Source organism: Bartonella taylorii 8TBB, from assembly GCF_902825155.1.
Taxonomy (GTDB): Bacteria; Pseudomonadota; Alphaproteobacteria; order Rhizobiales; family Rhizobiaceae; genus Bartonella; species Bartonella taylorii_A.
In genome coordinates, this window is the sequence record NZ_CADEAG010000004.1 from 1 (window position 1) to 57,671 (window position 57,671).

The 57,671-nt window shown below is 38.7% G+C and carries 57 protein-coding genes, 1 tRNA gene and 3 pseudogenes (1 of these 61 running past the window's edge); 29 read left to right on the forward strand and 32 right to left on the reverse strand.

The window, feature by feature from the left end; genetic code table 11:
* From J7R13_RS04070 to J7R13_RS04085, 4 genes and pseudogenes are all read left to right on the forward strand, one after another.
* Positions 1-304: pseudogene (locus tag J7R13_RS04070) on the forward strand (phage tail protein); the annotation flags it as partial.
* A gap of 1 nt (position 305) precedes the next feature.
* On the forward strand, positions 306-3,578 hold the full coding sequence (locus tag J7R13_RS04075; RefSeq protein ID WP_208437602.1) for a DUF4815 domain-containing protein: 3,273 nt from the start codon (positions 306-308) through the stop codon (positions 3,576-3,578).
* Between the two features lie 13 nt (positions 3,579-3,591).
* The gene (locus J7R13_RS04080; RefSeq protein ID WP_208437603.1) at positions 3,592-4,947 is read left to right on the forward strand and encodes a Bgr_08870 family protein; all 1,356 of its coding nucleotides are present in this window, start codon (positions 3,592-3,594) and stop codon (positions 4,945-4,947) included.
* 170 nt (positions 4,948-5,117) lie between these two features.
* Positions 5,118-5,306, forward strand: a complete 189-nt coding sequence (locus tag J7R13_RS04085) for a hypothetical protein (RefSeq protein WP_208434519.1) — start codon at positions 5,118-5,120, stop codon at positions 5,304-5,306.
* On the opposite strand, the gene J7R13_RS04090 is transcribed toward J7R13_RS04085, so the two are convergent.
* On the reverse strand, positions 5,303-5,659 hold the full coding sequence (locus J7R13_RS04090) for a helix-turn-helix domain-containing protein (RefSeq protein ID WP_156851753.1): 357 nt from the start codon (positions 5,657-5,659) through the stop codon (positions 5,303-5,305). The genes J7R13_RS04085 and J7R13_RS04090 overlap by 4 nt on opposite strands.
* Positions 5,656-5,970 carry a type II toxin-antitoxin system HigB family toxin gene (locus J7R13_RS04095; RefSeq protein ID WP_208437604.1) on the reverse strand — a complete coding sequence of 105 codons (315 nt, stop codon included), beginning with the start codon at positions 5,968-5,970 and terminating at the stop codon, positions 5,656-5,658. The genes J7R13_RS04090 and J7R13_RS04095 overlap by 4 nt, the downstream gene beginning before the upstream one ends.
* Positions 5,971-6,134: 164 nt before the next feature.
* Here J7R13_RS04095 and J7R13_RS04100 point away from each other — a divergent pair, with 164 nt between their 5' ends.
* Genes J7R13_RS04100 through J7R13_RS04135 form a run of 8 tightly spaced genes read left to right on the forward strand, consistent with a single transcriptional unit; the run spans position 6,135 to position 12,625 of the window.
* Positions 6,135-7,526, forward strand: a complete 1,392-nt coding sequence (locus J7R13_RS04100; RefSeq protein WP_208437605.1) for a phage tail sheath subtilisin-like domain-containing protein — start codon at positions 6,135-6,137, stop codon at positions 7,524-7,526.
* On the forward strand, positions 7,526-8,032 hold the full coding sequence (locus J7R13_RS04105; protein ID WP_017196251.1) for a phage major tail tube protein: 507 nt from the start codon (positions 7,526-7,528) through the stop codon (positions 8,030-8,032). The genes J7R13_RS04100 and J7R13_RS04105 overlap by 1 nt, the downstream gene beginning before the upstream one ends.
* Positions 8,033-8,034: 2 nt before the next feature.
* Complete coding sequence (locus J7R13_RS04110; RefSeq protein WP_208433180.1) at positions 8,035-8,322, forward strand: phage tail assembly protein; 288 nt, start codon at positions 8,035-8,037, stop codon at positions 8,320-8,322.
* Between the two features lie 47 nt (positions 8,323-8,369).
* A complete protein-coding gene (locus J7R13_RS09920) occupies positions 8,370-8,432 on the forward strand; it encodes a hypothetical protein (RefSeq protein ID WP_234924827.1) in 63 nt (20 codons plus the stop codon).
* Complete coding sequence (locus J7R13_RS04120) at positions 8,429-10,726, forward strand: phage tail protein (RefSeq protein WP_208437606.1); 2,298 nt, start codon at positions 8,429-8,431, stop codon at positions 10,724-10,726. Before J7R13_RS09920 ends, J7R13_RS04120 begins: the two co-directional genes overlap by 4 nt.
* A gap of 5 nt (positions 10,727-10,731) precedes the next feature.
* Positions 10,732-11,112: a phage tail protein gene (locus J7R13_RS04125; protein ID WP_208437607.1), complete on the forward strand. Its 381-nt coding sequence runs from the start codon at positions 10,732-10,734 to the stop codon at positions 11,110-11,112.
* The gene (locus J7R13_RS04130) at positions 11,109-11,333 is read left to right on the forward strand and encodes a tail protein X (RefSeq protein ID WP_208437608.1); all 225 of its coding nucleotides are present in this window, start codon (positions 11,109-11,111) and stop codon (positions 11,331-11,333) included. The genes J7R13_RS04125 and J7R13_RS04130 overlap by 4 nt, the downstream gene beginning before the upstream one ends.
* Positions 11,330-12,625, forward strand: a complete 1,296-nt coding sequence (locus tag J7R13_RS04135; RefSeq protein WP_208437609.1) for a contractile injection system protein, VgrG/Pvc8 family — start codon at positions 11,330-11,332, stop codon at positions 12,623-12,625. Before J7R13_RS04130 ends, J7R13_RS04135 begins: the two co-directional genes overlap by 4 nt.
* 87 nt (positions 12,626-12,712) lie before the next feature.
* On the opposite strand, the gene J7R13_RS04140 is transcribed toward J7R13_RS04135, so the two are convergent.
* Positions 12,713-13,033 (reverse strand): addiction module antidote protein, encoded by a 321-nt coding sequence (locus J7R13_RS04140; protein ID WP_010705378.1) that lies wholly within the window; start codon positions 13,031-13,033, stop codon positions 12,713-12,715.
* Positions 13,020-13,322 carry a type II toxin-antitoxin system RelE/ParE family toxin gene (locus J7R13_RS04145; protein ID WP_208437716.1) on the reverse strand — a complete coding sequence of 101 codons (303 nt, stop codon included), beginning with the start codon at positions 13,320-13,322 and terminating at the stop codon, positions 13,020-13,022. The genes J7R13_RS04140 and J7R13_RS04145 overlap by 14 nt, the downstream gene beginning before the upstream one ends.
* Positions 13,323-13,486: 164 nt before the next feature.
* Between J7R13_RS04145 and J7R13_RS04150 the strand changes: the two genes are divergently transcribed.
* From J7R13_RS04150 to J7R13_RS04160, 4 genes are read left to right on the forward strand one after another with little or no spacing between them, the layout of a single operon-like run.
* Positions 13,487-14,149, forward strand: a complete 663-nt coding sequence (locus J7R13_RS04150) for a lysozyme (protein WP_208437610.1) — start codon at positions 13,487-13,489, stop codon at positions 14,147-14,149.
* Positions 14,146-14,373, forward strand: a complete 228-nt coding sequence (locus J7R13_RS04155) for a hypothetical protein (RefSeq protein WP_208433294.1) — start codon at positions 14,146-14,148, stop codon at positions 14,371-14,373. Before J7R13_RS04150 ends, J7R13_RS04155 begins: the two co-directional genes overlap by 4 nt.
* A complete protein-coding gene (locus J7R13_RS09590; protein ID WP_246786278.1) occupies positions 14,306-14,512 on the forward strand; it encodes a hypothetical protein in 207 nt (68 codons plus the stop codon). The genes J7R13_RS04155 and J7R13_RS09590 overlap by 68 nt, the downstream gene beginning before the upstream one ends.
* Positions 14,505-14,717: a hypothetical protein gene (locus J7R13_RS04160; protein WP_004858851.1), complete on the forward strand. Its 213-nt coding sequence runs from the start codon at positions 14,505-14,507 to the stop codon at positions 14,715-14,717. Before J7R13_RS09590 ends, J7R13_RS04160 begins: the two co-directional genes overlap by 8 nt.
* Positions 14,718-14,890: 173 nt before the next feature.
* Here J7R13_RS04160 and J7R13_RS04165 read toward each other — a convergent pair whose 3' ends face one another.
* From J7R13_RS04165 to folE, 13 genes and pseudogenes are all read right to left on the reverse strand, one after another.
* On the reverse strand, positions 14,891-16,042 hold the full coding sequence (locus J7R13_RS04165) for a tyrosine-type recombinase/integrase (RefSeq protein ID WP_208437611.1): 1,152 nt from the start codon (positions 16,040-16,042) through the stop codon (positions 14,891-14,893).
* A 315-nt stretch (positions 16,043-16,357) separates the two neighbouring features.
* Positions 16,358-16,563, reverse strand: a pseudogene (locus tag J7R13_RS04170) (helix-turn-helix transcriptional regulator).
* Positions 16,564-16,645: 82 nt separating this feature from the next.
* Positions 16,646-17,066, reverse strand: a pseudogene (locus J7R13_RS04175) (lambda exonuclease family protein); the annotation flags it as partial.
* 88 nt (positions 17,067-17,154) lie between these two features.
* Positions 17,155-18,810: an ATP-grasp domain-containing protein gene (locus J7R13_RS04180; protein ID WP_208437612.1), complete on the reverse strand. Its 1,656-nt coding sequence runs from the start codon at positions 18,808-18,810 to the stop codon at positions 17,155-17,157.
* Between the two features lie 7 nt (positions 18,811-18,817).
* Positions 18,818-19,588, reverse strand: a complete 771-nt coding sequence (locus J7R13_RS04185; protein ID WP_208437613.1) for an ABC-2 family transporter protein — start codon at positions 19,586-19,588, stop codon at positions 18,818-18,820.
* Between the two features lie 4 nt (positions 19,589-19,592).
* On the reverse strand, positions 19,593-20,432 hold the full coding sequence (locus J7R13_RS04190) for an ABC-2 family transporter protein (RefSeq protein ID WP_208437614.1): 840 nt from the start codon (positions 20,430-20,432) through the stop codon (positions 19,593-19,595).
* On the reverse strand, positions 20,423-21,475 hold the full coding sequence (locus tag J7R13_RS04195; RefSeq protein WP_208437615.1) for an ATP-binding cassette domain-containing protein: 1,053 nt from the start codon (positions 21,473-21,475) through the stop codon (positions 20,423-20,425). The genes J7R13_RS04190 and J7R13_RS04195 overlap by 10 nt, the downstream gene beginning before the upstream one ends.
* Positions 21,475-22,353: an ATP-grasp domain-containing protein gene (locus J7R13_RS04200; RefSeq protein WP_246786279.1), complete on the reverse strand. Its 879-nt coding sequence runs from the start codon at positions 22,351-22,353 to the stop codon at positions 21,475-21,477. Before J7R13_RS04200 ends, J7R13_RS04195 begins: the two co-directional genes overlap by 1 nt.
* A gap of 337 nt (positions 22,354-22,690) precedes the next feature.
* Positions 22,691-23,128, reverse strand: a complete 438-nt coding sequence (locus J7R13_RS04205; RefSeq protein WP_208437616.1) for a hypothetical protein — start codon at positions 23,126-23,128, stop codon at positions 22,691-22,693.
* 38 nt (positions 23,129-23,166) lie between these two features.
* The gene (locus J7R13_RS04210) at positions 23,167-23,694 is read right to left on the reverse strand and encodes a hypothetical protein (RefSeq protein ID WP_208437617.1); all 528 of its coding nucleotides are present in this window, start codon (positions 23,692-23,694) and stop codon (positions 23,167-23,169) included.
* Positions 23,695-23,837: 143 nt separating this feature from the next.
* Complete coding sequence (locus J7R13_RS04215; RefSeq protein WP_208437618.1) at positions 23,838-25,022, reverse strand: alpha/beta hydrolase; 1,185 nt, start codon at positions 25,020-25,022, stop codon at positions 23,838-23,840.
* 195 nt (positions 25,023-25,217) lie between these two features.
* Positions 25,218-25,302 (reverse strand) — tRNA-Leu (locus J7R13_RS04220).
* 136 nt (positions 25,303-25,438) lie between these two features.
* Complete coding sequence (folE, locus tag J7R13_RS04225; RefSeq protein ID WP_208437619.1) at positions 25,439-26,059, reverse strand: GTP cyclohydrolase I FolE; 621 nt, start codon at positions 26,057-26,059, stop codon at positions 25,439-25,441.
* Positions 26,060-26,184: 125 nt separating this feature from the next.
* Here folE and J7R13_RS04230 point away from each other — a divergent pair, with 125 nt between their 5' ends.
* From J7R13_RS04230 to thrS, 3 genes are all read left to right on the forward strand, one after another.
* Positions 26,185-26,613 (forward strand): iron-sulfur cluster assembly scaffold protein, encoded by a 429-nt coding sequence (locus J7R13_RS04230; RefSeq protein ID WP_208437620.1) that lies wholly within the window; start codon positions 26,185-26,187, stop codon positions 26,611-26,613.
* Entirely contained in the window at positions 26,614-26,967 is a 354-nt protein-coding gene (gene yidD, locus J7R13_RS04235; protein ID WP_208437621.1) for a membrane protein insertion efficiency factor YidD, read from the forward strand.
* Positions 26,968-27,086: 119 nt separating this feature from the next.
* Complete coding sequence (gene thrS / locus J7R13_RS04240; protein WP_208437622.1) at positions 27,087-29,063, forward strand: threonine--tRNA ligase; 1,977 nt, start codon at positions 27,087-27,089, stop codon at positions 29,061-29,063.
* A gap of 44 nt (positions 29,064-29,107) precedes the next feature.
* Here thrS and J7R13_RS04245 read toward each other — a convergent pair whose 3' ends face one another.
* The 5 genes from J7R13_RS04245 to J7R13_RS04265 form a co-directional block, all read right to left on the reverse strand.
* Complete coding sequence (locus tag J7R13_RS04245) at positions 29,108-29,611, reverse strand: MerR family transcriptional regulator (RefSeq protein ID WP_004858866.1); 504 nt, start codon at positions 29,609-29,611, stop codon at positions 29,108-29,110.
* 199 nt (positions 29,612-29,810) lie between these two features.
* The gene (locus J7R13_RS04250; protein WP_208437623.1) at positions 29,811-30,134 is read right to left on the reverse strand and encodes an integration host factor subunit alpha; all 324 of its coding nucleotides are present in this window, start codon (positions 30,132-30,134) and stop codon (positions 29,811-29,813) included.
* A 77-nt stretch (positions 30,135-30,211) separates the two neighbouring features.
* On the reverse strand, positions 30,212-31,186 hold the full coding sequence (locus J7R13_RS04255) for a beta-ketoacyl-ACP synthase III (protein WP_208437624.1): 975 nt from the start codon (positions 31,184-31,186) through the stop codon (positions 30,212-30,214).
* Between the two features lie 49 nt (positions 31,187-31,235).
* Positions 31,236-32,306, reverse strand: a complete 1,071-nt coding sequence (gene plsX / locus J7R13_RS04260; protein ID WP_208437625.1) for a phosphate acyltransferase PlsX — start codon at positions 32,304-32,306, stop codon at positions 31,236-31,238.
* A gap of 146 nt (positions 32,307-32,452) precedes the next feature.
* Positions 32,453-33,016: a YceD family protein gene (locus J7R13_RS04265; protein WP_208437626.1), complete on the reverse strand. Its 564-nt coding sequence runs from the start codon at positions 33,014-33,016 to the stop codon at positions 32,453-32,455.
* A 280-nt stretch (positions 33,017-33,296) separates the two neighbouring features.
* Between J7R13_RS04265 and J7R13_RS04270 the strand changes: the two genes are divergently transcribed.
* The gene (locus J7R13_RS04270; RefSeq protein ID WP_208437718.1) at positions 33,297-33,716 is read left to right on the forward strand and encodes an outer membrane protein assembly factor BamE; all 420 of its coding nucleotides are present in this window, start codon (positions 33,297-33,299) and stop codon (positions 33,714-33,716) included.
* 73 nt (positions 33,717-33,789) lie between these two features.
* Here the strand turns inward: J7R13_RS04270 and nusB are convergent, their stop codons facing one another.
* The 6 genes from nusB to glyA all read right to left on the reverse strand — a co-directional run bounded on the left by nusB (position 33,790) and on the right by glyA (position 38,330).
* Entirely contained in the window at positions 33,790-34,260 is a 471-nt protein-coding gene (gene nusB, locus J7R13_RS04275) for a transcription antitermination factor NusB (RefSeq protein WP_208437627.1), read from the reverse strand.
* A gap of 2 nt (positions 34,261-34,262) precedes the next feature.
* Positions 34,263-34,718, reverse strand: a complete 456-nt coding sequence (locus J7R13_RS04280) for a 6,7-dimethyl-8-ribityllumazine synthase (protein ID WP_208437628.1) — start codon at positions 34,716-34,718, stop codon at positions 34,263-34,265.
* Between the two features lie 83 nt (positions 34,719-34,801).
* Positions 34,802-35,419, reverse strand: coding sequence for a riboflavin synthase (locus J7R13_RS04285; RefSeq protein ID WP_208437629.1), 618 nt, complete (start codon positions 35,417-35,419; stop codon positions 34,802-34,804).
* Positions 35,401-36,528 (reverse strand): bifunctional diaminohydroxyphosphoribosylaminopyrimidine deaminase/5-amino-6-(5-phosphoribosylamino)uracil reductase RibD, encoded by a 1,128-nt coding sequence (ribD, locus tag J7R13_RS04290; RefSeq protein WP_208437630.1) that lies wholly within the window; start codon positions 36,526-36,528, stop codon positions 35,401-35,403. Before ribD ends, J7R13_RS04285 begins: the two co-directional genes overlap by 19 nt.
* Positions 36,521-37,003, reverse strand: coding sequence for a transcriptional regulator NrdR (gene nrdR / locus J7R13_RS04295; RefSeq protein ID WP_208437631.1), 483 nt, complete (start codon positions 37,001-37,003; stop codon positions 36,521-36,523). Before nrdR ends, ribD begins: the two co-directional genes overlap by 8 nt.
* A 13-nt stretch (positions 37,004-37,016) precedes the next feature.
* Positions 37,017-38,330, reverse strand: a complete 1,314-nt coding sequence (gene glyA / locus J7R13_RS04300) for a serine hydroxymethyltransferase (protein ID WP_208437632.1) — start codon at positions 38,328-38,330, stop codon at positions 37,017-37,019.
* A 336-nt stretch (positions 38,331-38,666) separates the two neighbouring features.
* Between glyA and argC the strand changes: the two genes are divergently transcribed.
* Complete coding sequence (gene argC / locus J7R13_RS04305; RefSeq protein WP_208437633.1) at positions 38,667-39,602, forward strand: N-acetyl-gamma-glutamyl-phosphate reductase; 936 nt, start codon at positions 38,667-38,669, stop codon at positions 39,600-39,602.
* Between the two features lie 24 nt (positions 39,603-39,626).
* Here argC and J7R13_RS04310 read toward each other — a convergent pair whose 3' ends face one another.
* The 4 genes from J7R13_RS04310 to hfq form a co-directional block, all read right to left on the reverse strand.
* The gene (locus tag J7R13_RS04310; RefSeq protein WP_208437634.1) at positions 39,627-40,715 is read right to left on the reverse strand and encodes a COX15/CtaA family protein; all 1,089 of its coding nucleotides are present in this window, start codon (positions 40,713-40,715) and stop codon (positions 39,627-39,629) included.
* 126 nt (positions 40,716-40,841) lie between these two features.
* Complete coding sequence (locus J7R13_RS04315; protein ID WP_208437635.1) at positions 40,842-42,608, reverse strand: hypothetical protein; 1,767 nt, start codon at positions 42,606-42,608, stop codon at positions 40,842-40,844.
* A gap of 141 nt (positions 42,609-42,749) precedes the next feature.
* Positions 42,750-44,093, reverse strand: a complete 1,344-nt coding sequence (gene hflX / locus J7R13_RS04320) for a GTPase HflX (protein ID WP_208437636.1) — start codon at positions 44,091-44,093, stop codon at positions 42,750-42,752.
* A gap of 55 nt (positions 44,094-44,148) precedes the next feature.
* A complete protein-coding gene (gene hfq / locus J7R13_RS04325) occupies positions 44,149-44,388 on the reverse strand; it encodes an RNA chaperone Hfq (protein ID WP_040296949.1) in 240 nt (79 codons plus the stop codon).
* 709 nt (positions 44,389-45,097) lie between these two features.
* Between hfq and J7R13_RS04330 the strand changes: the two genes are divergently transcribed.
* The 8 genes from J7R13_RS04330 to mazG form a co-directional block, all read left to right on the forward strand.
* Positions 45,098-49,660 carry an apolipoprotein A-IV repeat region-like domain-containing protein gene (locus tag J7R13_RS04330; RefSeq protein WP_208437637.1) on the forward strand — a complete coding sequence of 1,521 codons (4,563 nt, stop codon included), beginning with the start codon at positions 45,098-45,100 and terminating at the stop codon, positions 49,658-49,660.
* A 662-nt stretch (positions 49,661-50,322) separates the two neighbouring features.
* A complete protein-coding gene (locus J7R13_RS04335; RefSeq protein ID WP_208437638.1) occupies positions 50,323-52,641 on the forward strand; it encodes an NADP-dependent malic enzyme in 2,319 nt (772 codons plus the stop codon).
* A 183-nt stretch (positions 52,642-52,824) separates the two neighbouring features.
* Positions 52,825-53,109, forward strand: coding sequence for an acyl carrier protein (locus tag J7R13_RS04340; RefSeq protein WP_208437639.1), 285 nt, complete (start codon positions 52,825-52,827; stop codon positions 53,107-53,109).
* An 11-nt stretch (positions 53,110-53,120) separates the two neighbouring features.
* The gene (locus J7R13_RS04345) at positions 53,121-54,296 is read left to right on the forward strand and encodes a beta-ketoacyl-ACP synthase (protein WP_208437640.1); all 1,176 of its coding nucleotides are present in this window, start codon (positions 53,121-53,123) and stop codon (positions 54,294-54,296) included.
* Between the two features lie 15 nt (positions 54,297-54,311).
* Complete coding sequence (locus J7R13_RS04350) at positions 54,312-55,583, forward strand: beta-ketoacyl-ACP synthase (protein ID WP_208437641.1); 1,272 nt, start codon at positions 54,312-54,314, stop codon at positions 55,581-55,583.
* A 68-nt stretch (positions 55,584-55,651) separates the two neighbouring features.
* The gene (locus tag J7R13_RS04355; RefSeq protein ID WP_208437642.1) at positions 55,652-56,680 is read left to right on the forward strand and encodes a zinc-binding dehydrogenase; all 1,029 of its coding nucleotides are present in this window, start codon (positions 55,652-55,654) and stop codon (positions 56,678-56,680) included.
* 6 nt (positions 56,681-56,686) lie between these two features.
* Positions 56,687-57,616 (forward strand): lipid A biosynthesis lauroyl acyltransferase, encoded by a 930-nt coding sequence (locus tag J7R13_RS04360; RefSeq protein ID WP_208437719.1) that lies wholly within the window; start codon positions 56,687-56,689, stop codon positions 57,614-57,616.
* Between the two features lie 30 nt (positions 57,617-57,646).
* Positions 57,647-57,671, forward strand: the 5' portion of a protein-coding gene (gene mazG, locus J7R13_RS04365; protein WP_208437643.1) for a nucleoside triphosphate pyrophosphohydrolase. It continues 806 nt past the right edge of the window; the window shows 25 of its 831 coding nt (coding positions 1-25); it begins with the start codon at positions 57,647-57,649; its stop codon lies off the right edge, out of view.

The following is a 57,671-nucleotide window of genomic DNA, read 5'->3' on the forward strand; positions in this document are numbered from 1 at the left end:
CGAACAGGCTTTGGATGGTGTGTACAGCCATTGTGGCAATCACTATCAGCCCTCCCGGAGGGGCACGGCGCTTCTTGTTGCAGCCCGCACAGACTTTCGCGATGTTGACGGCAAACAAGCAGCATTTGTTTCTGTTCTCGTTCACGGCATTCCCAAACAAGATATCCCCTTTGATATCCCTTTGGGCAAACTTTGGTTGGAGCCTGATGAACTAAGTGGCGGTGTGGAGATACTCAAAACGCCTGTCACTATTCCTTTGCGCGCCGATGTTCGCGAACAATTCAAGATTTTATTGAGGTTTTAACATGAAGCATGAAAGTGGTTTACCCTTTGCAATTGACAGATCTCGCGGCAAAGACGAACAACAAAGCGTTGTCTTTTATGGACAACGTCCCTTTATTCAAGCTGGTGAACTCAACGAGGTTCAAACCATCATAAGGGGACGACATAACCGTTTGGGGCGCCTTGTTGCCAAAGAAGGTGACCGCGTTGAACGCGCCGATGCCTTTGTCAACAAAGAGACAAAGACCGTAACGTTAACGGATGGCAAGATTTATATTGCCGGTGATATCTTTCCAGTCTCTGAAGCTGTACTCAACAATGTTTCCATGATTGGACGCTTGGAAATTGGTGTAAAGCTCCAGAAACAGTGGAGTACACATGAGGATGATCCAGAGCTGTTGGGACAAGTTCCAGGAACCTTGGCAGAAGGAGAACCTGGTGCCGCACGAGAAACAGCAAAACTTGTTTGGGCACTCAAAGAGGATGCTCAAGACGGCACTTTCTTCCCGGTTTATATCTTACAAGATGGTGTTCTGATTGACCAAAAATCACCATCATTACTTGAACCCGCCATGCAAGCTATTGCGACGTACGACCGTGCGCATGGGCATTATATCGTGAGTGGCTGTCGTGTGAGCGCTTTAGGACAAAACAACGGCTGCCAAGTGTTTAGCATTCAAGAGGGAGAAGCCAATATCAATGGCTTTAAACGCAAACGGCTTGCTGCTTTGCGCCATGAAGAACTTGAGGAGTTTTCGACAAGTGTTGTTCCAAGCGAAACTCATATCTTTACACCCCAAAAAGAGGAAACAAGCTCTAAATCTGACATTCAAGCTGGTTCTGCTAACATCATCACCTTCTTGACTGATTTTAATCCGAGTGCCACCATCCATGCCACTCCCGAAGAAACGCATATCTTTGCACCCCAAAAAGGGAAAACAAGCTTTACCTTTAAAACCTATTATGCTCCCATTGCCGATATTCAGTCTCTTTTGTTGACAAAAGAAAAAACCGTTAACGTCACCCGTGGTGCAGTTGCCGCTGGGCGTGATGGTGTTCCTGATAAAAGCATCACCGCATTTATCAAAGTCGTTCAAGGAAGCAAGGAATTTAAAGAAGGCACAGATTTTAAAAAAACAGGAGACACCATTGATTGGGCACCCGTGGGGGATGAACCGCTCCCCGGAAGTAGTTACACGGTCACGTACCGTTATCGCGCTAGCATAAAAGCCGATAAAGTCACAGCACAGGAAATTACTGTCTCAGGTGGTGCTGATGGTGGGGATATTATCGTCAGTTATACTTACAAATTACCGCGCATTGACCGTATAGGTCTCAATACGCAGGGCAATGTGGTTTACATCAAAGGTATCTCGGCAGATCACCCTATGGCACCCAGTGTCCCTGATGATGTGTTATCCCTTGCAACGATCACCAACAATTGGCTTGATATTCCTCTTGTGGTTAATGATGGAACGCGTGTTGCTCCCTATGATGAGATGTGGCGCTATTTTCAACGGGTGCTCTCCCTTGACCGGTTGATGCAATTAGAGCGCATTAAAAGCAATGTGGACTCTAAAGAGCCTGTTGCCAAAAAAGGCATGTTTGCTGATCCCTTTCTTGATGACTCTTACAGAGATGAAGGCTTTCAGCAAACGGGGGCTGTAGGCAATGGCATTTTGCAGCTTGCTATTGATCCAACATTCTACACTGCTCCTTTAAAAGCGCCTGTTACGCTTGACTGGACAAATGAAGTGATCATTGCGCAAGAATTGACAACGGCTTGCGAAAAAATCAACCCCTATCAAAATTTTGCACCCCTCCCTAGTACAGTAACCCTCACCCCCGCAACAGATTTTTGGCATGAACAGCGCACCGATTGGCTCTCTGGTGTCACCAATCAACTGAACATGGGATGGAACCGTGGGAGAACTATCCGTAACACAGAAGTGCATGATGATCTCATCAATGAGACCCAAAAACAAATCGATTTCTTAAGACAAATTACCCTTCACTTTAAAATTGAAGGCTTTGGCAAAGGCGAAATCTTGGAAAGTCTTACCTTTGATGGTGTGAATGTTTTACCAAAAACAAAGCTTGTTGCTAACACCAAAGGCACCCTTGAAGGTACTTTTAAGATTCCTGAAAACATTCCTGCTGGCACAAAAAATGTTGTGGCACGGGGAAAAGGTGGAACCATTGCTACGGGTCTTTTTACTGGGCAAGGCGTGATTGATGTAAAAGTCATGCGACGCACCACAACGGTGCGTATCTGGACACAATTTGACCCACAAGCGCAGGTTTTTACTCCTGATGAAACACGGCAAATCACAGGAATTGACTTTCATCTTTGCAAAATCGGCAAACAAAACCATGATCTGGTGATTGATTTGGTCACTACTGAAAACGGTTATCCAACAGCTGATATTCAAGCACAAAGCTTTTATTCCATGAAGGATGCAAAGCTAGGTTGGGCAGAGGCACGCTATGATGTACCACTGTTAGTTCCCGATGACCGCTTAACGGCTTTTGTCATTAAAACTGATGATGCTGACCATTCCGTCTCATTGGCAAAACTTGGAGATTTTGATGCAGAACACCAGAGATATGTCTCGAGCCACCCTTATGTAACGGGACCACGTTTTTCTTCAGTTAACGCGCAAAGCTGGACAGCCCATCAAAATGAAGCACTGGCGTTTCGTGTGTTGGCGGCCCGCTACACACAAACAGAAAAAACCATTGATCTTGGCACATTTGATCTTGTGGACTGCTCTGATTTACAAATCCGCGCAGCCATTGAATTGCCTTCAAGCGATTGTTCTGTCATCTTTGAAATTGAAAGAAACAATGGCACGGTTTATCAACTCCTTCCCTTTCAATTGCTTAGTCTTACTGAATATATCAGTGAAAAAGTCAAGCTCCGCGCCATTCTCAAAGGGACAGAGAAACTCTCGCCTGTTTTGTTTGCGCCTGTTCAATTGATTGCGGGGAAGATCCATAAGGAAGCCACTTATGTCACGAGGGCTTTTGCCTTTGGGGAAAAGGCAAGGTTAACCAGCTATATCAAAACCTTTTTACCGGGCGGTGCAACCTTCTCACTCGAGATGCAACTGGATGATGGTGCTTTCACCCCTCTCACATTAGACGAAACAGAACAGTTATCCGAGCCGCTTTGGACAGAGCAAAAATTTGTGAGCAGCGACAAAACAGCTAAACAAACGCGCTTAAAACTTACCCTTACTGGTGGATCAGCAGCGCGGTCAATGGTGAGCGATTTTGGCGCTGGCATATTATGATGGGAAAACAGACATGACAAAAACCAAAAAACTCGACATGGAATTGCCTAAAGAAGGACGCTTTATCAGTTCTGAATTCCCAATCTTGCGCGAAAACTTGACGAAAATTGATCAATCAATTTCTGATGTTGAGGAAAAGCTAGACGAAAAAGCACCTTCAAAACACACGCACACAATAAGTGATGTCGCAGATCTTGAAGCAGCCCTTAAGGCCAAGATGGCAGCCGATAAAACCTTCACCTTTGCTGATTTAAGCGATATCGAGGGTGCTAAGGATGCAGCAAATAATTATGTTCTCTATAAATCAAGCAATAATAACTTCACTTTTGGCAGTGCTGTCTCCCTGTTAGGTGCACATCAACATAAAACAGAAGATATTGTTGGATTGGATGAATTTAGAGCCAAGATCAACGAAGATCTGACCAGCTATGGTCGCCTAAAACAAGCCAATGAATGGCAAAGTTATAATAAATTTACCAGCAAAGTCACCATGAGTGATGATTTAGAACTCATAGGCAATTCCTCGTTTAGCCTCACCCATAATGGTGAAGTGGTCACCAGTTTAAGTACAACAGGAAGCTTTCTTAAAGGACCGCTGAAAGTAGATGGAGATCTTGTCTGTGCTAAACCAGAAATAGATGCTCTCCAGCAGGAAATTAAAAAAATCAAAAAAGATTTGATTAATAAACTCATTATTGCCGATGCTGAATTGCTCTATACGCAAGATGGAAAAATTGAATGGCCCGATTGGGTAACGGACCAAACTAGGTTAGAAATTCAAGCATGGGGTGGTGGCGGTAGTGGTGGTGGAGCGAGTACGCCAGGATTAGGCGGAGGGGGTGGCGGCGGCGGTTGTTCAGTATGGTATGGCTATAAAACCAGTTTAAATGGTCATGAAGATATCATAATTGGTAAAGGAGGAGCTTCTGTTTTAGGATGGAATGAAACAGGTAAGTCTGGAGGAACAACAGTTGTTGGAAAGAATTTTATTACCGCTACAGGAGGAAATGGTGGTGGGGGTGCTTATTATAGTATATCAAGGGGAAATACTTATTACTATTCAGGCGCTGGCGGAACTGGGGGCATTGGTAGAAAATTTGGCTTAGTAACAGATGATCTCCTAGGACTTGCCAAAGGCGGAAATGGTTATGCTGGAACGAGTGGAATCACGAGTGAAACAAGTGGTAATGGGGGAAATGCTGGGGGCGATACATCAAGAGGTGGCTCTGGTGAGACAGGACAAGGTTCCCATAGTTCAGGAAAAGCAGGTCGTGGTTTTGGTGGTGGTGGTGCTGGTGCTCATGGTAATTATTATCCAAGCGGTGCTGGAGCTGATGGCGCTGTTCTTATAAGATTATGGAAAGATTAATTACATAACCAAAAATAGCGCAAGTCAAATTCATGCTTGTTGTATCATGGCTTAAGGTTGTAATAGTCTTTTTTTAAGTCCTTTTAAAGGGATTTTTTTGACTGACAGTGTCAGGCTTATGAGAGAGTTTAGATGATTGTTATGGTCTCTTCATTGATTTGGAGAGCAAAATGACAATAGAATTTAAACTTCGTATTCACTTTATTAAGAATGGCAACGGATCTAAGTTTTTAGCAATATTTGATCAGACAGCCGTTGGTATGGTCGTAAAATCCTTGATGTTAACGTGCAAATTTATCCCCTCCATGCGCCTATCCTTCTCTTTACGCATGAGGTGGAGAAAAGAAAAACAAGTCTAAGCTATTAGGCTTTCCAGTGGGATATTAAACTGTTGGTGCAAATTTTTAATCATGCGCAATGTTAATTTTCTTTTACCACTCAATATCTCGTAAACGCGATTTAAATGACCAATCGCAGGAACAAGATCTTTAGCACTTAAGTTCATTTGTTCCATTCTAAATTTAATAGCTTCAATTGGATGAGGAGGAGAAACAGGATAGTGTTCCGCTTCATACGCTTCAATCAACAACACAAGAACCTCCATTTGATCAAATTCTGGAGTATTCTCTTTAGGTTGATTGTCAAACATTGCAGACACAATTTCTAAAGCTTCTTGGTAATCTCTTTCAGTACGAAGTGGTTTGATATTCATTTCTTAAATTCCTTTAGTTCTACAGTATTGGCATCAATCGCATCATACTGTTTATGCGTTCCTATAAATTTTATATAAAGCCAACCTGCCGGATAAAAGATTGAAACAATTAAACGATAGTCATTACCTCTAATATTAAAAACAACACGATTATTTTTTAATATGCTTGCATTTTTATATTTCTCTTTAATGTCATGAGGAGAATGCCATTGTGCATTTTTAGCTTCATCTATCCATGCTTTTAACGGTTGTTCAGCATCAGGATATCGAGCCCAAAAAGTTTGAAGTGTGGAGATTTTAACAATTTTCATAAGTATATCCTGATTTTTATTAGTTGTAGTCCCATTTTGGTACTAAGTCAAGATATTTATAAAAAGAAAGCACTTGTTGAAAACAAACCTTTCTCAAGAGTGGTTTTTGCCCCTCATTTTTCCCCATTCATTTTCATTCACCAATATTTAAAGGAGCATAAAGTATGGCAACAGGTTTTTTACACGGTGTTGAAGTCGTTGAGGTCGACGACGGCACCCGCCCCCTTCGCGCGGTTCAATCCGCAGTTATTGGGATTGTTGGCACGGCGCCCGATGCTGATGAACAAGCCTTTCCTCTTAACACACCGGTTTTGGTTACCGGTTCTCTTTCACAAGCCGCTAAACTGGATAAAACAGGCAAGCGTCAAGGCACCCTACCCAATGCCCTTGACCTGATTTTCAAGCAAGTGGGTGCCATTGTTGTTGTCGTACGTGTGAACGAAGGTGATAATGAAAATGCAACTCTCACCAATGTTCTGGGCGGTGTGAATGCAAATGGCGCTTATGAAGGCGTCCATGCTTTGATCGGAGCACAATCCATTGTGGGACAAACACCACGCATTCTCATCGCTCCAAGCTTTACACACAAACGCCCTATAAGTCTTAGCAAGATTGATGTGACGAACCAAGGCAGTGATTACACTCAAGCAACCGTTAAAATCGAAGGCGGTGCAGAAGCAGAAGCAATCTTGAAAGATGGAAAAGTAACGTCACTTGTCATTAAGGACAGTGGCTTTGATTATCAAACCGCCCCAACTGTGACGATTGAAGGAGATGGCACTGGTGCGACAGCTAAAGCCGAGATCAGCACAACCTCTAATCCAGTAGCGGCAGAACTCATTGGCATTGCTGAACGCCTACGCGCTATTGTGGTGCTTGATGCACCAAACAGCACAGACGAAGCAGCACTCAGCACAGCAAAGGATTTTGATTCAAAGCGCGCCATTATCGTTGACCCTTTTGTAAAGGTAAATCATGATGGAAAAATCGTAGAACAGCCTGCAAGTGCAGCAGTTGCAGGTGTCATTGCTAAAACTGATTTTACACACGGTTTTTGGCATTCTCCTTCAAACAAAGTGATAAATGGCATTGTTGGAACTGCGCGTCCAATTGATTTTTCCATTGGTGATAGATCAAGCCGCGCCAACCTTCTCAATGAACAAAACATCACAACAATTATCCGCGAAAACGGTTATCGCCTTTGGGGCAATCGCACCCTTTCAAGTGATACAAAATTTGCCTTTTTATCCGTGGTACGCACCGCAGATATGATCAATGACGCCATTTTGCGCGGGCATCTATGGGCTGTCGACCGCAATATCAAAAAAACCTACATGCATGACGTAAGTGAAAGCGTCAATGCCTATTTGCGTGATTTAAAAGCACAAGGCGCCATTCTTGGTGGGCGTTGTACGCCTGATCTAGAGTTGAATACAGCAAGCGCTATTGAAGACGGCAGAGTCTATTTCAATGTCGAATTCACACCAACAACACCAGCAGAACACATCACTTTCCGTTCACGCATTGTGAATGATTACTTAGAGGAGATCTTTTAATGACTGTACCAGTTTTACCAAGGGTTCTAAAATATTTTAACATTTTTGTCGACGGCATTCCCTATCAAGCAAAATGTGAAAGCGTAACACTACCAAATTTGAGTTTGGTCGTTGAAAGTTATCGCGGTGGCGGCATGGATAGCTCCATTGAGGTTGATCTTGGTCTTGAAACCCTCATCCTTACCATGACCATTTCTGATTGCTCTCCAGAGTTAATGGCACTGTTGGGACGGTCTGATGTTGACATCTCATTGAGAAGTTCGATGCAAGCCCAAGGCACACCCGCAGAAGGTGTTGTCATCACCATGAGAGGGATATGCAAAGGCTTTGAAATGGCAGAATGGCAACCAGGAAGCAAAGCAACATCCACAGCGACCTTCACATTGCAGTATTTCAAATATGTCCAGAAAGATATGGAAATTGTTGAGATAGATGTCCTTAACTTGGTGAGAAAATTCAATGGCGTTAATCAATTAGCAGACCATAGAGCAAATATAGGATTATAAAAATGACAGTGCAAACAAGCATTACACATAAATTACTTATACCTGTTACATTTGAAGGAAAAGAACACACCGAAATCACCTTACGGCGCCCCAAAACAAAAGATGTGCAAGCAATCGATAAGAAGGAAGGCGTTGAACAAACAATCGCTATGGTTTCGCGCCTTTCTGAATGGCCACATGAGGCTGTTGGTGAACTCGATATTGATGACTTATCAAGCATTGGGGAAATTTTGGAGTCTTTTATCAAGCGGCGGGACACCTCGACTGGGAAACCGCCGCAAAACTCATAGCCGATATTGCCATTGTTTTTCATTGGTCCCTTTCGGACATGATGGAAATGGAACCGCAAGAGTTAATATTCTGGCGAAAACAAGCAGCAGAAAGGTATAAGACAAAATGAGTGAAAAAGTTGCTGATGCAAAGGTGAAGTTGTCTCTTGAAGATAAACTCACTGCACCTCTTAAACATCTTCAAAAAAAATTCGATACATTGTCAAAAACACTCTCGCATAGATTGAGTATTCCTCGCTTTTCTGCTGCCGTCAAAAACATGACAAAAAGCCTTCATGGCGTTCAAGGCGCCCTTGGCACAGCAGCAAGCCGCGCTTCAGTTTTTACTGGTGTTTTAGGGCTTGCTGGTGGTGGTCTTGTGGCAAGTGTAGCCGCCCTCACCATGAAAACCATGCATCTGGGGGACAGTCTTCATCACGCATCACGACATTTGGGGATGAGTGTTGCATCGCTTCAATTATGGGGCGATGCAGCCGATAATTCAGGATATTCTGCTGAACTTTTTCAACAATCTCTAGCAACTTTAAATAGGCGTTCAGCACAAGCCTATGCTGGACAAAAAAGAGGCATTATGGGCTTTGAAGCACTTGGCATTTCTGTCAAAAATGCTTCTGGAAAACTCAAATCAAATTCGGCTTTGTTAGAAGAAATTACCGACAAGATGAGTAAGATGAAAAATCAAGCGCAAAGACAGCATATTGCTGCTCTGCTGTTTGGTGGTGATGGCAAGGAAATGGCCGCCATGCTTGCGCAAGGAATGGCGCCAATCAAAGAGCTCTTTGCAAAGGCGCGAAAAGGAAAATGGCTGATAGGTGCCGATGTCGCACGCTATGCAGCGGACTTAAGTGACAAAATGGGAGCCTTTAAGAAAAAAATAGGCGGTATCGCGAGCTTTATTGGCGCGCGTTTCATGCCCGTCATCAATGACATGATTGACGGTTTTTCTCGCCTGATTGATGAAAACCGCGACCTCATTCAAACAACCGTTGCGAGCTGGGCGAAAACCTTAAAAAAAGCCCTGAAGGATTTGCTTAATCCTACCTCCGATTTAAGAAAAGGCATCAGTGATCTTACAGAGAGAATTAAAGGCTGGTTTCGCTGGCTAGAGCCTTTGGTTGGTGAAATAACCCTCTTTAAGGTAGGGCTTGTGGCACTTGGTTCATTCATTTTTGGTCCACTCATTGCCGCATTAGCCGCTGCTGGAGCAGCGTTTGTCACACTTGGCTATACTATAATGACGACACCTATCGGGTGGATACTTGGTGGCATCGCAGCACTTGTTGGAGCCGGATATCTGCTTTACAAAAATTGGGACAAAATCAATGGCTGGCTGCTTACATCACTAGCCATAGTAAGCGCAGTTTTTATCAGGCTTGCTTTCGCTCTTTCAGGACCAGTGCTTTCAGCCTTCGCTTCCGTTGGTTCTAAAATTACCGGTCTGGCTGCAAATCTTGGAAAATCCCTGCTCTCAAAAATAATCGCAGCAGATAAAGCTTTTATTAGATTTTCTGCTACTCTAGGAAGATCACTACTTTCAGCATTAGCCTCAGCTGCTTCTGCAGTTGCCAGTCTTGCTTTAACTCTTGTAGGGACACTGATTTCGGCAATAACGGCCGTTAGTTCTGCTTTTATATCGCTTGGTATCGCAATCATGACCACACCTATCGGCTGGATCGCTGGCGGCATAGCAGCCCTTGTTGGAGTTGGATATCTGCTCTACAAAAATTGGGATACGGTAGTAAGCTTCATAAGCAACTTGTGGAATTCTTTTGCGAGCTTATGTAGTAACGTTTTCAATAACCTCTTGACGCTCTTTAAAAACTTTTCACCACTTTCTTGGATTTCGAAAAAAATCAATGAACTCATTGAATGGCTGTTTGGTATCGATTTAATGGAAGTAGGCTCAAATCTTATTAATGGACTTTGGGACGGCATCAAAAGCAAATGGAATGCTCTGTCTGATTGGCTCAGCGGCATGATAAGCAAATTAACCAGCTGGATGCCTAATTGGATGAAAGAAAAGCTAGGCTTTAATGTTTCAATCAACAAAACTTCAACCCAGACCATTAAAACCTTTACCAATGAAACCAATGTACGGGCAAAAAGAATGCTGGATACAGCAGTGGTTACAAATACCCCACCTGAAAAACGCAAGAGTGGTTTTAATACAAGTGTCGTTGAAACAGGACAAATGCAGGCAACAAATAAAGTGGGTGCCTTTAAAGCTCCAAAGCCCATTACGGTTCACAAGCCTGTTGAAGTAGACGCCCGTGTAACCATTACAAATCTCAATATTTCAGTACCAAATGGTCTCAAGGACGAAATCAGAGACGCTGTCAATCAAGCACTTGAACGCTATGCAAAACAGCAACGTTTAGCCATAGCCTCTAGCCTTTCGGATTAAATACCATGATGTTAGCTTTGGGCGGTTTTATTTTTTCCATTGAAACAGCAGCTTATCAAACACTTGATATGTCTTATGGGGTTCCATGGGTAGAGCAAGGGCGATTGGGGCGAAAGGCAGCTCTTCAATTGCCTTCTGTTGCAAATGCGGAATTTTCTTTAGCAGGCGTGATTTATCCAGATTTCAAAGGTGGTCACAGACAGCTCGAATATTTACGACAAATAGCACATATGGGACCTCACATTCTTGTGACCGGTCAAGGCAAAATCTTAGGTAAGTTTGTCATTCTTTCCGTAGAGGAAAAGCAAAGCGTTTTTCATCATAATGGCACCCCCAAAAAACAAGAATTTACAATAAAGTTGAGAGAATATGGTGAAGACCTATGAGTGATTTTTACAGGACTAAAGATGGCGATATGGTGGATGCCATTTGCTGGAAATACTATGCCAAAGGTCAACAAGCACTTGCTGTTGAACGCGTCTATGCGGCTAATTTGGGGCTTGCAGACTATGGACCCATTTTAAAAGCAGGTATTACGATACTCTTGCCGTCTCTCCCCTATCCTAAAGCCACACCAGTGATCAGAATTTGGGGCAGTAAGAGATGAAACCTTTTTGCACGGTTTTGACAAATGGAGAAGACATCACAAAAACCCTCATGGACTATGTTTTATCGATTGAAATTACTGATGAGGCAGAAGACAAAAGCGACCGTATCACCATAGAGCTTGATGACCGTGCACGTGACAGTGATAATGGCTTTCTTGATATTCCCCTTATCGGGACAGTTATTTCCATAACACTTGGCTATGAAGGCGGGAAAAACCGCGATATGGGAGCCTATCTGATAGACGAAATTTCTGTAAGCAGCCCACCACAAAGCTTAAGTGTGACAGGACGCGCCGCCTCCATGAATACATCCTACAGAACCCCAAAAAGCCAATCCTATCACCAGCAAACCCTTGGCAGTATTGTTCAAGAGATAGCAGAGCGTAATGGCTATACAGCAAAGGTTGATCCTTCTCTTGCAAAAATCGTTGTGCGTCATATTGACCAAACATCGGAAAGTGATATGGCTTTTGCTGCACGCCTTGCAGAAGAATATGATGCGGTAGCAAAGCCCGTTGATGGCAAACTTGTGCTCGCCAAACGGGGTGAAGGCAAAGCCATCACCGGTGAAACACTCCCTATTGTTGTTATTCATGAAAAACATTGCACTTCTTGGGATTTTAAATACAGCGCACGGGATGAAGCAGGTGCAGCCAATGGCTTAGAAACGGATGTGGGGGACGACCAAAAAGCTGCAGCTGATGCACGAGAACCAGAAGAGATTGATGATGATGAAAACTTTATCCATATGGATGACAGTGATCGAGCAGCACCCTCATCATCTGAATCGGAAAAGCAAGAAGAAGACAAAGAGGAAAAAGGCGGTGTTCTCGCAACCTATCATGATATCCGCAGTGGTGAAAAAAAAGAAGTCAAAGTTGGTAATCCGCCGTTTCACGAACTCAAATATACCTACCATAACCAATCAGAGGCTGTTGCGGCCATTGCCGCTTATCGCAATAAGTCATCACGCGGTAAATCTTCTTTCTCATGTGATATTGGTGGTGATCCCTTTGTGCAAGCAGAAGCAAAGCTTGTTCAAGAGCCGCCTTTCCGCCCCTATATTCCGGCAGAATGGCGCATCAAAAGCGTTAAGCACAAACTTGATAAAACGGGCGGTTACACCACAAAAATAGAGTGCGAACTTTTTGATAAAGCGCAAGAAGATGCGGCTGGAAACGTTGCAAACACAACACCAGACAAAGATGATACCCTTGATCCAAACGCTCCACCCGATGCATTATACAATGAAGGCGATGGCGTTATTCATATGGATGAGGAGGATACATGATAGGTTATAAACCAGATTTAGAGCTCCCATTAAAAAGGTTGCTTAAGTAAAAAGCCCCCTTCCCCATCTTTAAAAGTGGGAAGCAGGTCAAGATGCTTCTTCTAAAGCTGCTTGTTCCTTACAATTATTTTGGATAGGCGCTAAACTAATCTGTAAATTTAAAGCACTCAAAACGCTGAGAAAAGTAGAAAGCCGTGGATCGCCTTTATCACTTAAAGAACGATAGAGAGACTCTCTTGATAACCCTGTATTTTGGGCGATTTTACTCATTCCTTGGTTTTTCGCTATTATACCAAGAGCATGGGCAAGATACTTACTATCTTTGCTTTCAAGAGCATCTTCTAAAAGAATCCTTTGTGTCTCAGGTGTCTTGAAATATTCACTTGTGTCAAATTTAGTGATTTCCATGTTTCATTTCCTTTACTAATTGAAGAGCTTTTTCGATATCTTTTTGTTGTGTAGATTTATCACCCGCATTTAATAACAAAATGATTTGTTTACCTTGTTTTACAAAATAGATTCTATAGCCAGGACCATGATGTATTTTTAACTCTCCAATTCCACGGAAAAATTTTACATTTCCAAGAAATCCCGTTTCTATTCTTGCTATCCGTTTAACAATATGCGCTTGCACAATCTCATCTTTTAAAGAATCTAGCCATTTTATAAAATACTCTGTTTTGTATACTGTAAACATTTGTAACTTATAAGATACAATCATTACAATGTCAAAGACATTCTTTTGTTCCAATGAAAAAGCTACATGAGTTTTAACAAGCCATCCTTTCGAATGGAAAAGAAGTTCATTTTTAATATTTACGCATCCCCACCTTGTGTGGGGATTTTTTTATGGAGAAGCATATGCGAAAAATATCATCAGAAGGGCTAGCTCTTATCAAGCAATGGGAGGGCTTGCGTTTAAACGCCTACAAAGATGCCATTGGTGTGTGGACAATAGGTTATGGACATACAAACACTGCTGGAAAGCCTTTTGTTTATGAAGGTATGACAATCACGGAAAAGCAAGCAGAAGAACTTCTTCGCCAAGATTTGCAACAATTTGAAAATACTATTGAACGCGCTGTTACAGTTTCATTAACGAATGAACAATTCGCGGCGTTAGTGTCCTTTTGTTATAATGTAGGAACAGATGCATTTTGTAACTCGACACTGTTAAAAAAGCTCAATCAAGGTGAATATGAAGCTGTCCCTGCAGAGCTACAGAAATGGACCAAAGCAGGCGGGAAGCGTCTTGAAGGTCTAGCACACCGGCGTGCTGCAGAAACAGGCTTATGGGCTAAAGGGGCTTATGTTTCCTCCAATTATCAAACAGTAGAAACAAAAGCACCAACGGGGGTTTTCAAAGCAGAAGCTCTTGCACCGATTATTGGTTCTTTTTCAGGTCTTGGCGGTTTGTTAGCAGGCAATGGCCCCATCCAATGGGCTTTGGCAACCATTATGATTTTAGCCGCATGTGCTGGTATTTTCTTTGTTGCTAAACGCTTTCAGGAGCATCGTCTATGATCTTATGGATAAAAAGAAATCTGATGCTAACAGGTGCGGTTTTAGCCGCTTTTTTTATTGCATTAGCAAGAGCCTTTACCCTTGGAAAAAAGGTTGAACAGAAAAAGCAAACAGAAAAGGCTTTAAAAGCAGCAACAACACGACTGGAGGTGGAAAATGAAATTAATCAAAAAAGTGATGCTGATGTGCGTGCTGCTCTCTCTGATTGGTTGCGCGACAAATAAATATAGCTCTTCTTGTGTCGGTTGGTTGCCCATTTATTTAAAACAGCAAGATCTGAACACCATCAGTTCCAATTTAGCAAGAGAAATCTTAAAGCACAATAAACAAGGTGAACACGTGTGTGGGTGGAAACATGGCTAGAAAAAGAACAAAAGACGATACAGAACTTACAGAAGCAGAAAAAGAAATCCTTCAGGAAATCATCATGACCTATAAAAGTGTGAAAGTGATGTCGCGTTATACGAAATGGATTGTATTCATTATACTCTTATTAGCACTTGATTTTTCACGTATCATGGATGCGTTTGTAAGTATTTTTACACAAAAACCAAATATCCGACTCTAAACATACTCTGAGACGCGCGAAATTCTTTAGAAAATGGTTTCTTAATTTTGCTCGTCTCATGGAGGCTATCAATAATAGCTTTGTACATTTAAAACTGTTATTTTCACAGAATTAGATATATCAAATTTCTCTTCAAAATAGCTAAAAACACTGCAGAGGTAATTGTAAAAATTCTATCCTATTATAAATGAAGCCCACTGTTCCAAGAGAACATGTCGTTGTTCTAAAAAATCTGTCCGCATATAAGCTTTCGTCACTGAACTCCCAACTGTATGTGCAAGAACAGTTTCTGCAATCTCAAACGGTGTTGACGTTGTCTCTGCTATCCAATCCCGTAAGCTTGAACGAAAACCATGTGGACGATAAGTCAAACCGCAAAGTGTCATATATTTTGCCATGGTAGCATCCGAAATCGGTTTGCCTTTAAGACCAGAAAAGAGAAAACCATCCTTTTCAAAGGGAAGAGTTTTTTCAATAACTCTCAAAGCTTCACCACTTAGTGGCACGCGAAAGTCTGAAACCTTCCCTACAATACCTTTCATGTTTTCTTTTGGTATCGTCCATATATTTTTGTCAATTTGTTCAAGGCGTAAATAGCGCAATGGATATGATCGTGCTCCTGTCAAAATCAATAATTTCAGTGCTAAATTTGAAAGGATCTTATCATCCAAGCTTTGATAAAAAACCGGCACTTCTTGCCATGGCATAGCAGGAATATTTGTTGATGTCGCACGTGGTTTTCCTAAAAGCGCGCGTGCCTTCATACAAGCCTGTAGATCAACATCTAAACCAAGAGCCGCAGCATATTTCAAGCAAATGTTAATACGATTAAGTGCTTTTCTTGCCGTATCTGCTTTTTCATGCCAAAGGGGTGAGAGAACATTGCGAATGATATTTGCTGTTAATTGTTCTATAGGCAAATTCCCTATGTGTGGGATAACATGTAACTCCAGCGGAGAAAACCAACGCCCATTTTTTCCTTCATTTTTTAACTCAGCTTTTTTACTTTCAAAAGCTGCCTGCGCAATTTCTTTAAACATATTGCTTTGCTGTTTTAAAATAGTTTGTTCTCGAAAGACAATAGGATCATTGCCTTCTTTAAGAATATCACTATAGTATCTTACAAGTTCTCGTGCTTCTTTTAAAGAAAGTCTTGCAACAGGACCAAGTCCCATTTCACGGCGCTTATTGTGGTGCGTATAGCGAAAAAACCAAGAGCGTGTATTGTCTTTTCGAACATTTAACCATAGCCCTGCTCCATCACAATATTTACCCTGCGGAGACGACTTTACGAATGATGCTGATAACCGATGAATCGCCCTCACTTAACGTCCCCTCTCGTCCACCTTTTCAGGCATTGCTCGTCCACCTTTTTTGGACCACCTTTTAGACCACCTTAAATTTTTGATTTGAGATTTTTTCTTTAATACTTAATTTTTTTATTGAATCATAAAAAGCTATAGACATCAATACGTCCTTGTACATATTTACGTAATTTGATTCTTGCTAACAAAGCCTAGTTCGCCCTCTGGGGGCACCGTTTTTTGTTTTTAACATATTGAAATACATAGATTTTTTTCTTTAAAGAGCTGTTTTTAGAGCATCTTTTAGACCACCCTTTACGATTTATAAAACTTTATCTAATTTACTCCTATTTGCTCCTTATTTTTCTTTGGAGTGAATGCTAAGATCTCTTTCTTTCTCCCCTCACTGCTCTCCCTAGCTTATATGGCTCCAAAAATACCCCCCCTGAAGCACCCAATTACGAATCGTTGCGGTTTGATACACTAAAAAGCTGTGCACACTCACGTGTCGTTACATATCTATTGCCATCATCAAATATCATCTCATTACCTTTCTCTTTTTTTATGTTACATAAATGGGAGGAGATGCTCGAGGGGAGAAGAGCACCCCCATAATGCTAAGTGTTAAGCAACTTTTGTTGAGAGTTGTTTTATCTCTTGGACTATTTCTGCTAAAAAGGTTTCAACAGCTTGATTGATCTGTTCAATTTGTTTCTTATCACAGTGAACACGCTTGATTTTCATGCGCAAGTGAAAGAATTCCCCCATGAACCGTGGGTCATAGCTTACAAAATCACACCACTTTCGTCCTGTACAAGCCGCTTGGAATTGCATTTGTGCGTGATATTCTAGTTTGATATTACCATCCATAAAAAAACGTAAATGGTTGGTTGATTGTGGGTATTTAACTTTCAACTAAACCGTCCTCATCAATAAGACCATCAGGGCTTGCACCAGCCATTTTCACTGTAGAATGAGGAACAAAGCCGCATTTTGTTATGTCCACATCATAGATGAATGCATATTCTTTCAAGGCATCATCCTCAATAATGAGAATTCTATTTACTTTAAGTTTTATGCGTGTATTTTTTAGATAGTCTGCCAATCCAAATAAAGGATGAACCCAAGTTTCGTTACCGTTGCAATCTAGAATATTTTTCAGCTCTTGAAGCTTCTTTTGGCATATGCCCCCCTAGAGCTAAGCCAGTATTCAATTCAATCACTTTTATCTGATTACCTGAAATAAAAAAGTCCCAACGGTATGGGATACAATCACCTTGTATCTTGAATCTCTGCAATACAGAAATTAACTGGTCACTTAATCCTAAATTTTTAAACCACTGTTTTTGACTTCCTGAAAATAGCTTATCCTTTAAAGAAAATATCATCTTATATAGACAGTAGAAATCACGTGCTAGAGCTTGAGTCTGATGTTTTTCGAAAATGAACGAGGATACCAATAATTTCCATCCAGGTAAAATAAACCCATCTTCTAAAGCGGCTTTCTGCATTTGAAACAATACGTCGCTTGTCTCAATACCCGCTTTAACCATTACATTGAAATTGAAATCTTTATGAATGGTATTTACAGAAAATTTACATAATGCATGCTGGGTATCAGCTACTACAGATTGAGGGTTTGTTGAGGTAAAAATAATATCTGCTAGAGTATTGGAGTAGCTCATTTCAGCGGTAGCACTTTCGCCTACTGAAGCTGTTTTCATATAATAAACTTCAGATTTATAGCCTGTTTCTGGTAAAAAAATATTTTCAACATTAATCTGTGAAATATTATTCGGTAGCTTGGGAAAGTGAATTAATGAAGCAGCTTTTAATCTAGGCTTAGCGTATTTTTCTTCTACACTCACACCAATAGAAAGTAAGAAATGTCCCTCAATTATATCAATATCTGAAGAAGCTTTAATCATCATCGGAATTAAACCACCTGCTGGACGCAACCCAATTTCTAGAAATAGGTGTGGACTTGAATCACGATAAAACGCTTCAATATGAAGCGCGCCATTTGGAGGATTAAAAGTTTCGATGGCTTCTGTAATAAACTCGTTCCACCGAAGCAGCTTTTGTCTGTCTGTTTCAATTATAGAAACCAGAGGAGCACCATTAATAGCCCCATAACCAGCATTTTCTTGGTAACATCCTACAGAATAGAAAATGCACTTAGTGTTTTCTACCAAGACATCAATATGATATAGGTTATCACTAATATATTCTTGTATTATAGGATCTGATATCTTTTTAAGAGCATTTAATGCTTCGTTTTGATTTTTGCATAACATGACCCCAATTGAAGCTGCTTGATCTATGGGTTTTATTACAATCGGATACGTAGTACGGTTATTGAATACGTCTTCTTTTGTATATTGCACAGGTTGAACAAGTTTTCCGGTTTTGCTGATTTTCTCCGCCATCATAGCCTTATTTCTGAACCTTAGCATTCGCTCTAAGCTTAGCTTTGGCTCTAGTTTGAAAAATTTTTCAAGATAATACGCACTTGAAACTGCAAACTCTTCCATAGCAACAATGTGTGTAGGCTTAAAGCTGTCAGTGATTTTAACAGCTAAGCTCTTTAAAATTTCAATATTTTCCATATCACTAATCTGGATACAGTTTTTTTGAGGGGTGCTAGAAGTTTGATTGTAACGTTCTTGAATTATAATATACTCGCCGATTAGGTGAGTATATCTCTTTACGATATCTTCTACTTCAGCCTTCATCCGTTCGCTCGTTACGAGAATTACTGGAAAAATTAAACCTTTTGTTTTTGCCATAGTCCCCTCACCCGCCAAGTGAAACTCGTTTTTTCATTAAAACTCTAAAGAATTGCCACGCAATAACGACACAGATTACAGTTGAAAGCCAATAATAATATATTAAACTTGAATATGGGTTTAATAATGCCGTTACAGTTACGCCCGCACCTACCAATGAGGGCACAAGAGAGATTATAGCTATCAAACTCACCATGCTAAATAGATGTGGTGGCAATAGATTGAGTTTGAACATCTCGCTATGTATATATTCAACAGGAAGATATTTTTGGCTTAAAAGTGAAATAGAATGCAGAAACGTTACAAAAGCCAGATTGGAAATGACAGTAAAAAAAACTGTCAACAAAGTAATTGTTATAGACAGCAGAGTGAAATCCAATTTGGGCATATTAACATACAATGCATCTAAAATCAGTAAGCTAAAGAGTATTAGTAAGTTATTATTATTCGCCCATCGCAACAACATATGATAAACAAGTGGAACTGGCTGCATTAAGAGCGGCTCTAATTTTCCTGAAAGAAGCGCATAAAAAAAATTATTTATTGATGAAGCAAAAGTGTTTAGTAATAATGATATCACTAACATAAAAAAAATAAGGCCGTTAAATTCTTCTAGCGTCCATCCTTTTAATGAGCTCGTATTTTGATAAATGGAATCAGCATATAATAATCTAATAAAGGTCACGATAAATGTTAAGGCAATGTACCCCACGAGATTGGCTTTATAGGCGCTGGAGTTTTTTAAACTATTTGAAACATAAGCTAGAAATTTTCCCATAATTTTAACCTCCTGCTGTTTCATATTTAGTCATAACAACTTTCCAATAAATTGCGCAAAGAACAATGAATACAAACATATACAAGTTTAACTGAAGACAATATGAGATTAGATTACCAATATTTGGGTCGATAATCAGTTCAGCGGGTGCGGCGATGATAAATCTGAACGGATTATAAAACATGATAGGTGCTATAGTTTCAGGCCAAAAACTTGGGGGCAACATGGTCCCGCCTAATATGCCTTGCAGCGCAGATAACAGCGCTAAAAGAAAATCAGGCCGAACAAATTTAAATGTGCTAAGAGCCATAAAAAGGCCAATTAAATAACACAATATTTGTGTCTCTATGATATAGATAATCGTCCAGAACCAATAGAAGGGGCTTATAGTTTCGACTTCAAAAAGAAAAAAACAAACAGCCACAATGATAATAATTGGCCATGCATAGATAATAGCACCACCCAAAAAATCCCAAAATCTTTGAACCGGAATGGGTATAGGCCAAAGTAAACGGGGTTCGAGTTCACCAGCTTGAATGTTTCGTGCAAAATATTCAATCACACTGTAAGAATTGTTAAGCCGCCAGAATGCTATAGAAATTGCAAAGTAGAACATTAATTGCTGAAAATTATACCCGCTTACACTTTCCTCCGCATTGCCTGCGTAAATATAGTGCCAAATAATATATTGCGTGATAAAAGGAATACTCGTTGCCAATAATAGATCGATTATGAGCATATATTTATCAATAAGGATCTCCTTGACGGCGATAAAAGCGAATAGCTTTGCACAACCAAGATATAGCCGCACTGTCTTTAGCATCAGGAAAGGTTTTAAACGCATTCTTGCTTCTCCCTGTCCTTAAATTGTTTTAAATAAATGTCTTCAAGAGAAGGCGGAGAAAATTGAATTAAGATATTTGGCTGATCCATGACAAGCTTTTGTAAACATTCAAACATTTTATCTTTGATATCTGCGTCAATCAGCCATTCCATTTTCGATTGCGTCATGGCTTTTGAAATTATTTTACCTTGAGTTGAAATATGATCAACAGCTGCCTTGACTTGTTCAATAAAATCATCCGAAAGTGGGCGCTCTTGTACAACAAGTGAGCTTGTTACAAAATTGCCAACTTTTTCTGATACTGTACTAACAGAACCATCAAAAATAATTTCACTTTCCTTGAGAAAAACAATCCTAGAAGCACAATGTTCTATATCCGCCATATCATGGCTTGTTATGATAATTCCTTTATTTTGCTGCTTAACAAGACTGTGAAGATATTTGCGCAACTCATATTTGGATAGGATATCCAGCCCAACAGTCGGCTCGTCTAATATCAGTAAGTCGGGGTCATGAATAAGGGCGGCAATAACTTCACATTTTACCCTTTCCCCAAGGCTTAAATTTCGAACCTTCCTATTGAGTATTGAAGACAGACCCAAAGCTTGCGTAAGCTCTTCCAGCTTTAACATGAAATTTTTACGATCTATATCATAGATTTTCTGTAATACAGCATAACTGTCTTTAACAGGCAGATCCCACCATAGGCTAGACTTATGTCCAAAAACAACGCCGATTCTTCTTAAGAAATCATAATCGCGATGTGAAGGGGAAGAACCCAACACCCTAACCTTGCCGCAATCAGCTTTTTGTAAGCCGCAAATTGTTTTGACTAATGTGGATTTTCCTGCTCCATTTGGGCCCAAAAGTCCTAAACACTCTCCAGCTCTTAACTGAAGCGTTACGTTTTTTAATGCATATTTATCATTATTTTCTTGCCTCTTTGAGGGAAGAAAATAATCCCAGAAGGCTTTCTGACTTTTGTAAACCTTTGAGATATCCCTTACATCAACCAGAGTTTGTTGATTATTCATCTTAACCATCAAGCTACCTTTCGGACTTTATTCATTAACAATTCTGCAATCGCATCTGAAAACTCAAATCGATCTATTAAAATGTCTGGCTCTGGGTTAACTTCAATAAGGTAAAAATTCTCCCCTGCCCCTTCTATTATATCTACGCCTGCAGTATCAAGCCCAAGAGCCTTAACGGCATCAATAGCCAAGGCAGTAGCGAGATTATCAAATTTTTCTGGAGGCAAAATCTCAATATGTCCTCCATGTGTACCATTGCAAATTGGGTATAATCCACCGGAATTAAAAGCATACCTTTTATTACAAACCTTAACTTCGCCGCTGACAATATCGCATCGCCAAATAAATCTACTCGGATTTTCAATAAAAGATTGAACTATAAATTGTCCATCACGGTTTAACCATTTTTTTATTTCATCCAGAGGTGGATTTTTTGCTGCAAATATCTGTACTTCATTCGAGCAAAAGCCCAATGTTGATTGAGCCACTAAAGCTATATCTTTATTTAATAGAAACTCGTTGAATTGGTCTAAGCTTTGGAATATATGAGTCTCTGGGATTGGAAAACCAAGCTTACCCAAGTAGATTGCTGTAAGAGCTTTATCGCGAGCTAATTGATAAGACAATGGTTGGTTAATTATCGCGTCGTTGACTGAAGGTAGATTTGCAAGCTGTATAAATTGGGAGTGATAAGAACACCTAAATTCTGCCAAGCGGTCCATAAAAATAGCATCAAATTCATCAAGATTTGAGGTGACTTCGTTCGGAGCTGCTAATATTCTGATTTTTGACCAGTGAATAAACTCTGTATTAAAGTTTTTTTTTATAAGTGTAGCGTGCACTCTTTCTAGAAAAAGATGCATTTCGTTATAGATAATCGCAACCATATATGAATGCATTGAATTTTCCCTAAAACTTAAGCTGTTTTTTTATATTGTTAAAGAATATCGTCTTTTGAGTTTATCCAGAGGGGGAATATGATCTACAGTGACCAGCTCAACATCTATGTTTTAGTGAAAAAGCTGACACATTCCATTCGTAAAGTTCTTAATGCATTACATCGCTTTGTTGATAGGTGTACTGTTTTTCCAAACTGTTAAAATCCGTATCTTATTAACTTCTTCTTCTATTACTTATACTCATAAATGCATCATCTATTCTTCCATGTATATTCTTTATTCGTCTATAGGACGACCCACAGTGGTACTTTTCTCCAGCCCAACATTAACTTTCAGCTATTTGCCCATGCCATTGCCCAAAGTTACTTTGGCCACAGCAGATTATAGGCATAAGTATGTTCCATGGTAACGTACCAATAATCCTGCCAAAATCATTATTGTTATCAGTAATCAGCTCAATATGCGTATTATGCCTCAAGAAGTGGTAGTTTCTTTTCGCACATTCATATGCCATCAAACCGGCTTCTTCACTACTGTACTCGGCTCGAACTTTTACATTTAATGATGCCTCTAACTGATCTCGTTGGATTCTAGTCGAAGTTTCAGAATTGGTACTCAAGCAAGTGACTCCCAGCCCCCCTAAATCTATATTAGAATCTGCTAATTTTTCTGAATTCTGTTGTGGCAAAATATTTAAAGGATTAGCGATGAACCTATATTTCATGTCTAAAAAAATCAAAAACTTTTTATGTAAATTAATCATATATTGTACTGTTTTCTATAAAATTGAAAATATTTTTATTAACGTGTTTTATTCAAATTTTTTTCTGAACTTGAATATTCTTTTTCAAAGAGGTGTGGACTTTCAACAATAAGCTTTTTTCGTGCTTTTTGTAATTGCTTAATGACTTCATCAATTTTTGATGGAGAATAAAAAGAAGCTTGGCTATCTAATAAATTTTGCTTCTCCCTTCCCTCATAAACACATTGCATCTGAGATTGAAGTATTCTAATCTCTTGGAAAAAAAGACGTCCGGTTTCTTTGAAACCATTATTAAGTGAAAAAAGTTGATCGGAAATTGAGAGCAAAATTTGTTTTAAAAAGCGCTCATTTTCTTGGCGTTTACGATATTCTAAAATAAGAGCGTGACTTATCTCATCCAACTGTTTTTTTGTGGAATCAATTTTATGCAATAAATTTGGTTTTTCCCCCATATTACCTTCTCTCGCCTTTAAAAGCATAGTATGAATATCTAATAACTGAACTGCGGAATGAGATAAATAATCAACTAATGTAGGCGTATCGGCATAGTGCTTTCGTGCAACCATCTCATAAACTCACCTAATGACTGGTTTTTATATTCATCCCGCTATTTATCTTTTATTTTACAAAACCATTCTAAAGAAAGTGCTAAAAAATACTGTTCTTCATTCATTTATATTTGAATGAAAAAACTTTACTCTTTTCACACTTAATGTCGAGTTAATGGAGATAATAAACGTACAGGTGTATAAAGGATAAGATGCGTTGTTTTTTCCAACACACTGCTACTATCAGCAAGAAGTGCCTGACTAGGTGACAATTCTGTACCCTGCATAATTGTTGAAGCTAAAGAACCTTCTCGAGAAAGAGCCATCAATGTTGGCGAAGACGCAAAAACATTGTGCGCCCCACCATCAATATGAGAGAAATCAAGAACAGCAATACCATTTTTGCGCAACATTTCAATATCTGAACCATCTCCAACACGATGATGACCACCTGTAAGACGCCCAGAAAAAGCAAGAGCTTTATCCGCTCGAGATACCAAAATGGCTGTTGGCTGAGGCAATCTCTTAATATCATTGAGTTGACGCTCAAACACATCAATATCAATATCTGGCGCGGCCATCAACAAACTTGTAATACGGCGAATAGGTTTATATTTTCCCTGTAATGCTAGAGTTCTAAATGCCTCCATTATGACAAAATTTCCCAAAGAATGTGCAATAACAGAAATTTGATCAGCATCGGTTTCGCTGATGAGTGTCAAAAGCTCTATGAGTCCATCACGCGCAAAATTGGCGCTATCACGGTCATAAATATAAAGAGGTACTGATCCAGCAGAGGGCCATGAATAGTGTACAGCGACAACATTTAAAGAGTAATCGTATGTAAACTGAGCTGTACGAAATGTACCATCTGCAAAATTATTATTATAACCATGAATAAAAAGGAAAATTTCTCTTTTTCCTTTTGGCTTTTTTGCTAAATCTGAATTTAATTGCTGCTTAAATTGCTCTTTATCATCATATTTTTGCAGCGCCACTGCTGCAAAATACTTATCATGAGTGGGTTTGTACGCGTTTATTTCAACAACACCCTTCACATGTTGCTGAGGGATTCCTACATCAATGCGATTATAATGTACTTTATTTGATCGCTCTGCTCCATAAGGCTGAGAATAGTTGTTTTGCATCATACGACTTGTTGCAACATACACCGGTACAATAGCTTTCGGAAGAATTGGCTTGCTTTCCACTTCCCTTTGTACTGTAACCATAGATGGTGTTGCATGTACCCCATGCCAAAGTACAGCACGTGACTGGCTACATGCCGTTAATAAAGAAATGCAAATAAAGAATACTAAATACCTTAAAAATATTGTACTTCTCATTACAATACCACTCAGCTCTCTTGAAAAGATTAATCATTTAAAATTTATAGAAAAAAATACCTCCCACCGATCTGAAATGAAGCCATTACTTAAAACACACTACGAATAATACAAAAAGAAAATCCCAGTCACAATGCACAAAACAGAATCTTCCCTAAAATTAATACAATTCATTTTCGTTACAAAGAACTCAAATGGTGCGGTCGAGAAGACTCGAACTTCCACGGGTTGCCCCACAGCGACCTCAACGCTGCGCGTCTACCAATTCCGCCACGACCGCATGTAGTGAAGCAAAACATCTCTGTGTCTTGGCTTTAACAAATCACAAAGCAAGGTACAAGCCTATTTTCACTTTACCATGATTTATTTTACTTGAATGGCCTATAACTTAATGTAAACCTCCAAATAAGGTTCTACTATAGCCTTTGAACCATCTTTATAAAATGAGCCTGTATACCTTGATCTTTTTCATAACAACCATGAAAACTTGTTGTAATCGTTGTAGCACCTTGCTTTTGGATCCCTCTCATAGCCATGCACATGTGCTCAGCTTCAACCAATACTGCAACACCACGAGGCTCAAGATATTCTTCTAAAGCATGAGCTATTTGAGCTGTCATAGCTTCTTGTGTCTGTAAACGACGAGAAAAAACGTCTACCACGCGCGCAATTTTTGAAAGACCAACAACCTTCTTATCTGGAAGATATCCGATATGAGCTCTACCAACAATTGGAATCATATGATGCTCACAATGTGAATAAAAAGAGATATCTTTTACTATTATCGATTCATTATATCCTGAAACCTCTTCAAAAACTGTGCCCAAGATCTCTTCAACCGATTTGCTATAACCTATAAAAAGCTCACGATATGCTTTAGCTACACGTCTTGGAGTATCTAGAAGCCCTTCTCGATTTGGATTTTCCCCCACCCATAAAAGTAATGTACGAATCGCTGCTTCCACCTCTTCAGAACTAGGACGCCTTTTCCCAGATAAAAACGGGTCTGTTGTATCTCCTTTAATAACATTATGCATTTAAAAACTCCAAGCTTACCCTTTACAAAGCATTTGCCACATATCTACTTCATTTTGTATAATCTCTATATAAGTGAATTAAAAGCTTAAACAATCACGACTCTCGAAATTTCAGGAAATTGCTCATGATTAACGATATCTATAGTGATAAAATACTTGAATATGCCGCGCATATAAGCAGAATCGGACATCTTAATAATCCGGATGCAACTTCAAAAAAGCACGCACACCTCTGCGGTTCAACAGTCACTGTAGATCTAAAAGTAGAAGATTGCATCGTTACAGACTTCGCCCATGAAGTGCATGCATGTGTGCTAGGACAAGCTTCGGCTTCACTTTTAGCATCTCATATCATAGGGCAAACAACACAAAATCTTAAAATGTTACGTGAAGTTGTCTATCATATGCTAACGAAAGATGGGCCTCCTCCTCAAGCTCCATTTGAAGCATTTTCTTGCTTACAGCCCATTAAGAACTATAAAGCACGTCACACATCAACAATGCTTCCCTTTGATGCGACTTTAGATTGCATTCAACAAATTGAAGAAAAATAAATGCTCAAATCACAGCCTCAACGAAAAAAGAGAAAAACTCGAAATTATACGGGCCCTTGGCAAAAAACACCTGGACGATTACTTGGTATTTTCTTGATACGTTTTTATCAAATAACACTGTCTAATTTTATAGGAAATCAATGTCGCCATGCTCCAACCTGTTCAGAATACACTTATGAAGCGATCGCACGCCATGGACTATGGGCTGGTGCATGGATGGGGCTTTTTCGTATCATGCGTTGTGGTCCATTTGGAACATATGGATTTGATCCTGTCCCCACCTCTCTTGGAAACTCTTGTTGTTTTTATAAACCTTGGCGTTACTGGAAAATTTCTATAAAACATAACAAATAGTTCTTTTCTTTTTTCATATGTATTGATAAAAAGTCAGACTATTGACCTTAACTGATTATTACTAAGTTTTCACAAGACCATCCGCAATCGTTGGCGGAATTGGATTAAAGGGGTGTTTTATGTCGTACTCTGTTTCTCTTTCATTTCCCGATGGTTCAAAACATGATTACCCCACTAAAATGACTGGTTTAGAATTGGCAGAATCAATTTCTAAATCGCTTGCAAAAAAAGCAGTCGCCTATAACCTTAACGGAAGCGTTCGAGATCTCTCGGATCCTTTAGAACAATCTGGACAAATAGAAATTATTACACGAGAAGATCCACGTGCTCTTGAACTCATACGTCATGATTGTGCACATGTCCTAGCTGAAGCAGTACAAGAACTTTTTCCTGAAACGCAAGTAACAATAGGTCCTGTTATTGAAAATGGTTTTTATTATGATTTTGCACGTCAACAACCTTTTACATTGGATGATCTCACCATCATTGAAAAGAAAATGCGTGAAATTATTCAACGCAATAAACCTTTCAAAAAAGAGATTTGGTCCCGTGAAAAAGCTAGAGAAATTTTTTCTGAAAAAGGTGAACTTTATAAAGTTGAGCTTATTGATAGCATCCCCGAAAATCAAGATATAAAAATCTACTATCAAGGTGATTGGTTTGATCTTTGCCGCGGCCCACACATGCAATCTACTGGACAAATTGGAAATGCTTTCAAGCTGATGAAAGTTGCAGGGGCTTATTGGCGTGGCGATGCCAATAATCCAATGTTAACGAGGATTTATGGTACAGCATTTGCGAACGAAAATGACTTAAAAGCCTACCTACACATGCTAGAAGAAGCTGAAAAACGTGATCATCGCCGCTTGGGACGTGAAATGGACTTATTTCATTTTCAAGAAGAAGGACCAGGAATGATTTTTTGGCACAAAAAAGGCTGGAAAATGTTCCAAAATTTGATCAACTATATGCGCAGACGTCTTGATGATCATCAATATGCTGAAGTTAATGCACCGCAAGTTCTCGACAGATCACTCTGGGAAATATCTGGTCATTGGGGGTGGTATAAGGAGAATATGTTCAAAGCAATTCCAGCAGCTGATAATTGGGATAATGAAAATGTTTATGCTCTTAAACCAATGAATTGCCCTGGTCATGTACAGATTTTTAAACATGGTTTAAAATCTTACCGCGATTTACCTATAAGGCTTGCTGAATTCGGTCTTGTCCATCGCTATGAGCCTTCAGGCTCTCTCCATGGTCTGATGCGTGTACGTGGCTTTACACAAGATGATGCACATATTTTTTGTACAGATGAGCAGTTAGCCGATGAATGTCTCAGTATTAATGATTTGATCTTATCTACTTATGCTGATTTTGGATTTGAAGAAATTAGTCTTAAACTTTCAACGCGCCCAGAAAAACGAGTTGGATCTGACGCATTATGGGACCACGCAGAAAATATTATGAAATCCGTCCTTAAAATTATTGAAACAAAATTCTCAGGACAAATCAAGACAAGTATCCTTCTAGGTGAGGGTGCATTTTATGGTCCAAAATTTGAATACACATTAAAGGATGCTATCGGTCGTGAATGGCAATGTGGAACAACACAAATAGACTTTAATCTTCCTGAACGTTTTGGTGCATTTTATATTGATAAAGATTCAGAAAAACGTCAACCTGTTATGATTCATCGCGCTATTTTTGGATCAATGGAACGTTTTCTTGGTATATTAATCGAAAATTTTGCTGGACATATGCCGCTTTGGCTTGCGCCTGAACAGGTGATTGTAGCAACAATTACATCAGAAGCCAATGAATATGCAAAAAAAATAACGGCAAAACTTAAAGCTGTTGGGCTTTCTGTCACATCAGATCTGCGTAATGAAAAGATTAACTATAAAATACGAGAACATTCTTTACAAAAAGTTCCCATAATTTTGGTATGTGGCAAACGTGAAGCTGAGACAAATAGCGTAAACATGCGCCGTTTAGGAAGCACGGATCAAGTCTTTTTGTCTATAGAAGAAGCAATTAAACAACTCACAGATGAAGCAACAGCACCAGATTTGCGTCGTTTACTAAACACCTAACGGACACTAAAAGATGAAAAAACTATAAAGAGAGGAGAGCATTGTTATCGTGCTCTGTCGAGCACTCGTTTACACTCAATGAGTTCAAAAAGTGTTTCCTGCAACAATGCTTTATCAGTCTTGTCTTTGTAAACATTAACAGAACCGATAGATGCTTCCCCTTCACTTCTCATGAAACTCAAAAGCCCAAAAGAAGACTTTCTAGGCTTACTGCTAGTAGATTCAGAAGTTTGTTCTGCATATTTCTTTTCTATCACGACATTCATGGCATCAAGATCACCATTACCAAATGCAGTAACAAAAGCAACACCATTCTCTTTCAAAAGACGCTGCACACCTTTTATTGTATAACCCTGCTCGTATAGTAACTGTTTAATACCATTGAGCAAATCAACATCAACTGGACGATAATAGCGCCTCCCACCACCACGCTTCATTGGTTTAATCTGCCTAAAACGTGTTTCCCAAAATCTTAAGACATGCTGTGGAAGCTCCAATAACTCGGCTACTTCGCTAATTGTGCGAAAAGCATCAGAGCTCTTATCCATTTTGCAACACCTTATCTAAAACACTACAAATGATTCTATAATGATCCATCAAGTTTCAATTTCTCAACAAGATTAGTCAAAAATAGGACCATACTTGATTACATTTTAACTAAAAAGCTGTTTGTTTAAAACAAGATTCCAAATTCTTATCTTATTTAAATCTCTTTAACAAATACGAGACACAGTAACAGCACTTAATTTATACAATATTATTTTTTTGTCTTGCACGATGCGAATCTAAAATTCTTTGTTTAAGTAAATTTGCAGCCTTAAATGTTACGACACGTCGCGGTGGGATAGGTGCTTCAACACCGGTTTTAGGATTACGTCCAACGCGTTCACTTTTATTGCGGACTTGAAAGGTTGCAAAAGAAGACAACTTAACTGCTTCACCTTTCACCAGTGAATTGCAAATTTCGTCCAAAACCATCTCAACCAAAGCTGCTGATTCAGTGTGTGACAAGCCCACTCTCTTACAAACTACGCTCGCTAAATCTGCACGCGTTACTGTTTTACTTGTCATTATAACCACCTATTCAAATATTTAAAATTACAAAATGACTTATACGTTTTATTCAAATATGGTCAAGCGCCTATAATCTACCAACGAATAAGAATTGCCCCCCACGTAAATCCACCTCCCATAGCTTCTAGCATAATGAGATCGCCTTTTTTAATTCTTCCATCACAAAGAGCCGTTGTTAAAGCCAACGGCACCGAAGCTGCAGATGTATTACCGTGTTGATCAACGGTAATCACAACTTTATCTAAAGAAATTCCCAATTTCTTAGCTGATGCTTCAATAATACGTTTATTAGCCTGATGAGGCACAAACCAATCCAATTGTGAAGAATCTATACCTGCCGCTGCAAAACAATCATCAACCACATCTGTTATCATACCAACTGCATATTTAAAAACTTCTCGTCCTTCCATGCGTAAATAGCCCGTTGTTTGCGTTGTTGAAGGGCCTCCATCCACATACAGCTTATCAATATACGCACCATTAGAGCGCAATTTCGTGGACAATATGCCACAATCAGAGGCAACATTCCCTTCATTTTCCTGTGCCTCCAAAACAGCAGCCCCCGCACCATCACCAAATAAAACACATGTCGTGCGATCTTGCCAATCCAAAATTCGAGAGAATGTGTCAGATCCGATAACTAAAACTCTTTTTGCTGCTCCGCAGCGTAAATAGCTATCTCCTATTGTTAAAGCAAAAATAAAACCTGAGCAAACAGCTTGAATATCAAAAGCAAATCCATGGCTCATTCCCAAAGCATGCTGAATTTCAACAGCAGAAGCAGGAAAAGTACGATTTGGTGTTGATGTTGCTAAAATAATACAATCAATATCTTTTATTGTAAGTCCAGCATTTATAAGTGCTGCTTGTGCTGCTTCAACTCCTAAAGAAACAGTTGTTTCATTTTCATTGGCAATATAACGTTGGCGTATTCCTGTACGCTGAACAATCCATGAATCAGATGTTTCAACAAACTCCGCAATTTCATCATTCGATAAGCTTTTTTTTGGTAAGGCACTTCCTACACCACGCATAACGGATCGAATCATTCGTCCCCAACCTTTTCTTCATATTTCTTACTTATATTATAAAAGCTTATCATAGGGACTCCCCATTTATCGACGCTTCATCTTCTTGATCAAGAAGTGTTTCTTTATTCTCATGAAAGCGTCGTAAATCAGCTGTTATTTTTTTCAAAAGTCCATTATTAACCATCTCATAACCAACGCGGATAGCAGAAGCAAAACCGTTAGCATTAGCACTACCATGACTTTTTATGACAACACCATTCAAACCTAAAAGCACTCCACCATTCACCCTATCTGGATCCATTTTGCGTTTCAGCGTACGAAAAGCACTTCGCGATAAAAAGTAACCAAGAGATGTTAAAAAAGAACTGCGCAGTGCGGAGTTTAAGATTTCTGCTATTTGCCTCGCAGTTCCCTCTGCGGTTTTTAAAGCAATATTACCAGCAAATCCTTCTGTTACAACAACATCCACTGTTCCTTTTCCAATATCATTCCCTTCAACAAATCCTTTATACTCTAATCCTTCTAATTGCACTTCACGCAATATCATTCCAGCTTTTTTAATTTCATGAAGGCCTTTAACCTCTTCAACACCCACATTTAAAAGTCCAACACTTGGTCTTTCAGTATGATATAAGGCGCGAAACATACCTGCCCCCATAACCGCCAAATCAACCAACTGGCTAGCAGAAGCCCCAATCGTTGCCCCAATATCCAAAACAATACTCTCACTGCGAAGGGTTGGCCAAATACCAGCAATCCCAGGACGCTCAGCCTCTGCCATCATTTTTAAACAAAAATAAGACATTGCCATAAGTGCACCAGTATTGCCCGCAGAAATGCAAGCATCAGCTTCGCCATTTTTTACTGCTTCAATTGCATACCACATTGACGATTTACCGCGCCCATTACGAAGTGCTTGGCTTGGCTTCTCATCCATACGTGTATAACTCTCTGTGGGATAGAAGCGCGACACAGAAGCCAAACAAGGGTATTTTTTTAAAACTGGCTTAACAACTTTCTCTACCCCATAAAATAGAAAATAAATATCGGACAAATATTTTTGTACAATTGCTGCTCCTGCAATAGTTGCTTCCGGACCATAATCACCGCCCATTACATCCACAGAAATTCTAATCACGTTCGCATATCCCACATCTTTTTACGCTTTTAAATGCATATTACAATTTTTTACTATTAAACAACCACAAAGCATACCGTGCGAAAATAGCTCCGCAGAAAATACCGTTTTTATAATGCTATACAATAGATAATCTTTTTATGTTTTTACAACCGCTTCCAACTTTTCAAAACAGAAAACGGCGATAATTTTTGCTCAGTTTCTTCCAAATTTTCCAGCACACATATTTTTACCCCCTCTTTACGCGGATAATGATTAATGGACAACTCAAAAAATTCTTCCATAACTGCACCAATATCAATTTTATCACCATAAAACACTTCTGGCGTATCTAGCCCTTCCACATCTAAAAACAATTCTCCTGTATTTTCCGATATTTTTGGCTTCATCAAATTTGAATCTTCAGGAACAAAAACAACCTCAATATTTTCATGGAGAATATTTTCTAGTGGTTCTAACGTGACAACACATAACTGTATTATACGCGCCCGCAATAGACCTTTTATACGTACCCCACGCTTTTTCCACGGGAAAATATGGAATTTTCCCTCACAAGACTTTACCTTAACTAAATCATGATTCTTAGCTAAATGAGCGCATTCTCGCTGGTTTGCACAAATATGAACCCTTATACCTTTGGCAGGAAGGGAACGTACTGATATTGGATAAGCCAAAGCAAATGTTATTTGAGAAACATTTTGAACATTCATTGACAACTCCCAAATACAAAAGGGTGTAATATACTGCACTTTTATTTAGCCAAAGTACATTTCATTCATTTTTCTCTTTTCTAAAGAAATTCTGTATGGCATAATCCGTTTTATAACAGGGAAACTCAATGTAAGCTATGGCAGATTAAGTTAAAATGAAAAAAATTGAGGTTACCTTCTTGTCGTATATCTAAGTATAAGGGAGATATCATTGTTTCAGGAGCCCCACATAGTGGCCTTAATCAAACAGAAGTTATTGATTGGTCTATTAATAGCCAGCATGGTAGTAATCGCCGGTTGTAGTATTTTTGATTCTTCAGGTACAAGCCAAATCTACCAAGAAGGTTACATCCTTGATAAAAATGCTCTTGGTTCTATTTCTGTTGGATCAAGTCAGGAGCAAGTTATTTTAACTTTAGGGACCCCCTCCTTAAAAACAAAATATGATAATGAGGTCTTCTATTATATCTCACAAACTCGCTACCGTGCGATGCAGTTTATGAAAACTAAAATTATTGATCGTAAAGTTTTGGCTATCTACTTCAATAAAAATAATCAGGTTACTAAAATAGCTAACTATGGTCTACAAAATGGCCAAATATTTGATTTCATCGCACAAACAACACCAACTGCTACAAGAGAGCAACCTTTCTTAATCCAGATTATTAAAGGTCCCGCGAATTTACCAACCTATAATTAACCTAAGGTATGATGGCTTGCATACAATCCCGATAATGTCAGAACTAGATAATATTGGGATTGTAGTATTGCTTTTAGGAGCGAACTTTTTTTGCCATACTGTCAAGAATTGCATTGACGAGCTTTGGTTCGTCACCTTCAAAAAATGCCTTTGCTATATCTACATATTCATTCATAACAACAGCAACAGGCACATCTTGGCGGTTGATCAACTCCCATAGGCCTGCACGCAAAATTGCGCGTAATATAGAATCAAGACGTGAGAGTGACCACTCTGCGGAAAGTTGTTGATGAAGCATCGGATCAAGCTGTTTTTGATTCTTTACAACACCTGTGATAATAGCTAAAAACCATTGAAAATCAGCATCAAGATACTGATCCCCATCAATGTTTTTTCCTAACCGATAAGCTTCATATTCAGCCGCCGTTTCCATCACACCAGAACCGACTATATCCATTTGATAGAGTGCTTGAACTGCAGCGAGTCTTGCTGCTCCACGTTTATTGGCTGAACACGGAGAATGTCTTCCTTTTATATCAGACATATTTAATGATTATCTCCAAATCTCTTTTTCAGAGCGATCATACATAAAGCAGCTTTAGCAGCAAAACCACCTTTATTTTTTTCATCCTGTTTTGCACGCGCCCATGCTTGATCTTCATTTTCAACAGTCAAAATACCATTTCCAATAGCCAAATGTTGATGAACAGTTAAATCCATTAATGCGCGACAAGAATTATTCGCAACAATTTCAAAATGATAGGTTTCACCTCGAACGACACAGCCAAGTGCTACATAACCATCGTAAAGTACCTTACTTTTTTCGGCAAAAGCTATTGCACTTGGTATTTCTAATGCACCAGGAACTGTTACAATATTATAACTTGCTTCGGCTTTTTGCAGAACATTCACTGCACCTGCAAGAAGTGCATCAGAAATCCCATCATAAAAACGCGCTTCAACAATCAGTACATGCAACTTTTGATGTATCTCTTTTATCATAACGGAATCTCACAAGAAAAAAGAAGAAAAGAATTCAAGATCGTAGAGCACAAAATTCTAAAAACTAATAATAAAATTTTTTCTTATTCATCTTTTATTTTAAAGCCTGAAAACTTTGCAGCATAACGAGCAAACTGATCGATTTCTAAGTTGACCTGATCTCCAATCTGAGCTTGCCCCCAAGTCGTCATTTCAAGTGTATGACGAATAATCAGAACATCAAAAATACAATCTTCAATAGAATTAACAGTCAAAGATGTCCCATTAAGTGCAATAGAACCTTTGTTTACAATAAAGGACGTAAATCGTGTTGGAATTTGTAGAAAAAAACGAACTGCATCACCTTCATTTTTCTGATCAATAATCTCAGCCAAACCATCAATATGACCAAAAACCAAATGTCCACCTACTTCATCACCCAGCCTAAGGGAACGTTCTAAATTAATAGAAGTTCCTTTTGTCCATTGTGCAAGATTAGTCAAACGCAATGCTTCTTCCCACGCCTCCACCGCAAACCAACTGGTATCCGCTTGCTTTGATCCTCTCTCAACAATTGTCAGACAAATTCCTGAACATGCAATTGATGCACCAATTTCCAAACTTTCTATAGCATAGCGCGTAGCAATATTTAAACGCACTCCTTGCTTTAAAGGTTGAATATCTTCAACACAACCGATATCGGTTATAATCCCTGTGAACATAACGTTTTACGCCTCCATTTATAAAAACGGTCATTTCCAAACATTCTTGACTCAACTTCATAAAATTGCGAGAGATAATTTCCCAAATAAGGGGCTTCAATACGGTTTTTACCTAAAATAACGGGTGCATAAAAACATATCAAATGATCCACACAACCAGCATTTAAAAACTTTTCCCCCGTCTTTACGCCTCCCTCAAGTAAAATACTATTGATTCCACGTTGATAAAGCAGCTGTAAAATGGCAAAGGGTTGTATGCAACCATTGCTCATTTCTACCGAATACACAGACACACCACACTGCTCCAGCGCACTTTTTTTACTTTTCTTTGAAGGATTTGTATCACAAATAACCCATGTAGGAATTTTTGTTGCCGTTTGAACAACTTTTGCATCAAGTGGTATGCATAAATCTGCATCCAAAATAATACGTATCGGCGAACGCATCTCCATCCCTGGCAAACGACAATTTAATTGCGGGTCATCCGCTAGTATAGTACCAATACCAACGAGAATAGCATTATTTTGAGCACGTAAAATATGAGTATGAGTGTGAGAAATAATTCCACTAATTTTTATTCCACCCTGCCCTTTTTTTCCTACACCATTATCAGCAGAAATTGCCATTTTTAAAGTAACGGCACAGCGTTGCAACTTCCTTATACACCAATGCGTACACAACGCTTCAAAAGCTTCTTCAGCCAAAACACCCTCAACCACTTCAATACCAGCCGCACGTAAAAGAGCAATACCACGGCCATCAACTCGCTTATCTAAATCAGTAAGAGCAATAACAACTCGTGAAATACCTGAATCAATGAGTGCATTCACACAAGGGGAAGTTTTGCCATAATGCGAACAGGGCTCTAAAGTCACATAAGCAGTAGCACCCTGAGCTAAAGCACCAGCCATGTGCAAAGCTTGCACTTCAGCATGAGGCCTTCCGTAGATAGCTGTTACACCATAACCCACAATGGATGTTCCTGCACCGTCATCGTTTCGCACAATCAATGTGCCAACGGAAGGATTCTCACCCGTAAGACCAACATGACGCTCGGCTAAACGGATAGCTGCAGCCATAAACCGTTCATCTTGCATTTTTTTATTCATCAAAATGAGATTCTGTATCGGTTATACTCTTTGACAACTCGTCTATAACATCGTGAAAATCACTTGCATTACGAAAATCTCTATAGACAGAAGCAAAACGAATATAGGCAATATCATCAATGCTTTTCAATGCTTCCATCACAAGAAGCCCAATTTTTTCCGAAGAAATCTCAGGTTCCCCTAAGCTCTCGAGTTGACGTACAATGCCAGAAATTGCTCGCTCAATATAGTCTGGATCAATATTGCGTTTACGCACAGCTACATCAACTGATCGCATCAACTTATCACGATCAAATAGCTCACATCGACCACTTTTTTTACAGACCAAGAGCTCACGTAATTGAACACGTTCAAAAGTTGTAAAACGACCACCACAAATAGAACACACACGTCGACGACGAATGACCGCCCCCTCCTCTGCAGGACGCGAGTCTTTAACCTGTGTATCTTCATATTGGCAGTAAGGACAGCGCATCTCTTTTGTGCCCTTAACAAGTGCTAAGATAAGAGTAAAGAGGAAATTTATTCGTTATATCCTCCACCTTTTTCTTAACAGCCATCTCAACGGCATGGTTCTCCTCATCGTTTTTTACCACCCTAAGACCATCAAGAACTTCTGAAATCAACTCACCAATTTGAATAAACTCTTTTTCTGCAAAACCACGTGTCGTCGCAGCAGGTGAACCCAAACGAATCCCTGATGTTATAGATGGTGTTTCAGGATCAAAAGGAATACCATTCTTATTACAGGTAATATGTGCCCGTCCCAAAGCCAATTCAGCACGTTTTCCTGTCAAATTTTTGGAACGCAAATCAACCAACAATAAATGGTTGTCTGTACCACCAGAAACAATATTAAAACCATTACTCTGTAATGTTTTTGCTAAGCTTTTCGCATTGGCAACGACATTAGCACTGTAACTCTTAAAAGAAGGCTGTAAAGCCTCTTGAAACGCAACAGCCTTAGCCGCAATCACATGCATTAAAGGACCACCTTGTAGACCGGGGAAAATCGCCGAATTAATCTTTTTTGCTAAAGCTTCATCATTAGTCAATATCAAGCCACCACGAGGACCTCGCAATGATTTATGCGTGGTAGTTGTTACAATATGTGCATGTGGAACAGGTGAAGGATGAACACCACCAGCAACTAGACCCGCAATATGAGACATATCAACAAGGAAATAAGCACCGACCTCATCTGCAATTTCACGGAACCGTTTCCAATCCCATAAACGAGGATAAGATGATCCGCCTGCTATAATAAGTTTAGGCTTACGTTCCTTTGCAAGCTGCTCAACTTCTTCCATATCAAGAATCTGATCTTCTTGACGTACACCATAGGAAACAACGTCAAACCATTTTCCTGACATATTGACGGATGAACCGTGCGTAAGATGACCACCAGCATTTAAGTCCAATCCCATAAATGTATCACCAGGCTGAAGTAAAGCTAGAAATACAGCCTGATTCATTTGACTACCAGAATGAGACTGAACATTCGCAAAAGCAGCACCAAAAAGCTGTTTTGCCCTTTCAATTGCTAAATCTTCAACGACATCAACAAATTGACAACCTCCATAGTAGCGCTTTGTTGGATAACCTTCTGCATATTTATTGGTTAAAACAGAACCCTGTGCTTCAAGAACAGCTCTTGAAACAATATTCTCTGAAGCAATCAGCTCAATTTCATGCTGTTGACGCTCAAACTCCCTCCTCATTGCATCAAAAATCGCAATATCAACAGTTTGCAAAGGTTCATTAAAAAAGCGCTTTTGTGTGTCATTTTGTTGCTGAGTCATAAAACACATTCCTAACATTAAAAAAATAAAGTCATTGAACGATAACACAGCAAATCACGCAAACCAAATATTTTAAACCACTTTCACTTAAAAATGGTATAAACATTTATCTTACCCTTTGTAACATAAACAACAAAACTCTTCCCCCCACACAAATATGATGCAAAATGGGTATTAAGTTTCCTCTCATATAACTCCTATGTGTCACACTTTTTAAAAGAAAAAAGATATATAATCTCAAGAAATTCAATAATTTAATGACTATCATTTAAATTGGTAATAGTTTAAAATAATTAAGCTGAATATGGCAGAAAAAATGAGTTCAAGGCTGGCAGAATGACAACGAAGGTTTTTATTGATGGTGAACATGGAACAACCGGATTACAGATACAAAAACGACTAGCAGAACGTTCGGATTTTAAATTACTCTCTCTTGCTCATACAGATCGACATAACATTGATATTCGACGGGACTATCTTAATCAAACCGACATTGCTATTTTGTGTCTTCCAGATGATGCTGCACGCGAAACAGTTAGCTGGCTTAAAAATAATAAAAACATTAGAATTATTGATAGTTCAACAGCTCACCGCGTTGCGCCAGATTGGATTTACGGTTTTCCTGAAATGACTGCAGGACAAAAAAAGCGTATCCAAGCAGCACACTACGTGACCAATCCAGGATGTTATCCTACCGGTGCAATTAGTTTGATTCGTCCACTCCGTGAAGCAGGTCTGCTAGATGCGTATTATCCGATATCAATTAATGCAATCTCCGGCTATACTGGTGGTGGGAAACAATTGATTACACAAATGGAAAACCAATCTCACCAAAATGATATTCAGGAAAATTATTTTATCTATGGTCTCAATCTTGCACACAAACATATCCCAGAAATCAAAATCTATGGACAGATCCATCAAACACCCATTTTTGTACCAAGCGTTGGTCGTTTTCCCCAAGGAATAATTGTAAATCTTCCACTACATCGCCATTTATTTACAAAATCAGCTAATTGTTCTAATCTACGCGAAATTCTTGAGAACCATTATGATGGGCAGAACCTCATATCAGTTGCATCACAAGAAGAGACTGATGCACTCACAAAACTCAATCCAGAATACTTAGCACATAAAGACGGGATGAAATTATTCGTGTTTGGCAATGATCATGAAGGGATTTTCAATCTTTGTGCCATATTCGATAATTTGGGGAAAGGTGCATCCGCAGCTGCTGTCCAAAATCTCGACTTAATGCTTTTAGGGAGCTAAACTTTCCTGAGTTCAAACCTTTACTCAACAGCACGGATACGCTCCTTTTGTTGCGCGCCAATGCGCAACTGAAAAACATAAGATTGCTAACGCAACAATTTGGTGAATGAGCCCCAAACTTATGGGAACTTCATGTAACAACGTAAGAATACCCAAGAGTGCTTGAATAACAATCATAATGCATATAATAAATGCACGATGGGAATGGGTTGAACGTGGAACGTTTTTTTGTACATACAAAGCATGAATGACTGCTACAACAAACAAAAAATAAGCAAAAAAACGGTGAACAAATTGAACCGTTAAGGGATTTTCAAATAAATTAAGCCAAACAGGGTTACGCTGCAACAATCCATCAGGAATAATCTGCCCATCCATAAGTGGCCACGTATTATAAACTTTCCCAGCATGGAGCCCTGCAACCAAACCACCGAAATAAATCTCAACCAAAACAAGAACAACAAGCCAACCGGCGAAAGATTGAACCCCTTGATTGGTTGGTTTTTCTGAATATTCTGTAAATCCTCGAGATAAATAAGTAACAAAAATAATAACAAAACACGCTGTTATAAGATGAAATGCTAAACGATATTGACTCACACTTGTCAAATCACTTTGACCAATACCCGAAGCCACCATCCACCAACCAATAAAACCTTGAAATGCAATAAGAATCGGCACAATAGTAAGTTGGAGAAAAATATTTTTTTCAATACGCTTGGTCGCCCAAAACCAAACTAAACCCAATAAAGCCACAAGGCCAACAAGGCGCCCGAGAACGCGATGCGCCCATTCCCACCAGAAAATGACCTTAAACGCATTTAAGGTCATATCAGGATTGAGCAGCTTATATTGCGCTATCTGTTGATATTTTAAAAATTCCTCCTGCCATTGCTCCACACCAATCGGTGGAATGACACCATGAATTGGCTTCCATTCGGTTATCGATAACCCTGATCCCGTCAGACGGGTAGCTCCCCCCACTAAAACAATTGCCAAACAAAGAAATAAAATAAAATAAAGCCACACTTGAATTTGTTTTCGATATTTCTTTTGCAACGGTGTCAAAACACCATCATTCAATTTTTTTACAGCCATCTCTAATTGCCCCACGCCTTTCTCCAACCATAACTTATTTCAAAATCTAAATATTAAGTCTTAGCCATTTTAAATATGTACAACAATCTTAGCGCAAAACAAGCGCACAACTTATAACATGCGATTAACATTCTGCGACATTTATGATGCAACCACACGGTAAACAGTTTTTGGAAACCTACTCACCATTTGCATCATCCAATCCTGTTCGCTGAGAGAAATACTACAAATGTAATGGTCTGTTAATTCTGCAAATTGCTCAAATCCATATTTGGGCTTGCTTGCCATTTCTAAAATGACAAAATCATAATTTTTTTTAAATTCTTGTATTAAATTAGGAATATCATTTGAAAAATCTTGTGCACAAACAGCACTCATTAACCCCTGAGGAAGAATATCAACCCCAGTATCATAATCACGATAAATAACATCCTGCAACTGGGCATTCCCCGTTAAAATATCGCTCAATCCCCGATGTGGACCAATAACTTTTTCTATTTGTTGACCAGAAATATCTATCAATAGAATTGTTTTGCGCTCTTTTACAAGATGGAGAGAGAGCTTTGCTGCCGTCCGTGCAGCCTCTAGCCCAATGATTGAAACAACCGTTGAAGTACGATATTTCAAAAAATCGGATAATCCCTCCATTGTAATAAAAGACTCAAGGTTTTTTATTCTCTTAGAGACTAAAATGCTCTCATCGTTTTTTGAATCATTTTCTTCTGGTTTATCTTTTCCTATTCCAGAGCATTGATAAAACAACAACACGCCTCCAAAAAGAGTGATTAAGCTTGCAAACACACCGACAATAATGTTTTTTCCGTAAAGAGCCATAAAAGAGATTGGTGCTAATGTTGTTGGCATAACCACATGAATCTTTGTGTTTTGCAATAGAGAAGAACCCTTGCTCATCTCTTTTTTTTGCGCATCTACCACGGCTTTTATTTTATTTTCGAGCTCATTAAATAATTGATTCAAAGATAGGGATTGATCTGTTACAAAAAAGCCAATCCTTTTTTTGAGCTGGTTCTCAAATTCCGTTGCAATAACCTCATCTGCATGAACTTGATGAACAATCTGCAATATTTTATTTTCCAATTGGAGAGAAACCGCCTCTAATTCCGCAGTCATTGCCTTAATTTGAGGATGTGTCCAACCCAATTGTGCAACCATATGCGCTCTTTGCGTCTCCAAAAGATCACGTTTAGATTCTAATGCAGAGATCATTGAATTACTTGCAATGAATGATAAAGATAGTAAAGACTGCCCATTTTCACGCATCATGTTGATAGTTGAGTTCAAACTCGTTAAATGAATACGCTTTAAAGTTGCCTGCGTTAATTGCACAGAAAGGTCTTTAAGCTCTGTTTGTTTTACATTGCGGTAAATAAAAGAATCAACAGATGAACGAAAGGCCTGCACTATATTTTGTACCATAGTCTTATCATATTGCTGATCCGCTTGCTGTTTCGTTAACAATAATTTTTGTTTTTGTTTTACAATTGCTTGTGAAAATGCCGAGAACCAAGTCTCCAACCCATGTTGAGCAGCTTCAACAGTTTCAGCTTCAAAAGTAAGATCAATGAAATCACCATTACGAGATAAACGAATATTTTCACGAAAATCTTTCTTCTGATAAACATCTAAAGAAAAATTCTGTAAATTTGAATCATTTAAAAGTATAGACTGTGAAAATAAGAATGCGAGAACATTGTTTTGTTTATCAATTGGCAATGGCTTCCCAACAGAATCAGATAACGAAAATGTCAAGGTTGCTCGATATATCCGTGGCTGAATAAAGTAATACAACCAAATCAAAAATGCACACAGCACCACTAAGAGCAAAATGGCCAAAACATTTCGCAGTTTCATGCATACAAACAGTCTTTTATTATTCTTAAGACTCATCTTTATTTCAACCAGTAAAATACTTCATATTTTTTTATTAAGAGAAAGTAGTAACTATCCCCTTAACTTTAAGTCATATTATTCTGCGATAAGAAAAGCCTAAAAATGAAGAAAAAATGTACAGAAATATCTCAAAAAACTTTAATTCATATTCTGTTTGATATGATCTAGTCGTTTTTTTGCTTCAGAGGTAAGCACTGCTCTAATGGTAACAGAACCATCATCATGTCCTTCCTGCATTATTTCACTAGAGTTTTCATAAAACCAATCAATAAGCGACATTTCATGAGGTCTTAAGAGACATTCAACGTTTTGCATTTTTCCAAAAATTTGCTTTTCAATTACTGTTAATAATTGATCTAGACCATCACTCATAAGCGCTGACACCATTACTGCAGGATTTAACCGTGTTTTTGCGCTTGTTTGCAAAACATTCAATGCGTGCTCATCCAATAGATCAATCTTATTCCAAACTTCTATAATATGCTCTGTATCATCAACATTGATACCAAGACTTGAAAGCACTTCTAAAACATCTTTGGCATGCGCATAATGATCAACATCTGCCATATCTCTCACGTGAAGAATGAGAGCAGCTTCAACTACTTCTTCAAGGGTTGCTCTAAAAGCTGCAATCAAATGCGTTGGTAAGTTAGAGATAAAACCTACAGTATCAAATAAAAGAATAGTTTTTCCATGAGGAAGAATAACTTTGCGCAAAGTTGGATCAAGCGTTGCAAACAACATGTCCTTTGCTAAAACATCTGCACTACTTAACTGATTAAAAAGAGTTGATTTTCCCGTATTTGTGTATCCTACTAAAGCTACAACAGGATGGGAGGCTTTTTTTCTTTTAGCTCTATGAAGAGCACGTGTTTTAATAACTGTTTCCAATTCGCGGCGGATACGAATAATTTTCTCTTGCAAAATACGCCTATCCGCTTCAATCTGAGTTTCACCAGGACCGCCTAAAAAACCACGGCCACCACGCTGCCTTTCTAGGTGTGTCCAACTGCGCACAAGCCTGCTTTTTTGATAAGACAAATGCGCCAATTCGACTTGCAAAACCCCTTCTTTTGTCTGCGCACGATCCCCAAAAATTTCAAGAATCAAAGCTGTTCTATCGATAACTTTGCAATTCCATAATTTTTCTAAATTACGCTGTTGCACTGGTGTTAAAAAATAATCTATAATCGCAAGCTCAATATAATATTCACTTATATAATCGGCAAGCGCATCTACTTTCCCCTTTCCCAATAAAGTTGCAGGACGAGGCGCAGTGATATTCACCGTTTCATAATGAACAACTTCCAACCTTATAGCACGCGCCAACCCCAACGCTTCTTTAACCCGAGAAGATACTGAACATCTACTGGAAGCGCCTTCACCTTTATTTTCTTGGAAAATCGGTACCACAACAAGTGCGCGCACCTGTTTTGCAACCTGTGAAGAAAATCCCCAAAATCTCTCATTTTCATTTATCACGGCAATCTAAGCACTTTATAAAATGGAGTAAGAAGACTAGAGTAAAGTAAATTTCTTATTCAGAATTTTCACTTTCAAACATCTGCACAGGTTGTCCCGGCATAATTGTAGAAATAGCATGCTTATAGACCAATTGTGCATGTCCATCACGACGTAAAAGAACACAAAAATTATCAAATGAGGTTACAATACCCGTCAGTTTAACGCCATTTACAAGAAAAATTGTAAGAGAAATTTTTTGCTTGCGCACCGTATTTAAAAATACATCTTGCAGGTGTTGTGATCGTTCTGCCATTATTCTTACACCTTCATCTCGAATTACATGAAATATTCGTGCACGCATATCGACTGAAAAATATCCAATTGTCAACGTATTAGCTTCAAAAATTAGCAAAAGATAACTTTAATGTTGAAAAAAAGAACCTTTAAGGCAACAAGCACTACAAACTGTGAAAATCTGTCATCGAATATGAAAATCTTCCCACGTTTGCTTTTATGCATTACAATTAAAAAATGATCTTTTATTTTGTTTCCAAAGCACTGTACATATCCTATTTTGGATTCTGTGCCCTTTAAGGGAACATATGGTTACCTAAACTAAGAAGAATTAAATATTATATCTCTATGATTCGTCAACTTATCATGGAAAAAAGAAATGATAGATTGCATAACATCAATGTATCCACACACCATAGATTCTTTTTAAAAGACTGTGCATAACTGTCGTTTAATTGTGCCTACCCACAATATAATAGGCTTGTAATTCTGTCATAAACAAAAGTTGTAAACAGCATTTTCATTTTTGTTATACTCAAATACAATATTGTTTTTATTGTATTTTATACAATTTCTGAACAGGTTAAAAGAACTGTGTTAACTTTATCCTGATAAGTTTTCAAAATTTTGCTCTAAACATATTCCTTTCTGAATGATTAACGGCTAGTATACTAGAAAATCTGGAGAAGGATGTATCTCTTTTCCATCTGTAAGAGTACGAGGCGAGTATGGCACGTAGAACCAAGTTGCAAACATTTGAAATTGAAGTCGAAGAAGCTCTCACAAAAGCCATGAATTTTGATTTTGATAATGCTGCAATTGAAGCGATATCATTCAATAATTCTGAAAATGTCGTTAATGTAGATGATTTGATTCAAAAGATTGCAATAGCAGAAGAAGAAATTTTTGCTGAAAATGGTACTTCAACTCTCGTCTCAGATATTCATGACAACGCTGCTATTGATGAATCCGTTGTTGAGCAGCTTTTCTCTCCAAAACCTGCACCTGAACTTTCGGGTGGGACTGTTAATAGCACGTTATTGTCGACAAAACTTCTTCCTGCTAATGATGATATAACAACTCCTTTAAATACTGAATTATTAAAAGAGCGTTCTACCTCTCGGGTCTATTGGTATACAACAGCACTCAGTGCTTTATGGGCAACGGGAGGTGCTTTTATTGCTCATAAGTTAGCTCCCACTGGCCTCAATTCCTTATCGAATATCACTACCTTTGTTTCATCTTCAACAGGTCTAGCTGTAGCGGCGGGAACAGCAATCCCTATCCTTGTATCTTGGGGATTCGCTCAATTAACAAAACGTTCGAACGAATTGCATAATATTGCTCTTCTTATGACAAATGCTGCACAACGCCTCAGTGAACCACAACATATATCTGAAAAACAAGCTATCGCTATAGGGCAAACCATTCGCGAAGAAGTAGCAGCAATGAACGAGGGAATTGAGCGCACTCTTGGGCGCGCTGTTGAACTTGAAGCTATCATACAAGGTGAAGTTCATAATCTGGAACAAGCTTATGCTGAAAATGAATCGCGCATTCATACATTAATCAAAGAATTAAGCAATGAACGTATAGCCATTTTGAATCATGCTGATCGCGTACAGTCAACAATTAAGGGCACACAGGAACAGCTAAGTGATGAATTTGGCTTAGTTACCTCCAAAATCGTAACCAATGTTGAAAAACTGGTGCAGACTCTTTCCCAGACTTTACAAAAACAGGGAGAAGATCTTGTTGCAAAACTGTCCTATGCCGGTGATGGCGTAACAAATCAGCTCGTTAAAAAATTTAATGAAACCACGACACAAATTCAGCAAAAAAACACACAGTTTTTCCATGAATTAGGGAAAAACTTTGATGGTTTCTCAGAACGTTTTGATAATAATGAAAAACAAATAGAAAAAACCTTTAATGAAACAGCTGCTAAAGCTGAAATGCACATCGCTAAAATTACGACACATATACAAACAGCAACAGAGCAGACTCTCCATAATGTTGATGAAAAATTTAAAGCACTGGATGAATCCATTATTGATCGCAATAATCAATTTCTGCAGAGTTTTGATGAAAAAATCATACAACTCGATGAAAAAGCATACAAACTTTCTTCTAAATTTGACAATGTCACTTCTGAAGCAATTGAAGCCTTTGAAAACCGTTTAGCAACTGTTGATCTCTCTCTTAAAGAGCACAGCGATTCTATAATCGAATCCTTCATAGCTCGCAGCCAAACTCTAGAAGACAATGCTGAAAAACTGAGTAATTTCTTGGAAGATCATATCTTGCAAATTAATGCAAATCTCCAAGAAAGAACGGCTGATATTACCGAAGCGTTTACAAATGGACATGAAACTATTCTTTCCACAATCGACAAAAGCAAAGAAAGACTAAGAGAAGAAGTTCGATATGTCGATAATGCGATTGTCGATATCATACAAGAGCGTTCGCAAGACTTCAAATTACAACTTTCTGATCAAAGAGCTCTGATAGCAGATATGCTCGATAACGAAAAAAATAAAATCGCTGATACATTAAAAAATCAGATTGATGTTTTAGCTCAAAACACTTCAAGTCTTGAAAAAGTTTTGATTGATAATGTTCAAATCGTTGATCAGCACGCTGAAAATCATCTCGCAAATATAGTTCAATGTACAGATAAACTACAAGAAGTCATTGTACAAAGCTGCAATACAACAAAAGATGCTTTAGAAGCACAAGCTAGAAATATTGATATACGTGCCGACGCTCTGCGTGATTCGTTAGCGATTAATAGTTTTTCTCTTAATGAAGTTCTTGCAGATCAAGCACGCACACTCGAGCAACGGATGGAAACGATCCATAATCTCATCACCAAAAGTGATATACATGTTGATACCGCATTAAAACAGCAAATAGACTTAGTTGAAAATGCAATTATTGCCAACAATAAGAATATTACTGAGACTGTACAAGGTCATATCAAAGACCTCGAAAACCAAGCTGAAATTCTAAAGAATACTCTCTCTCAATCTAGTGGTACATTCTTTGAAACCCTTGAAACACGCATAGAATCTTTTGACGCAAATTTAGAAAATCGTGCACACAAAATTTTTGAACGTGCAAGCACACTAGAAGAAACATTGTCAGAAAAACTTGGACAAGTATGTGAAACCATAGAGATGCAAACATCTGCTTTTGACGAGCGCTCTGACACATTAAAAACATCTATCATGCTTAGTAATGAACAAAGCCAGATAATGCAACAAGCACTTGAAACAAGCGTTGATAATATACGAATCACATTAGAAGATTCGGTTAACACTGTTACAGGCAGCTTACGTGATAAAGTTTTGGAAGCCTCTGATATTCTTTCGTCTACAGGTGAACAAATTCTTTCATCTGTAGCTGATGTTGCTATGAAAGCGGAAAATGTTCTCTCGGCATCTGGTAATCGCATTGTATCAAACGTTAAACAAACAGTTTATGATACCAGTGAAAAAGTTCTGTCTGTGTTGTCTGAACAAACGGCTCATACTGTCGAAGCCTTCACCACGGCCAGTCATAATGCACAAGCGTTGTTGAATGAAACAATTCATACTTCAACAACAGCAATTGAACAAGTCCTTAGCGAACGTTGCAATGTTCTGCATCACTCCATGCAGAATCTTAAAAATAATTTAGGATATCAGCTTTCTGATGTGAGTAGCCGTTTGGAAGAAGCAAACAATCAAACAGCCACTCAAATTTCAGAACATGTTGGAAAGATCACAGAACTGACAAACCACTTAAATCAAGCTGCGCAAAGTACAACAGAGTCAATTGGTTATTTAACACAGCATATCGGTGAACAACTCTCCCTTTCAACACAAGATGCTGAACAGAGGATTTATGCCCATAATGAATCTTTAGTAAATAGCTTGGCACAAACCAACTCTGAAACACTTCAAACAGTAAATGCTATGAAGGAAGATTTTGTTAATAATGTCTCATCTATCGTTGCGCAGTTAAATCAATCCATTTACAGATTCCATGAAAATAGTGATGTTTTATTATCAGCCGTTCAAAATATTGATGGTAAATTTAGTGAAACAGCGAGTAATTTTTTCCGCAGTACTAACCAAGTAGCAGAGCATCTATCAGCCTCAAATGAAGTGCTCAGTAATAACGTTGAAGTTCTGCAAGGAATCTCACAAAATACATTTGAGCAAATTAGCCATATAACAAGCAGTTTTGGGGAACATGCTAAAACACTTTCTGAGACTATTCGCGTTCTCGAGCAATCTGAAAACTCACTCAGCATAACACTTGAAGAAAAACACAACACACTTTCTGCATTAAGCGATGCTCTTATTTCGAAATCTAATGAAATCAATCAATTAATTGAACATTATGAAAATATTCTCAACTCAGCACTTGAACGCACTGACAAAAATGCGCGTAACTCCACACATTCACTCCAACAATCACTTAATCAGCTTATTAACGAAGCCTCAACGCGTTTTTCAGGGGCAGCAGAAGATATACGTCGCTCAGCCGATGAAGTTCGTTTAGAATTTTCAAAAATTAATAAAGATATTAATGAGAATGTTCAAAAGCTGCCTGCAAAGACGAAAGAAACAACACAAACAATTCGCACTGCTCTAAATGAACAAATTACAGCATTAAAGGACTTGGTAAGCGTTATACAAAAAAACAATAAACAGAATGCGAATGAGCCAATAATACCGGTAATTCCTACATCATCAACGCCCAAAAGGAGCGATAGTATTTCCCCTGAAGTCATTAAGAAGATAGTGCCACCTAAACCTATTTTGCAGCAAAATCAAAGCAAAAAAAGGCAAAATAAATGGGTATCGAACCTCCTAGAAAGAGCTTCACGTGAGGAATCATGGTATGATGAAATGCCTAGTGATGCTGTTTTTACACCAATACAAACAAAACCGCGTCCTGCAAGTGAATCTCTTAATTCATTAGCGGCAGGTATAGTACGAGCTATTAATCATAATGCTGTCGTTGAACTATGGGATCATTATCAGCGTGGACAAAAAAATATTGTAACAGAACGCCTTTATACTTTGAATGGGAAAACAATATTTGAGATGATTAAGAAAAAATATATGAGCGATATTGATTTTAAACGCTCGGTTAATCAGTATATTGTAGATTTTGAAAAACTATTACGTAATGTATCTGGTAGTTCTAGTTCTTCTAACTCAGTTCGAAAATATTTGATATCTGATACTGGAAAAGTCTACACTATGCTTGCTCATGCAAGTGGTCGCATCCAATAGATACAAATAGAAGTGGAAAAAATATTTTTTCCACTTTTTCCTTTTTTGGTTTAGTTATCCTTCATCATCATGTAACGCACTGAGTGCAAATGTAGTGTTATGTACAAAAGTGATGATTGGCATGAGATTTCTTGTGATATTTTAAGCAATACCGCTATTTTTTAAATACGCATGATCAATTACCAGACAGCATATAAATAGAATAAGCATAACTCCCTCTACTTCCCCCTAGCCCCTTCACTTCTATTATTAAAGACAAATATGGTATACGAATGCTATACTCACTTATAGAAATGTAAAGAAAGCATATGTTGATGAAAATCAGGCTCAATGAATAAACAGTCCCCTTCTTTCCTTTCTCATCAGCATTGCAAAAAAAATAACTGCTTGGTAATGTAACTGCTAGTAATATTTTACTTGTTTTTTTAAAATGACGAGCTTCTGCGAATTTTGTTAAGGAGAGAAGATTAATTGCGCTAATACCGATGAAGTTTGTTAATAAGCGCAGACACAAAGGAACATCGAACTGATTAAAGATCCAGGAAGATTTTCTCATGCTCACGTATTTTTATATTCAGAGAAATGAGGATCTATCAGTGAAAACAATCTTATCGTAGATGGAACATCTCACATCAACATACACAAACCTGGATATCGTAAAAATGTCTACAGAACGAAATAGTGATTTCAGTTTACAAAAAGCTGAACTTGATAGTGCCGCACTTTTTTATCACCAGCATCCCAAACCTGGAAAGTTGGAAATACAAGCGACAACACCTCTTGATAATCAACGTGATCTAGCTCTTGCTTATTCTCCAGGTGTCGCGGCACCGTGTCTTGCAATTCATAAAGATCCAAATCTTGCTGCTCAATATACTTCCCGTTCTAATTTAGTTGCCGTCATATCGAATGGAACTGCTGTTCTTGGATTAGGAAACATTGGTCCCCTCGCCTCAAAACCGGTTATGGAAGGAAAAGCTGTTTTATTTAAAAAATTTGCGAATATTGATGTTTTTGATATTGAAATTGATGCACCCAATATTGAACAAATGGTACAAACGGTATCTGCCTTAGAACCCACATTTGGTGGTATTAATCTTGAAGATATAAAAGCTCCTGAATGTTTTGAAATCGAAGAAAAACTCCGTGCTAAAATGAATATTCCAGTTTTCCATGATGACCAACATGGAACTGCCATTATTGTTTCTGCAGCCGTATTAAATGCGTTAAATCTTTCAGGAAAAAAAATTGAAAATGCAAAAATAGTTGCCTCGGGTGCAGGTGCCGCAGCTCTAGCTTGTATTAACCTTTTAGTCCGTCTTGGAGCAAAAGTTAAAAATATTTGGATTAGTGATTTAGAGGGTGTTGTTTATGAAGGTCGCAAAACACTTATGGATCGCTGGAAAATCAATTATGCACAAAAAACTGATGCGCGAACTTTATCCGAAATTATTGATAATGCGGATATTTTTCTAGGCGTTTCAGCAGGAGGTGTTTTGAAATCTGAATATCTAAAAAAAATGGCTCCAAATCCATTAATTTTAGCACTCGCTAATCCAATACCAGAAATTATGCCAGAAGAAGCGCGTTCTGTGCGGCCTGATGCAATGATCTGTACAGGGCGTTCTGATTATCCCAATCAAGTCAATAATGTTCTTTGTTTTCCCTACATCTTCCGCGGTGCATTAGATGTCGGTGCTACAGCAATCAATGAAGAAATGAAAATGGCCGCGGTTCATGCAATTGCTGCTCTCGCTCGCGAAGAAACTTCAGATGTTGCAGCACGTGCATACTCAAAGAAACCACCCAGTTTTGGTCCAGACTATCTCATTCCCTCCCCCTTCGATCCGCGCTTAATACTACGCATTGCTCCTGCCGTTGCTAAAGCAGCAATGGAAACGGGTGTAGCAATTCGGCCAATTGAAAATATGGAAACTTATCATGATACCCTTAATCGATTTGTATTTCGTTCTGGATTAACAATGAAGCCTGTTTTTGCTGCCGCAAAAACAGCAAAACGTAAACGCATCATTTATGCCAATGGTGAAGATGAACGCGTGCTTCGAGCTGCACAAATTGTACTTGAAGAACAAACTGCGATTCCTCTCCTCATTGGTCGTCCGCATGTTATAGAAGCAAGATTAAAACGCTTTGGTCTAAGAATTCGCCCCGGCATAGATTTTGAACTTACAAATCCAGAAAATGACCCACGTTTTCGTGATTATGTTAATTTATTTCTTCATTACACAGGAAGACGTGGTGTTTCACCCGAAGTTGCAAAAACAATCGTCAGAACATCAACAACAGCGATTGCAGCCCTCGCTGTAATGCGTGAAGAAGCTGATGCAATGATTTGTGGCTTAGAAGGGCGTTTTGAACGCCATCTTGAATTGATTGAACAAGTTATAGGACTTGATTCCAATGTTCGTCATTTTTCTGCTGTGAGTTTGCTTATTTCTCCACGTCGTACTCTTTTTCTGACAGATACTTACGTCAATGAAGATCCTTCTGCAGAAGAATTGGCAGAAATGACAGTACTGGCAGCACAAGAAATTGAAGCATTTGGTATAACACCAAAAGCAGCATTATTATCACACTCAAACTTTGGCTCAAAAAATACAGAAAGTGCGCGTAAAATGCGCCGTGCAACTGAAATTCTTGCTAAATTATATCCAAATTTAGAAGCCGATGGAGAAATGCACGGCGATGCTGCACTTTCTAAAGTTTTTCGTGATCGCGTTTTTCCTGATTCACGTCTCAAAGGCGAAGCTAATTTACTTGTCTTTCCAACACTTGATGCAGCTAATATAACACTCAATCTCGTAAAAAATCTAACCAATGCTCTTCATGTAGGACCGATTTTGATTGGAGCCTCACGTCCTGTCCATATCCTTACACCTTCAGTAACTTCACGAGGAGTTGTTAACATGACAGCTCTTGCAGTCCTCGCTGCAAATAGAAAAAACTCCAAAACGAGATAAATAAAAATAAGCAAACTCACAATAAAATTTCAAAGTTTTTAAAAATTTCAAAATGTAGCATTTCATGCACTGCAAATGCATTTGCCTATAGAAAAGACAGCTATATTCTTGATTAAGTCTTTTTTTTCAAGGGAAAAAAGGTTAGAAGAAGAATATGTTTATTTTATGATAAGGAATTGGATATTGCCCTCTACGTTTGATAAAGTCGCTGATATTATAGCAGAAATTAGTGAAATTGATCGCAGCACAATTGCACCTGAAAGCCATACAATTGACGATTTGGGAATCGATAGTCTTGATTTTCTTGATATTGTTTTCGCTATTGATAAAGCTTTCGGAATTAAAATTCCACTAGAACAATGGACGCAAGAAGTCAACGAAGGTGCAGCTGCAACGGAAAAATATTTTGTTCTGAAAAATCTTTGTGCAAAAATTGATGAACTCGTTGCCTTAAAACAGGCGGAGTAATTTTTTGCATCATGCATGATCAAGCTGTACTCATTACTGGGATAGGAATCATAAGCTCTCTGGGTGAAGGGATTAATCATCATTGGGATCTCTTGAACAATCCAACAGTTACACCAAACCTTGATTGTACAACTTTTTCACCTTATATTGTTCATCAATTGCCCGAAGTTGATTGGAGTTTACAAATTTCCAAAAAAAGTGATCAACGGCAAATGGGCACATGGCAACGCCTTGGTACCTATGCAGCTGGTCTTGCTCTTGATGATGCAGGCATGAAGAATAATGAGCAATTAACATCAACAATGGATATGATCGTTGCAGCAAGTGGGGGAGAACGTGATATCGTTGTTGATACACAAATTCTCTCACAAGCACGTAAAGTACCTGATCATGAATTCATGTTAAATTCGGTTCTTTCGACTGAACTTCGTCCAACTTTGTTTTTGGCACAACTCTCAAATCTTTTAGCTGGAAATATTTCAATTGTTCACAAAGTAACAGGATCTTCTCGTACGTTTATGGGAGAAGAAGGCAGCGGACTTTCTGCACTTCAAATTGCTGTAGCTCGTATTCGCTCAGGCCAGAGTACACATGCACTGGTGGGAAGCTCTTATAATGCACAAAGCTATGATATGTTGTTGTCCCATGAACTTGGAGGACTCTTAACACACAGTGGATGGGCACCAGTGTGGGAACGTCAAAATTATCCTGGGGGCGGTGTTATAACTGGTTCTGGTGGTATTTTTCTGGTCCTTGAAAGTAGAAAACACGCAAGAAAACGTAATGCACATGCTTATGCTGAAATTAGCCAGATCATCACGGATCAAACAGACAGAAAAAAAATTCCGCTTGAAGAATCAATTGTATCAATGTTGAAAACAATAGAGGCTAAATCTGCTTTAACCATTTCAGCTGCTTCAGGATTTCACGAAGTAACAGAAGCAGAAAAAAGTGCTCTTGAGGCTGCTGATATATCTTACCGCGGAGTTACAACATTATTTGGTTATATGCGGGAAGCGCAATTTCCTTTAGCACTTGCGCTTGCCGCACTTACTGTCAAAAAAAGACACAGTTTTCCAGCGTTAAGTACTCATGAAAAGCCTTTTTCTAAAGAAGTACGTCAGGCGTTTGTGACAACCATTGGTATAAAAAGAGCTGAAGGTATGGCCCACCTAACTGCTGTTTGAGGGAGATTTTTATTAGTGGCATATAATGATCATTCTGGACGTCCACTTGTCGCAATAACTGGGGCAGGAATTATAACATCACTAGGACAAGGAAAACACGAAAATTGGCAAAAATTAACAAGTGGTGTGAGTGGCATCCATAAAATAACACGCTTTCCCATCCAAGGATTAAATACATGTATCGCTGGAACAGTTGATTTTCTTGAAAAAAGCACACTTGGTGCTGCAGCTCTTTCTGAAAAACTTGCGAATCTTGCAGCAGAGGAAGCTATAGAGCAAGCAGCTCTTGATAAGAAAAATTTTAATGGACCACTTTTTTTAGCTGCTCCTCCTGTTGAGCTTGAGTGGAAAGCGCGTTTTATTCTTGATCAAAGGGGTTCTAATAATGAACCTTCCTATGCAAATCTTCTTGAAGTCTGCCGCCATAAATTCCAAGAAACACTCTTTGAAACCACACAATTTGGGGCAATTGCAGAAAAACTTCAGAAAAAATTTGGAACAAAAGGACTTCCTGTTACACTTTCAACCGCTTGCGCATCTGGTGCAACAGCAATCCAATTAGGTGTCGAAGCTATTCGACGGAAAGAAACGAATCGTGCACTCACGATTGCTACAGATGGTTCAGTTTCAGCAGAATCTCTTATCCGTTTTTCATTATTGTCTGCTCTTTCAACCCATAATGATCCTGCAGAAAAAGCCGCAAAACCCTTTAGCCGTGATAGAGATGGTTTTGTTATGGCAGAAGGATCAGGCGCTCTTGTTCTCGAATCTCTCAAAAGCGCATTAGAGCGTAATGCGACAATTTTAGGAATTTTAGCTGGCTGTGGAGAAACAGCAGACGATTTTCACCGTACGCGTTCAAAACCCGATGCATCCCCAGCAATTGAATCAGTTCGCAAAGCCTTAGATGATGCAAAAATAACCATCAATGAAATTGACTATATTAATGCACACGGAACCTCAACACCCGAAAATGAAAAGATGGAGTATCTCGCATTATCAACAGTCTTCGGTGATATTTTAGAAAATATTCCTGTCTCTTCTAATAAATCAATGATTGGCCACACATTAACTGCTGCCGGTGCTATAGAAGCTGTTTTCTCGCTTTTAACTATTCAATCTGGGGTACTTCCCCCTACAATCAATTATGATGATCCTGATCCTACTATCCCTTTAGATGTTGTTCCTAACCATAGCCGTAAAGCCTGTGTCAATGCGGTTTTATCAAACTCATTCGGATTTGGGGGTCAAAATACAAGTCTTGTTATCACTGCATATAAAAGATAATCCTTTTAATATTGATTAAATTTTGTAACACTTAACTTAACAGCCATATATATTAAGGGGGGATAATAATGCGTGCACTGCAACTATTGAATGGACGCCGACTTGAAATCACCGATATCGCCACGCCACCACCACCGAACCCTGATGAAGTAACAGTGCATATAAAAGCCGTTGCTCTTAATCATATTGATGTATGGGGCTGGCGTGGTATGGCCTTTGCAAAAAGAAAAATGCCACTCGTAATTGGCGCAGAAGCTTCCGGCGTAGTTACCCAACTAGGGAGTAATGTTAAAAATTTACAACTCGAACAGATCGTCTCAATTTATGGTGCACAAACCTGTGGAATATGCCGAGCCTGCCGTGAAGGACGTGACAATCTTTGCAATCATGTAAAAGGCGTCTACGGTTTTCATCTTGATGGATTTGCCTGTGAATTTGTTAATTTGCCGGCGCGTCTATTGGTCCCAGCCCCTCCAGAATGTGATGAACTTCAAGCAGCTGTCGCTCCAATTACTTTTGGCACTGTAGAACATATGCTTTTCGATAATGCAAAACTACAAACAGGAGAAACAGTTCTGATACAGGCAGGCGGTTCTGGTATCGGCTCTGCAGCTATTCAACTCGCAAAACATATGGAATGTACAGTTATTACAACTGTAGGTTCAGATGAAAAAATAGCAAAAGCGCAATCTCTTGGAGCAGATCATGTTATTAATTACCGTAAAGATCGTTTTGAAGGCGTTGTCCGAAAATTAACTCAAAAAAAAGGTGTTGATGTTGTTTTTGAGCATGTAGGAGTCGATACATGGAGCGGTTCTTTGTTGTGTATGAAACGAGGAGCACGCTTAGTAACTTGTGGTTCTACTTCTGGAGTTACAGCTCCACTAAATCTCATGCAGTTATTTCAGCAACAACTTAAAATATTCGGTTCATTTGGCTGTCGTATAGAAAATATGCAAAACGCCATGCAGAAAATGGCACAAGGGGTTGTACACCCTATCATTGATACAATTGTTGGATTTGATGAAATTGACACGGCTTTAAAACGAATGGAAAGCCGAAATGTTTTTGGTAAAATTATTCTTAAAATTGATTGAATTATGATGAAGATTTATATTAAAAGTCTTGTATACCGTATTAAAATTATAGTAAAAAAGTCATCTTATTTGTTGTGGGGATATCTGCTCATCGGTTCCTTATTTATTTTAAAATATTTTCCTACCAATATTGGATTTTCTTTTTTTTCTTGGTTAGCAAAAAGACTCGGTCCCCTTACACATCGCCACCAAATCGCGCTCACAAACCTTAGAGCTGCATATCCAGAAAAAACAGAAGAAGGACTTCAAATAATTGCGATAGAAATGTGGCAAAATATAGGACAATTTCTAGCGGAATATATTTTTCTTGATAAAATTTTTGATTTTGATCCTCATGCGGAGAAGCCAGGTCTTATTGAGGTTAAAGGTGCTGAAATATTTAAGCGATTAAAAAATGAAAAGAAACCGCATATTTTTTTCACAGCGCATACCGGAAATTTCGAACTTCTTCCTATATGCGCACAAAGTTTTGGCCTAAATGTTACAGTACTCTTTAGGCCCCCTAATAATCCTTATATTGCAAAGCGAGTCCTTAAAGCCCGGAAAACTTCCATGGGACATCTCGTCCCATCTAAAGCCGGTGCTGCTTGGGCATTAGCAGCCAAGTTAGCAGAAGGTGAAAATGTTGGTATGCTCGTCGACCAAAAATTTCACCGTGGTGTTTTAGGAATATTTTTTAACAGACCTCTTAAAACAAATCCCTTAATTGTAAAACTTGCACGACAATATAATTGTGATATTTATCCAGCACGTTGTATCCGTCTAGCCGGAGGACGCCATCGTTTAGAGCTATATGAGCGTGTAAAGCTTCCACTTGACGAAAAAAATGAGATTGATATAGCCGCTTCTACACAAAAATTAAATGATATTGTTGAAAGTTGGGTACGTGAATATCCTGGGCAATGGGCGTGGTTACACAGACGTTGGGATAGCTAATATATCATAGCATTTATAGGAGAAATATAAGTGTTAGCGTCAAAAGATATCAATG

Bases quoted from the DNA above. Each gene is read 5' to 3' on its own strand.
- J7R13_RS04075 (WP_208437602.1), top strand. From the start codon at position 306: ATGAAGCATGAAAGTGGTTTACCCTTTGCAATTGACAGATCTCGCGGC.
- J7R13_RS04080 (WP_208437603.1), top strand. From the start codon at position 3,592: ATGACAAAAACCAAAAAACTCGACATGGAATTGCCTAAAGAAGGACGC.
- J7R13_RS04085 (WP_208434519.1), top strand. From the start codon at position 5,118: ATGACAATAGAATTTAAACTTCGTATTCACTTTATTAAGAATGGCAAC.
- J7R13_RS04090 (WP_156851753.1), bottom strand. From the start codon at position 5,659: ATGAATATCAAACCACTTCGTACTGAAAGAGATTACCAAGAAGCTTTA.
- J7R13_RS04095 (WP_208437604.1), bottom strand. From the start codon at position 5,970: ATGAAAATTGTTAAAATCTCCACACTTCAAACTTTTTGGGCTCGATAT.
- J7R13_RS04100 (WP_208437605.1), top strand. From the start codon at position 6,135: ATGGCAACAGGTTTTTTACACGGTGTTGAAGTCGTTGAGGTCGACGAC.
- J7R13_RS04105 (WP_017196251.1), top strand. From the start codon at position 7,526: ATGACTGTACCAGTTTTACCAAGGGTTCTAAAATATTTTAACATTTTT.
- J7R13_RS04110 (WP_208433180.1), top strand. From the start codon at position 8,035: ATGACAGTGCAAACAAGCATTACACATAAATTACTTATACCTGTTACA.
- J7R13_RS04120 (WP_208437606.1), top strand. From the start codon at position 8,429: ATGAGTGAAAAAGTTGCTGATGCAAAGGTGAAGTTGTCTCTTGAAGAT.
- J7R13_RS04125 (WP_208437607.1), top strand. From the start codon at position 10,732: ATGATGTTAGCTTTGGGCGGTTTTATTTTTTCCATTGAAACAGCAGCT.
- J7R13_RS04130 (WP_208437608.1), top strand. From the start codon at position 11,109: ATGAGTGATTTTTACAGGACTAAAGATGGCGATATGGTGGATGCCATT.
- J7R13_RS04135 (WP_208437609.1), top strand. From the start codon at position 11,330: ATGAAACCTTTTTGCACGGTTTTGACAAATGGAGAAGACATCACAAAA.
- J7R13_RS04140 (WP_010705378.1), bottom strand. From the start codon at position 13,033: ATGGAAATCACTAAATTTGACACAAGTGAATATTTCAAGACACCTGAG.
- J7R13_RS04145 (WP_208437716.1), bottom strand. From the start codon at position 13,322: ATGTTTACAGTATACAAAACAGAGTATTTTATAAAATGGCTAGATTCT.
- J7R13_RS04150 (WP_208437610.1), top strand. From the start codon at position 13,487: ATGCGAAAAATATCATCAGAAGGGCTAGCTCTTATCAAGCAATGGGAG.
- J7R13_RS04155 (WP_208433294.1), top strand. From the start codon at position 14,146: ATGATCTTATGGATAAAAAGAAATCTGATGCTAACAGGTGCGGTTTTA.
- J7R13_RS09590 (WP_246786278.1), top strand. From the start codon at position 14,306: ATGAAATTAATCAAAAAAGTGATGCTGATGTGCGTGCTGCTCTCTCTG.
- J7R13_RS04160 (WP_004858851.1), top strand. From the start codon at position 14,505: ATGGCTAGAAAAAGAACAAAAGACGATACAGAACTTACAGAAGCAGAA.
- J7R13_RS04180 (WP_208437612.1), bottom strand. From the start codon at position 18,810: ATGGCAAAAACAAAAGGTTTAATTTTTCCAGTAATTCTCGTAACGAGC.
- J7R13_RS04185 (WP_208437613.1), bottom strand. From the start codon at position 19,588: ATGGGAAAATTTCTAGCTTATGTTTCAAATAGTTTAAAAAACTCCAGC.
- J7R13_RS04190 (WP_208437614.1), bottom strand. From the start codon at position 20,432: ATGCGTTTAAAACCTTTCCTGATGCTAAAGACAGTGCGGCTATATCTT.
- J7R13_RS04195 (WP_208437615.1), bottom strand. From the start codon at position 21,475: ATGGTTAAGATGAATAATCAACAAACTCTGGTTGATGTAAGGGATATC.
- J7R13_RS04200 (WP_246786279.1), bottom strand. From the start codon at position 22,353: ATGGTTGCGATTATCTATAACGAAATGCATCTTTTTCTAGAAAGAGTG.
- J7R13_RS04205 (WP_208437616.1), bottom strand. From the start codon at position 23,128: ATGATTAATTTACATAAAAAGTTTTTGATTTTTTTAGACATGAAATAT.
- J7R13_RS04210 (WP_208437617.1), bottom strand. From the start codon at position 23,694: ATGGTTGCACGAAAGCACTATGCCGATACGCCTACATTAGTTGATTAT.
- J7R13_RS04215 (WP_208437618.1), bottom strand. From the start codon at position 25,022: ATGAGAAGTACAATATTTTTAAGGTATTTAGTATTCTTTATTTGCATT.
- folE (WP_208437619.1), bottom strand. From the start codon at position 26,059: ATGCATAATGTTATTAAAGGAGATACAACAGACCCGTTTTTATCTGGG.
- J7R13_RS04230 (WP_208437620.1), top strand. From the start codon at position 26,185: ATGATTAACGATATCTATAGTGATAAAATACTTGAATATGCCGCGCAT.
- yidD (WP_208437621.1), top strand. From the start codon at position 26,614: ATGCTCAAATCACAGCCTCAACGAAAAAAGAGAAAAACTCGAAATTAT.
- thrS (WP_208437622.1), top strand. From the start codon at position 27,087: ATGTCGTACTCTGTTTCTCTTTCATTTCCCGATGGTTCAAAACATGAT.
- J7R13_RS04245 (WP_004858866.1), bottom strand. From the start codon at position 29,611: ATGGATAAGAGCTCTGATGCTTTTCGCACAATTAGCGAAGTAGCCGAG.
- J7R13_RS04250 (WP_208437623.1), bottom strand. From the start codon at position 30,134: ATGACAAGTAAAACAGTAACGCGTGCAGATTTAGCGAGCGTAGTTTGT.
- J7R13_RS04255 (WP_208437624.1), bottom strand. From the start codon at position 31,186: ATGATTCGATCCGTTATGCGTGGTGTAGGAAGTGCCTTACCAAAAAAA.
- J7R13_RS04265 (WP_208437626.1), bottom strand. From the start codon at position 33,016: ATGAATGTTCAAAATGTTTCTCAAATAACATTTGCTTTGGCTTATCCA.
- J7R13_RS04270 (WP_208437718.1), top strand. From the start codon at position 33,297: ATGGTAGTAATCGCCGGTTGTAGTATTTTTGATTCTTCAGGTACAAGC.
- nusB (WP_208437627.1), bottom strand. From the start codon at position 34,260: ATGTCTGATATAAAAGGAAGACATTCTCCGTGTTCAGCCAATAAACGT.
- J7R13_RS04280 (WP_208437628.1), bottom strand. From the start codon at position 34,718: ATGATAAAAGAGATACATCAAAAGTTGCATGTACTGATTGTTGAAGCG.
- J7R13_RS04285 (WP_208437629.1), bottom strand. From the start codon at position 35,419: ATGTTCACAGGGATTATAACCGATATCGGTTGTGTTGAAGATATTCAA.
- ribD (WP_208437630.1), bottom strand. From the start codon at position 36,528: ATGAATAAAAAAATGCAAGATGAACGGTTTATGGCTGCAGCTATCCGT.
- nrdR (WP_208437631.1), bottom strand. From the start codon at position 37,003: ATGCGCTGTCCTTACTGCCAATATGAAGATACACAGGTTAAAGACTCG.
- glyA (WP_208437632.1), bottom strand. From the start codon at position 38,330: ATGACTCAGCAACAAAATGACACACAAAAGCGCTTTTTTAATGAACCT.
- argC (WP_208437633.1), top strand. From the start codon at position 38,667: ATGACAACGAAGGTTTTTATTGATGGTGAACATGGAACAACCGGATTA.
- J7R13_RS04315 (WP_208437635.1), bottom strand. From the start codon at position 42,608: ATGAGTCTTAAGAATAATAAAAGACTGTTTGTATGCATGAAACTGCGA.
- hfq (WP_040296949.1), bottom strand. From the start codon at position 44,388: ATGGCAGAACGATCACAACACCTGCAAGATGTATTTTTAAATACGGTG.
- J7R13_RS04330 (WP_208437637.1), top strand. From the start codon at position 45,098: ATGGCACGTAGAACCAAGTTGCAAACATTTGAAATTGAAGTCGAAGAA.
- J7R13_RS04335 (WP_208437638.1), top strand. From the start codon at position 50,323: ATGTCTACAGAACGAAATAGTGATTTCAGTTTACAAAAAGCTGAACTT.
- J7R13_RS04345 (WP_208437640.1), top strand. From the start codon at position 53,121: ATGCATGATCAAGCTGTACTCATTACTGGGATAGGAATCATAAGCTCT.
- J7R13_RS04355 (WP_208437642.1), top strand. From the start codon at position 55,652: ATGCGTGCACTGCAACTATTGAATGGACGCCGACTTGAAATCACCGAT.
- J7R13_RS04360 (WP_208437719.1), top strand. From the start codon at position 56,687: ATGAAGATTTATATTAAAAGTCTTGTATACCGTATTAAAATTATAGTA.